We start from the raw sequence: 57,671 nt of genomic DNA, 5'->3' as shown, positions 1-57,671 counted from the left end.
GCCGCCTACGTGGTGCTGCTGCACGCCAGCGACGTCGCCGAGACGCTGACCGGATTCCCGGATGCGCCGCGGCTCACCGCGACCGAGGTGGGACCGCTGCTGGAACAGCTGCACCGCTGGGGTGTGCTGGAACGCAGTTACGACGGCACCCGAGCGGCGACGCTGGCCGAATATCGCAACCGGCACTACGTCTATCAGTTCTCGCAGACCGGATATCAGGCGTATCGGGCGGTCGCCGACGTGCTCGGCGCGCGGGCCGACGAGGCGGCGCTGTCGCGGCTGGTCCTGCCCGAACTGCTGGCCGATCTGCAGGCGCTGGCCGAGGCCAACCGGACCGGTGACGCCGAACGGGTCTACCGGATCCTGAACCGGCTCGACACCGCGCTGTCGGAACTCGCCGACCGGGCCGCGCACTTCTACCTCACCCTCGGCGATCTGGTCCGCACCACCGAGGCGACCCCGGAATCCTTTCTCGCGCACAAGGATGCGCTGCTGGCGCACATGCGCGAATTCAGCATGGACCTGGCCCGGTACGCACCGCGGCTGGCCGCCGCGATCGCCGAGGTGGAGCAGACCGGGGTCGCGGAGATGATCGCCCGCGCCGGCGCCACCGACGAACGCGTGCTGCTGAATGTGGCCGAGCGGGAACAGGATTGGCGCGCCCGCTGGCAGGGCCTGCGGGCCTGGTTCGTCGCGGCCGCCGAACTCGGCGCCGACGCGCACGCCGGTACCGAGGCCGAGCGGCTGCGGGAGGCGACGATGAGCGCGATCGCGGCGGTGCTGTCGCTGCTGCGCCGGGTCACCGAGACCCGCAAGGGCGGCGTGAGCCGGGAGTCCGCGCTGCGGCATCTGGCGGGCTGGTTCACCGCCGCGCCGACCGTGGACAGCGCGCACGCCCTGTTCGACGCGGTGTTCGGCCTGGGCCGGCCGCGGCATCTGGCGATGGAACATCCGGACGCCGACGTGATCCCGCCCATCCGATCCTGGTGGGACGCACCGCCGTTGGAGATCGCGCGCACCCTGGCCGAGACCGGGCGGCCGCCGTCACCGGGGGCGCCGTCGCGAATCCAGCGCAACGACGCGGGAATTCGCCGGCTGCGGCAGGCCCAGCTCGAGGCCCAGCGCGAACGTGCCGCGGCGGCACGATCACTGGCGGCGGCCGATGTCCACGAGCACGCGCTCGACGAACGCGAGACGGAGGTGCTGCTGCGCCTGCTCGACGCGGCGTCGACGGCGTGGGTTCCGGTCAGTGGCCGGGTCGGCACCACCGGTTCCGAGAACGGCGTCACGCTCACCGTGTCCGAACATCCCGGTTCGACGGTGGTGCGGACGGCCCGGGGGCTGTTGTACCTGAACAACCGGCGCTTGGAGGTGCGCGAGAATTCGCGCGCGGCAACGGGTGCGGAGTCCCCCGGATCGCGTTCGGCGGTGAGGGGATCGTGATGCATGCGCGGAGTATCGCGCCGCTGGCGCTGGATTCGTATCAGCGGGCCGCGCGGGTGGTGCTGGCCAACCATCTGGTGACCCGGACCTTCCCGGATCGTATTGCGCTGCCGTTGATCCGGCGCTGGGCCACCGAACTGCGGGAGGATCTCGCCGAACTCTTCGGCTATCGGCTGGAGGTCACGGAGACCACCGCGCGGTTGTTCCCGGTGGCGGATCGGCTCGATCCCGGTCGGCCCGCGCGGACACCCGCCGAGCGGGTCTTCGACCGGCGGCGCTACGCGTATCTGGCGCTGGCGCTGGCCTCGCTGGGGCGCGCGGGGGATCAGATCACGTTGTCGGAGTTGGCCGATCAGGTCGCCGCCTACGCGACGCGGGTGGACGGGCTGGAGTTGTCCACCGAGCGCGCCGCCGATCGGGACGCCTTCGTCGACGCGGTGGCCTGGCTGTCCGCCCGCGGCGCGCTGACCCTCGCCGACGGCGACGCCGGTGGCTGGGCGGCGGATCCGGAGGCCGGGGAGGCGCTGTACGACATCGATCGCTCGGTGGTGTTCGCGATCTTCCGGCCGCCGCGGGCGTTGCAGCATCTGCGGAGCGTGCACGGATTGCTTGCCGACGGCGGGAACGACGGTGGCGCAACGGTTTCCGTCGCCGCGACGCGGGCGGCGGCCGCGCGCCGGGTCCGGCGCGCGCTGGTGGAGCTGCCCGTGGTGTACGCCGAGGAACTGGCCGCCGACGAGCGGACCCTGCTCGGGTCGGAGAAGCTGGTCGCGGAGGTCGAACTGCTGACCGGACTGCGGGCCGAACGGCGGGCCGAGGGCGTCGCCCTCATCGATACCTCGGGGCGGCTGTCCGACGTCCGGTTCCCGGGCACCGGGACGCTCGCGCAGGTGGCGCTGCTGCTGGTCGGCGAGATCGCGGACCGGGTGCTCGACATCGACAATCCCGTGCCCCGGCGGCCCCTGCCCGCCCCGGCCACCGAACTGTCCGACCGGCTCGACGCCGCGATACCGCTCGCCACCGTATTCGAGCCGCTGGCCGTGGCCGCCGAACCCGTTGCGGACGAAGAGGATTCGGCCGACGACCCGCAGCGGCCGGTGGTCCCGGAGCATCCGTACCTCACCCGGGACTGGATCCGCGAGACGGTGCAGGCGCTGACCGACCGCTACGGCTCCACCTTCGCCGCGCAATGGCAGGCCGATGTGCCGGCGCTGACCACCGAGGCCGTCGCATTGCTGGAACGACTGCGGCTGGTCCGGACCGTCGGGCCGGCGGGCGCCCCGGCCGGCGAGTCCGGGCTGCTGATCCTGCCCGCGCTCGCACGCTATCGGGGCGCGATCGTGACGGTGCGCACCCGCGCGCAGTCCGAATTGTTCGCCTCCGCCGCGAAACTCGGCGCGCACGCCGATGCGGGGGGTGGGTCGTGACCGGCCCGACATACCGACCGAGTACGGAAGGGACAGGTGGCCGGTGAGCCTCATCCACGGTGGTGTCCGGTTCGTCCCGACCCGGGCGGGCATCGTCAATCTCTGGGACTATCGCGACCAGGAGTTCTGCTTCGCCGACGGGCGGCTGGTGTTGCGCGGCCCCAACGGATCCGGCAAGACCAAGGGCCTGGAGGTGTTGTTCCCCTTCGTGTTCGACGGTCGCATCGAGCCGCGCCGGCTCAACCCGTTCGCCGGCGAGGAACGCACGATGAAGTCGAATCTGCTGTATCGCAAACAGGATTCGGCGTACTCGTACGTGTGGATGGAGTTCGCGCGCGGCGACTGGGACGATCCCGAGGTGGTGACGGTCGGCATCGGCATGCGGGCCACGAAATCCTCGGACAAGGTGACGCGCTGGTACTTCGTCGCCGACGGCCGGGTGGGCGTGGACTTCTCGCTGATCGGCACCGACGACCGGCCGCTGACCCGGAAGCAATTGGCGGAGCAGGTCGGCACGGACGCCATCGTGGACCGGCCGCTGGACTATCGGGCCGCCATCGACGCGCGCATGTTCGGGCTCGGGTTGCAGCGCTACGACCAGCTCATCAATCTCATTCTGACACTGCGGCGTCCGCAGCTGGCGAAGAATCTCGACCCGCGTGGCCTGTCGCAGGCGCTCACCGACGGACTGCGGCCGCTGGACGATCAGCTGATCCTCGACGCGGCTCGCTCGTTCAGCGATATGGAAGAGGTCGGGCGCACCCTCGAGGGTCTGGTCCAGGCCGACACCGCCACCCGCGCCTTCGTCGGCGTGTACCGGAAATACCTTGCGGTACAGGCGAAGTCCGATGTGGATCAGGTCGGGGCGCGGCTGGAGGCGGTCACCCACGCCGGTACCGCGCTGTTCGCGGCCACCGCGTTGCGCGAACGCCGCGAGTCCGAGCGCACCGCCGCGGAGGCGCGGGCCGAGGAGGCCGACCGCGGGTACGAACAGTCCCTCGCCGATCGCGAGACGCTGCAACGCTCCGGCGCCTATGAGGGCAAACAGCAACTCGACGATCTGGCCGACGCGGTGCGCCGGTTGGAGACCTCGGCCGCCGTGCACCGCGACAAGGCGACCAAGGCCCGGCAGGTGGTGGAACAGCGCGCGGGCGAGGCCGATCACGCCCGCGCCGCCCTCGAGACCGCGGTCGCGGCCCGCAACCGCGGCGAGGACGAGCTGCGGACCGCCGCCGAGGAGGCGGGCACCGACTGGTCCGCGGTCCCGGAAACCGCACGCGCGGAACAACTCACGGTCACCGTGCGCAGCCACGCCGAGGAGCGCGACGCGGATGTGCGGGCCGTGCGGCAGGCGCTGGTCCTGGTCGACACCGCCGAAACCGATCGGTCCCGCGCCGAACGCGCCGCTCAGCGCGCCGCCGACCAGCGCGACACCGCGACCGCCGCCCTCGCCGAGGCCGAGGCCGGCGTCACCCTGGCCCGCGCGAATACCGCTGCGGCACTGCGTGAATGGTGGACCACCCAGCGCGAGGTGTTCGGCCCCGGCGCCGACCTGCTCCCGGCGCTGGACGCGGCGCAGGCCGAAGGGCACGACGGCCCCACCCCCGCCGAGGTGCTGGCCGAACACACCGAGCCACTGATCGATGCCATCCGCGGCCGCCGCGAGCAGGCCCGCACCGCCGCCGCGCGGGCCGCCGACGACCTCGCCGGCCTGCGCGCCGAACAACAGCGCGTCGCGGCCGAGAACGACGACGCCCCACCGCCTTTCGCGGCCCGCACCGACGACCGCGCCGGTCGCCCCGGCGCACCGCTGTGGCGGCTGGTGCGCTTCGCCGACCAGGTCACCGCCGACCAGGCCGCCGGCATCGAAGCGGCCCTGCAGGCGGCCAACCTGCTCGACGCCTGGCTGTGCGACGACACCGCACTGCCCGCCCACGAATCCGACCAGTTCCTGCGCCCACTCCCACCACATCTGCGCCCCGCCGGTCGCACCCTCGCCGACGTCCTGGTCGTGGACGAGGATGTCGCCGACGGGGATAACCGCCCCCGAGACGACGGCGCGACCGCCGCGGACCGTCACGGCACCAATGGCGAGAGCACCGGCAACGTCGCGGCGGACACCACCGGCTACGCGAGCACAACCGGGATGAACTCCGGAACCGTCGCCGCGCACGGTCCCCGGGTCTCCGGCATCCGTTCCGTATCAGCGGATTTCGTCGCCGCCGTACTGTCCTCGATCGCGCTGGACGATTCCGCCGTGACCGGCCCCGGCCGCTCCTCGATCGGCCCGTCCGCCGAATCCGCACCGGCAGGCGGACCGTCGCCGTCGGCCGACGGCACCCGCACCGCCTCGGGTGGCGCGCCGCCGACGGCGACGGACCACGGCCGGGGTGCCGACAGCTCATCCGGTCGCGCACAAGCCACCACCGCCGGCTCGCCGAAGGATCCTTTCGACGCCGACAGCCCCGAGAACACCAGCGGCAGTGTGGATCCGGTGGTGATCGGCACCGACGGCCACTACCGGCAGGGTGTGCAGCTGGGCAGGCACACCAAGGCGCAGGCCGAATTCATCGGCGCCACCGCGCGGGCGCGGCGGCGGACGGCCCGGCTCGGGGAACTCGCCACGGCCGTGGCGACGGCAGCCGCCGCCGAACGGCAGGCCCACGCCGAGGAGCAGGCCGCGACCGCCGAGTTGACCCGAATCTCCGCCGCCGCCAAGGCATTACCGCGCACCACCGCCGTATTCGCGGCGCAGCGGGCGGTCGCCGAGGCGGCCGGGGTGCTGCGGGAGCGGACCGAGACCGCGGCGCATGCCGAGCGCGACCTCGATCAGGCCGTCGCCGCGCACACCGCCGCCGACAAGAAGGCGCGGGCCGTGGCGGCGGGCCGCCGGGCGCCGCGCGATCCGGCCGCGCTCGACGCCCTCGCCGCCGCGATCCGGCATTTCGAGAACACCGGTACCACGCTGTTGCGGCTGCGCGGTGATCAGCAGCGCGAGGCCGAACGCCGCCGTGAGGCCGACGACCGGCTCGCCGAATCCCGGGATCTGGCCGAGGCCTTCGCCGAGGAGGCCGAGGCCGCGCAGAGCGGTTATCAGGAACAGCTGCGCAAGCTGGAGACGCTGCGGGACGCACTCGGCGCCGGGGCGGCCGATATCGACCGCGAACTGGAGCTGGCCCGCGAACGCATCGATGCCGCACGCGCGGAACAGAAGTCGGCCCGCAAGGCGGCCGCCGACGCGATCGAGGGGGTCGGCTCCGCGGAGGGCGCCTACCGGGCCGCGAACGACGCGCTGCGCACCGCACTCACCGAACTGCTCGCCGATGTGAAGGCCCTGGCGCCGTATGCCCGCCCGGATCTGTTGTCGCTGCTCGGCGCCGCGGCCGGGCGCTGGCCCGCCACCGAGGGCGCCTGGTCCACGCCGGAACAACTGCTGTATCGCATCGAGACCGGCGGCCCGCACGCGGAACCGCGGGTACTGCCCGAGGAGGTGCAGCAGCTGTTCGACAGTCTTTCCGCCGCAACGACTTCCGTGCGGGCCGGGGAGGCGGTCCGCAAATCCACCCGCAGTGCCGTCACCGCCGCGCTGCAGGAGTTCGACGCCGCGCTCGCGGCCACCGGGCAGGACTACCGGTTGCAGTGGGACGCCGCGGACGGGCTGACCGTGGTGCAGGTGCACGACGAACAGGGCGCGGCCGCGCTGGCCGACTTCGCCGAGCGCATCGCCGGCGCCCGCTCCGATCAGGAACTGCTGCTCACCGACGCCGAACGCCGCATCCTCGAGGATGCGCTGCTGTCCGGCCTGGCCCAGCAGATCCACGAACGTACCGGCGACGCAAGGCAACTCATCGCTCGTATGGGCACGGAGATGAAGCAGCGCCGCATGTCGTCCGGTAACACCATCGGCGTGCACTGGGTGCTGGCCGACACCCTGTCGGAATCCGCACGCGCGGTGTGCAAGCTGCTCGATCGCGACACCACCGACCTCTCCTCCGACGATCTGGCCACCGTCCGTGCCCATTTCGCGGCCGAGATCCGCGCCGCGCGCGCGGCCCACCCGGAGCGGTCCTATCCCGAAATCCTCGCCACCACACTGGATTACCGCACCTGGCGGGTGTTCGCCTTCACCCTGATCACCGCCGACGGCACCGAGGACCGGCTCACCGTGGCCCGGCACAGCGCGCTGTCCGGCGGCGAACAGTCGGTGTCGCTGCATCTTCCGCTGTTCGCGGCCGCCCACGTGATGCTGGATTCGGCCGACCCGCAGGCGCCGCGGCTGCTGGCGCTGGACGAGGCGTTCGCGGGCGTCGACGACAACGGGCGCAGCGAATTGCTCGGCCTGTCGGTGGATTTCGATCTCGACCTGTTCATGACCGGCTACGACCTGTGGATCACCTACGACCACGTCCCCGCCTGCGCGCACTACGATCTGGCCCACTCCGCGGCCGAGAACACCGTCAGCGCGACTCTGCTGGTGTGGGATTCGCGGGATCTCCTGGCCGAGCACGACGGTTCGGACCTCACGACGGCGCTCGGCTCCCCGAACCGCCGCCGGGTCGCGCACACCGTGGAGGGCGGTATCACCTTCGACGAGGCGCTGGAACTCACACCGTGACAAGCGATCCGGAAACGCCACCGGGGCCGGGCCACTGATCCGGCCCGGCCCCGGCGACGAGCGACCGGACTAGCAGATACCGGCGAACACCGTGTCCAGCGCGTTCGACGGGATACGGCCGGCGGCGTCCCGGATCTGGTCGGCACTCGGCTCGTCGATCAGCATGCCGTCCGGCCCGATGAAGCTCTGCAACATCTGCCGATCGGCCGGCGAGGCCTGGTTCAGCAGCGGGTCGTACTTGGCCTTGACGGTGGGCCAGTTCTGCTGGACGCACTGGACGCGCGCATCCGTGGCCCATTCGACATCGGCCGACGCGACCCCGACCGAGGTCAGCGCCGCGCTCGCCGCGACGAGCGTGAGAAGGCGAATCGCCCTCTTTGCGAACATGTATTGCTCCCTTCCCTGACAGCAGCGGACTGTGTGGAACCGGTGAAGCACGGCGGTAAGTTCTACCCTCTCCGGCCCGGATTTCCGCGACCTCGCCCCGGCAAGTCCGAGAATGGCACTCGACAGCGGCGTGTCCGCCGCGCACGTCGGCTAGCGGGCGGCCATCGCGGCGATGCGCAGATCGCGGGTGCGGATCTGGTGGGCGATCATCGCGGTGCGGGCCCGTTCGGCCTCGCCCGCGACCACCGCGGCCAGGATCTCGCGATGTTCGTCCTCGATCAGCGCCAGATTGTCCGGGGCCCGGACCTGATCGGCCTCGAAGGGAGCCATCTGCGCGTCGAGACGATCCATCAACTCGCCGATGGTGCCGTTGTGAGCGGCCTCGCGCAGCGCGTGGTGCCAGTTCCGGTGCAGGCCGAGCGCGGTGTCCGGGTCCGGGCTCGCCACGGCGGCGTCGAACATGCGCGACAACCGGGCCAGGTCGATCTCGGAGCGGCGGGTCGCGGCGGAGAACGCCACCGCCGATTCCAGCGCGATGCGCGCGTCGTAGATCTCCAGCAACTCCTCGGCGGTCCGCTCCCGGACGCGATAACCGCGTGACGCCTGGACCACCAGGCCCTCGTACTCCAGCCGGTGCAGCGCCTCGCGGACCGGGGTGCGCGAGACGCCGAGCTCGGTACCGACCGTCGCCGGAATCAGCAGTGCGCCCGGCGGATACACCCGGCCGGTGATCCGGTCACGCAACTGCTTGTACGGCGGCGATTCGTGGTGCATCGACCCATCTTCCCCTTCTTCACGTCCGGGCACCGGGCAACGATTACCAGTCCGCGCGGACCCGCGCCAAGGATTCGAATCTCTCTGTATACAAATGTCGACAACTGCGTGCAGCAGTGCCAGCATTCCTCTCGCACACCAGCGAGCGAGGAGAATCATGCGAACCCCACCTGGACGGCCGCGGGTGCGACGCCGTGTCTGAGGCCCGCACCGCCGGCACCCGGCGACCCGCCGGCACGCGGGTCGCGCGCCGCCGTCTCCCGACCGTCGCCGGGTCCGCCACCGCCCTGCTGCCGTGGGTGGTGCCGGTCGTGCTGGTGCTCGCCTGGCAGTGGGGAGCCGCCACCGGCGCCGTCGACGCCACGATCCTGCCGCCGCCGAGCAAGGTGCTCGCCACCGCGCGCTCGCTGTGGCGCGACGGCGAACTCCCCCGCTACCTGCTGGCCAGCGTCCGGCGGGTCGCGATCGGTTTCGGGATCGGCGCCGCGCTCGGGCTGGCGCTGGGCTTCGCGGTCGGCCTGTCCCGGATCGCCGAGGCACTGGTGGACCGGAGCGTGCAGATGTTGCGGGCCGTCCCGCATCTGGCGGTGGTGCCGCTGCTGATCGCCGCGTTCGGGATCGGGGAACTGCCCAAGATCGTGCTGGTCGCCGTCGGCGTGCTGTTCCCGGTGTACCTCAACACCGTCGCCGGAATCCGTTCCGTCGACCCGAAACTGGTGCAGCTCGGCCGTTCCTACGGCCTGCGGACCCCGGGCCTGATCCACGAGGTGGTGGTGCCCGGCGCGATGCCGATGATCCTCACCGGCATCCGCTACGCGCTCGGCGTGGCCTGGCTCACCCTCGTCGTGGGCGAGACCATCGCCACCAGCGACGGTATCGGTTACCTCGCCCAGAACGGCCGCGACCTGCTGCGCAACGACCGCATCGTGCTCGCGATCCTGCTCTACGCGCTGGCCGGGCTGGTCGCCGACCAACTGGTGCGGCTGCTGGAACGCCGGGTGCTGCGCTGGAATGTCAACTACCGGAAGGATATCCGAGGATGACCGGCGCACCGGTGGGTCTGCGGCTGGCCGGGGTCGGCCACCGATACCGCGACACCCGGATCCTGCACGGGATCGACCTCACCATCGCGCCGGGCGAATTCGTCACCGTGCTCGGGCCCAGCGGCGTCGGGAAGTCGACCCTGCTGCGGCTGCTGGCCGGGCTGGAACGTCCCACCACCGGCCGGGTGCACGCCACCGGCGACCGGGAGCCGTTGTGCCGCATGATGTTCCAGGAGGATCGGCTACTGCCGTGGCGGACCGTCCTGCAGAACGTCCGGCTCGGCGTGCGCGGCCGCCACGATCGCGCGGTGGAACTGCTGCACGCGGTGGGATTGGCCGGGCGGGAACGGGATTGGCCGCTGGAACTGTCCGGCGGCCAGCGGCAGCGGGTCGCGCTGGCCCGGGCCCTGCTGCACCGGCCGGACGTACTGCTGCTCGACGAACCGTTCGGCGCACTGGACGCCGTCACCCGGGTCACCATGCAGCAGTTGCTCGAACGGCTGCTCGCCGAACAGCCGCGCACCGTCGTACTGGTCACCCACGACGTCGAGGAGGCCCTGATCCTCTCCGACCGGGTGCTGCTGCTGACCGGCGACGGCATCACCCGCGACCTGCGCATCGACCGGCCGCGACCGCGCTCGCACGGCGATCCCGAACTCGCGGCCCACAAGGCCGAACTCCTCGACGGCCTGCTCGCCGCGGACCGTGCCCTGCGCGGCTGACGCCCCGGCTCGAATCAGGCCCCGCGACAACCCATTTCCCGATCGAAAGGTATTCCACGATGTCACCGACCTCGCGCACCATCGGCAGGCGCGGATTCGTCGCCGCCGGCGCCGGACTGCTGGGGCTGTCGGCCCTGGCGCTCGCCGGCTGCGGCAACGGATCCGGCTCCGGCGCGAAGGACAGCGGACCGCTGACCCGGGTGCGCTACGCGCTGATCGGCGACGGCCGCGCCGAGCCCGGCACGGTGTTGCGCAACAAGCTCAGCGGCGCCGACCTCGGCGCGGAACTCGGTGGCGTGCAACTGGAATGGCCGACCGGCTTCCCCGCCTCGCTGCCGGTGATGGAGGCGATCAAGGCGCACAGCGTCGACTTCTCGTTCGCCACCGCCACCGCCGTCATCTACGCCATCGGCGGTGGCGTGCCGATCGTGCCGCTGGTGGCGTATCCGTTGCCCGCCGACGAGGTCGAGATCCTGGTGCCGCAGGGTTCGCCGATCAGGTCGGCCGCCGATCTGAAGGGGCGACGCGTCGCCGATCAGCGCGGCACCACCGGAACCTACAGTCTGATCAAATATCTGGACTCCGCCGGCCTGACCATCGGCGACATCCAGTACGCGAACCTCACCGCCGCCGACGCCGAATCCGCCTTCGCGCAGGGCAAGGTCGACGCCTGGATCACCTGGCAGCCCACCGCCGAACTGGCCCGCCGCCGGCACAACGCGGCGACCCTGCCGAATGTGCGCACCTACGACTACGCGTTCTTCGTCGCCAGTGAGTCGTTCGCGAACAACCATCCGCAGCAGGCCGCCACCCTGGTCCGCAACGTCCGGGACGCGCAGCGCTGGATCGAATCCGATCCGGACGCCTCGGTCGCGGCGTTCACGAAGCTCGGCGGCTTCGGCGACAACCAACTGGAGGCCGACGTGTACCGGGATCTGGTGAAGTCGAAGCGGTTGTCGTATTCCGGTGCGGGACAGTTCACCTCGGTCGGCCACGCCGCGATCGCCGGTACCCAGGATCTGGCCGACAACTTCCATCGGCTCGGTGTCTATCCGGAGCAGGTGGACGTGACCACCTGGTTGCAGGACTCCCGATTCGATTCGATCAAGCGCGTCGTCGACGCGGAACTAGCGAAATAGGTTGCGCCCCCTCATGTCCCATTCGCAGATGCATCTCGCCGCGTTCGTCACCGCGGGCCCCGGCCGGCCGGGCGGCTGGCGTTATCCGGGTTCGGTGCCCGGCTGGCTGAACCAGAGCTACTACCAGAACATCGCCCGCACCCTGGAGGCCGGGCGTTTCGATCTGGCCTTCTTCGCCGACATCCTGTCCGTGCCCGACCGTTTCGGCGGTAGCACCGACACCCAGCTGCGCAACGGCGCGCTCGGTTCGCTGCGGCTGGACCCTCTGCACGTGCTGGCCTCGATGGGCGCGGTCACCGACCGGCTGGGCCTGGCCGCGACGGTGTCCACCACCTACGCGCAGCCGTACACCGTGGCCCGCTCCTTCGCCACCCTCGACCATCTCACCGGCGGTCGCGCGGCGTGGAACATCGTCACCTCCTTCCAGGAGTCCGAGGCGCGGAACTTCAACCGGGACAGCCAGTTCCCGCGCGAGCAGCGCTACGAGCGGGCCGACGAATTCCTCGAGGTGGCCGGAAAACTGTGGGACAGCTGGGACGACGACGCCCTGGTCCTGGACACCGCGACGCCGCTGTTCGCCGATCCCGAACGGGTCCGGGCCGTCGACCACGCCGGTGAATTCTTCACCGTCCGTGGCCCGTTGAACGTGCCGCGACCGCCGCAGGGCTACCCGGTGCTGATCCAGGCCGGCGCCTCGGCGAAGGGGAAGGATTTCGCCGCGCGCTGGTCCGACGTGATCTTCTGCAGCCACGCGTCGCTGGAATCGGCGCAGGCGTTCTACGCCGAGATCAAGGAGCGCGCGGCGGCGCACGGCCGCGATCCGCGGCAGCTGAAGATCCTGCCCTCGATCACCCCGATCATCGGCCCCACCACCGAGATCGCGCGCCGGCTGCACGACGAACTGTTCGATCTGGTGCCGCCGCTGGGCGGCCTGTCCACGCTGGCGTACCACCTGGATGTGGACCTGTCGACGTTCCCTCTGGACGAGCGCCTGCCGGACGTCGAGGTGCCCGGCGTCGAGGGCCACTACCGCGAGGTCCGCGAGATCACCGAACGCGACGGCCTGACCCTGCGCCAGCTCGGCAAACAGTACGGCGGCCGGGTCGAGGGCGGATTCGTCGGCACCGCCGCCGAGGTCGCCGACGGCCTCGAACAGTGGTTCACCGGCGGCGCCTGCGACGGCTTCACCATCCAAGCCCCTTATCAGCCCGGCGGCTTCGAGGACTTCACCCGCCAGGTGGTCCCGGAACTACAGCGCCGCAACCTGTTTCGCACCGAGTACACCGGAAGCACCCTCCGCGACCACCTCGGCCTGTCCCGCGCGGAATCCGGCGAGTGGACCCACCGCGTCCCCACCGCGCGAAAGGTGTTGTCATGAGCGACTTCCCGGCCGCCGACAAACCCGGCCGCGCGCACAACCACCCGACGACCGGCGAATCCGCCACTACCGCACCGGAGAACACGGCCCGGGTATCCGGCCACACGATCGCCGGTGTCGTGGGCCGATTCGTGCTCGACGCCCGCACCGACCATCTGATCACCGACTCCCGCTTCGGCCCCGGCGAATCCATCCGGGCCGGCGAACTACTCCTCGGCGCACTGGTGTCCTGCGCACTGGCGAACATCGAGAACAACGCCGCCACAACGGGTCTGCCGGTGACCGCCGTGCGCGCCGACGCCACGCACGCCCGCGACCCCGAAGATCCGACCCGCTACGAATACACCCGCATGACCGTGCACATCACCGGCGTGGACCAGCCCACCGCCGAGCAACTCGCCGCCCGATACGTGGCGACCTGCCCGATCTACAACACCGTATTACGCGGCAGCGGAATCGAACTCACGGTGTTCGCGGACCGATCCGACGCACCGACACGCGGCGCACCGATCGCCCGAGCCATCCAGCCCGACCTTCTCGGGTAGCGTCGGGACCGCATTCGATCCAGCGACCCACAGGAGCGGGATATGCAGGTGCGGACGTCTCATCCGATCGTGGATGCGGTACTCGATCGGTATCGCCGTGAAATCGGTGAGTCGTTGCCCACGTATCGAAATCACGTGCTGCGCAGCCTGAACTACCAGCAACTGCTGCTGGGTGAGCCCGTACCCGACGCGGCGGCGCTGGCGTGGGCCGTGCACGACCTGGGCATCTGGACTGCGGGAACCTGGGATTACCTGGAACCCTCGGCGGATCTGGTCGAGCAGCATGCCGCGGACTTCGGTGTCGACGATATCGAGGGCGCACGGCGCATGGTGCTCGACCACCATCGTCTGCGCGCGAACAACGACCGATTGTCCGAAACGTTCCGCGTCGCGGACCGCATCGACGCCAGCCGCGGACTGCTCCGTCGCCCGGCGACCCGCGCCGACGTCGAAGCCGTTGTCGCGCAACTGCCTTACCGAGGATTCCACGCATTCCTGGTCCGCCGAGCCACCCTCTACGCGCTGACCCACCCCACCCACCCCCTACCCATGGTCCGCTGGTAGACACCTTCCGCCGGGCAGGCCGGCCGACGCCCCGAAGACGATGAGCGGGTAGGGAAATCGAGTGGGGTGCTGTCACACGGACGGCTCAGCCGGCGACGTGATCGGTGATCCGCGCTCCGGAGTCCGGCACCCCCTCGTAGTCGGACAACTCGATACCGTTGAGCGCGCGCTCGATCAGCGCGGGAAGCCACTCGGCGTCCGCGGCCGGCGCGGCGGCCGGATCGGTGGCCGCGAGGCTCTGCGCGTGCAACCGGCCCATCTCCTGATTGGCCTCGACGAACGAGCGCATCCGCGCCTCGTATCCGGCGAATCCCGCCGCTGGATCCCAGCCGGCCGCGGCCAGCTCACCGGCCAGCACGTAGGCGCCGACCAGGGCCAGCCCGGTACCCTGCCCCGACAGCGGTGACGAGCTGAACGCCGCGTCCCCGATCAGCCCGACCCGTCCACTCGACCAGCGATCCATCACCACCTGAGCGACCTGGTCGAGATAGAAGTCCGGAGTGTCGTCCAGATGCGCGAGGATGCGCGGGGCCAACCAGCCCATCCCGGTCATCTGCTTGCGCAGCAAGCTCTTCTGGGCCTCGATATCGCGGTAGTCGACATCGAAATCGCCTGCGGCGAAGAAGAACACGGCCATCGCCCGGGTGGCGTCCGGGACGGGCCGCAACCCCGCGGACCGCCCCGACTCCTGATAGTCGAGCATCCAGCGATCGAGCCCGAACTCGTTGGGCACACTGTAGAAGGCCAGCACATGCCCGAGATGGCGGAGGAACCGCTCCCGCGGCCCGAAAACCATGGCGCGCAACGCCGAATGCAGCCCGTCCGCCCCGATCACCAACTCGAAACGCCGCCGCTCGCCACCGGCGAAGACCACATCCACCCCGTCCGCGTCCTGGGTGAGCTCGGCGATCCGGTCACCGAAGATATATTCGACACCGTCACACGTATCGTCGTGCAGCACCCGGGACAGATCACCGCGCAGGATCTCGATCTCCGAGATGTACCCGTCCCCACCGTCGTCGGCGGCACTGAAGGTCTCCAGCACCTTCCCGTCCTCGTCCACGGTGTACGCCCCCGCGGTCTCGGTCCGCGCCGCCCGCACCGCCGCGTCCAGCCCCATCCGCCGGATGACCTCCTTGGTGACCCCGCGCGCGTCCACCGCCTGCCCACCGGGCCGCAACCCGGCAGCCCGTTCCACCACGGTCACCTCGGCCCCCCGCCGCCACAACCAGTGCGCCAGCGCAGGCCCCGCAATACTCGCCCCCGCCACCAGAACCCTGATACCACTCACTTGCCGCCTCCTGCTCGCGCCCGGATCCCGGTCCGGTTCGTTCCTGCCCTGTTCACCGCTTCCGGTGCGTTCACGGGATACCGACGACGAACCCGCCCCGAATTCATCGGTGCGCCCCCCGATCCTGCGGTGAAGATACCGCGACCGATCGCTTCCAGCTCGTCCGTTTCCTGTTGGTCGGCGGACCCGGTTCGGTCTCGGAGCTCATATCAGCTCAGAGCGCACCTGATTCAGAACGTATCGAGCCGAGTGCCGACCTTGTAATGCGCCAAACGGGACGGAATCCGCCGTTCGGGCCAGGTCTGCAGCGTCCGCCTGTGACAGTGCCGAATGCGGCCTCGATACGCATTTCTTGATATCACTGCGGATCGATCGTGGATTCGCGCCGGCCCGAAGCATTCATAGGCTGATTTGCTTACTCAGCGCTCCGGCGGTGCGAGCTGGACAATTCGGACCCTTCTTCGCGGGCCGCAGCCGTGAATCAATACCTCGTCGCCCCCATTGCATCTCGTAGAAGCCTTCGGGCACTCGCCCGGCAAGTGCTCCATCGACAGGAGATACAGCGCATCTTGCCGAACGTACAACTTGCAGGTCCCGGTCGGCATACAGGATTGCGGCCCAGTAGGATTGGCGAGTGCCTCGGGTGGGGCAGATCTTGAAATCAGGGGGTTGGCATTGCTTGACCAGGTGACTCTCGTGTTGGTGCACGGCATATTGTCCGACAGCAGCAAGTGGAATCCCCTTGCGAATCTGGTGCTACGCGACGATGATCTGGCCGGCCGGGTGAAAGTCATGGAGGTGGAGTATCCGAGCAAGCCTGTCGAGTTCTCCTCGAGGAAGCAGATTCCTCCCCTCGATACAGTGGCCGGCTATCTCGCCACCTGGCTTGCCGGTAAAGTCGAACCCGACCAACCGGTTGTATTCATCGGCCACAGTCAGGGCGGCTTGATCGTGCAGCGGTACCTCGTCCAGGAGTTACGTGCCGGACGAGGGTGCGATCTGAAGCGAGTGCGGAGGGTCCTGATGTTCGCCACCCCCAACTCGGGGTCGGAATATTTTCTTTTGCTACGGAAGCTGTTCAGCCGTAATCCACAGGAAATCGAACTGCGGCCGGACAACGAGAAGATCGTCGAGACGCAGAACATCATCCTTCAGCAAGTCGTGTACGCGAAGAAGTTCACGGCGACCACCGCGCCGATCCCGGTCGAGGTGTACGCGGGAATGTCGGACCGGATCGTGCCTTCGCAGTCCGCGAAAGCAGCATTCCCCTACCATGGCGATCTCCCCGGCGACCACTCCACGATCATCGAACCCCGCTCGGCCGACGATTTGGTGTACGTGATCATCAAGGCTCGATTGCTCCGGGCGCTTGGTGAAAGCGACGCCGGGACAGCAGATGTACCGGCAGCAGACCGTGTCACACAGTTGGAGGATAAGGTGGACCGTCGCCTGCAATCGCAACAGGCACCGCCGATGTCGAGGTTTTTGCTCGGCGACGACGCCGTGGCGATGATCGCGGCAGCGGTGGCGGAGATAGGAGATCTCGACGATCCCGCCACTCGCGAGCAGTTCGTGAAGTCGATGCCCCGCAATATCCAGCAGCGGCAGGGCTTCGGTGGCACCAATCCGAAGTTGCAGCTGACCGCGCTGGTCCGGCACTGTGCCACATTCGAACTGGCCGGTCGCCAGGCGCTGACCAGCAGTATCGAACGCTACTTCGGTGACATTCCCGCCGGTGTTCGCGCAGTCGCCGTCATCGACGAATACTGGCCTGTCACTGCGGAGGGCGAAGCCTCACACACCGCCTGAGCGTGGTGGCGAAGACGCCCGCGCCGCCACGCCACGAATATCCGAGTCGGGTAACGATGTGCCCACGGGCGTGCGGACTCCTCCGATACCACAACCGGATGCGGTGAAGCACCGAGTACGCGGGCTTGCAATGCTGGGCAGTGCGATTGCTGCGATCGGCTTGCTGATCGGAGTTGTATTCCTGGTCGCGCCGGGCTCAGAAGAATTCGACACCTCCCTGATCGGAGCCGACTTCACCGATCGTCACTGCATGGACGGTGAAGTGCTGCGCGCCACGATGGACAACCCGAAGTTTCTACTGCGGATCATCGGCTCGACGCGTTGTGGTACCGCGTGGGCCACAATCGAGTGGTCCGGCTCATTGGAGCAGGTACCAGACCGGATCGAAGCCAGTATCTATCCGTGCGGATCCGACCCGGCCGGACCGAAAGCCCAGGTGGTGCAGAAGTCGGATATCCGGTCTGCATCGACCCGCATGATCGAACGCGGCAGCCGCGGTTCGGTGTGCGCGCTGGGAGTCGTGGTGGTCGGCGGCCAGCGATCGGCGCCGGTCGAACTGTATGCCTGAGTATCTCGTCGCGACCGGCTCTACACGCAGAAACGTGCTCCTACGGTGTGGAAGTTGAGCGTGTCGAAGTCGGATGACGCCGACGCCGCCACGCAGGCGGTGCTCCCGGAATTCGCCAACCGGACGTAGGGTGTCCATGCGGATGTCCCATCCTTTCCGGTCTTGATCTGATAGTCACCCGACTTCGCCGTTCGGCCTTCGACAGTGATCTCCTGCTCCAAGGTGACAGGAGACGAGTACATTCCGCCGAACAGGATGACTCGGGCCCAGTTGGCATGACACTGCCCGGACCAGCGAAGCTCGAGGTATCCGATGGTCTTGTCTCGCGTAGGGCCACGTTCACCGGTGAGCGGATTGGACGCCACCACATATGCGTCCGAACAACTCCGGGGATCTCCGTCACCGCCCTGATCGGCTCGGGCGATGGCTGGGCCGAGCAATGCCACGGTGGTCAAAGCCGATGCGACGCCGGCAGCAGTGATTGTTCGTCGAATCATGACGCGTATTCCCCATCTCTCGAATTCGGTGTGGCTCATGCCAACCGGATACAACTGCGCCGGCGACTCGGCGTCACATGCAGATCGGCGTATCGACCTTGATCTCGGCCGAACCGTTGGTCACCGAACCAGTTGCGCACAAACGGTCGGTCGGGTCGTGTCGGACGATAACCATCGTGTAGGCCGAATCGACGTTGAACTCATCAGCGAACTGCCGGGTCTTCCCCTGCGGATCCGAGAACTGGAAGACCGTAACCGTGATCCGGTTTCCGAACCCTGCGTTGTCCGCGCGAGCCACCTTCGCCCATACGGCATCGCATAACGTCGAGTAGAGGAGCTTCAGTTCGAAAGCACCGCCGGGAGGGCGGACGCTGTTCGCGGTGACGACATCCTTCAAGCACTCGGTACCGAGCGGATTGCTTCCTGTGGCGATTATCGGCCGCGCATGCTGCGAATCACCATGGACGATCCCCTTCGTGACGAAGACCGTGACAGTGTTCGTCGCGATGAGTACGGCCAGCACGATCGCTGCCCATTTCCAGTGTCGAAACACAGATTCTACCTGCCGTTCTTCGCGTGATGCCGGTTCGGAGTTCGAACAGTGCACGACAGTCGAGTCCGCCGGCGACGTTTCGCTGGTCCGCCCGGCGCACGAATCGCCTTCTGCCAAAATTAGTTGTGCGAATTAATTTCGTTTCCCGCCAGCGCCCCCGAGCAAACGCTCTCTCGCACCCACCGTACACACATCCGCCCACCCACGCAGTAACTTCCCAGATAACAGGACTTCTCATCATGCGAGGATCGCGCCGTGCACAATTCGGCACGACAACTATTACATCGCAACATGTTTCATCACAATTCAACCGACCGGTCCGAATTGCGTCGGTCACACCGGCAGGCAAACCCGTGAAACCTCCGGGTTGCCGAAGGCCCCGCTCGGTCGTAGCGCTCCTCGTCGTCGCCCCGGTCCCACTATTGGAATGTGACCGTTCGGGACTGCGGATTTGAGGGTGTTCCAGCCCGACGACGCCTCGTAATCCGCACACCGACAGGCGATTTGCGCCGGACGATCGGCTTCCGTGACAGCCCTACGTCGGATCGCCGAGTTGTCCACGCTCGCTGGGCAGGTTGACGAGGAGGTCGTCGAGCCGGCGGACAGCTTTGTGGGTGGACAGTCTGCTGCCGATCGTGGCGCGGAATTTCTGTGCCTGGGCATCGACTGCCTTGGTTCCGTCGTCCGGGTGGAGGGAGACCAGCGCTCGGCCGACGCCCTGGCATGCCTCGTCGAGTTCGCCGTGGCGCAGCAGGCTCATGGCCTGATCGAGTTGGATGTGTCCCCGGTCCACGCGGTCGTGGAGCGGGTACAGGGCCATCGCGCGGTCGTGTACGCGTGACGCGGTGTCGATGTCCGCCGCGTGGGCCAGGACATTGCCTTGGTAGAAGCGGAGTTTCGACTCGGTGAATCCGAATACTTTTGCGGCGGTGACGGATCCGGGCAGCTTGTCGAAGACGTTCTCGGCGTGCCGGATTGCCGCGAGCGCCTCGGTGTTGCGTCCCATCTGGGCGAGCGCTCGGGCCTCGACCGCGGGCGCCATCGCCGCGGCCACCGACAATCCGCGGTCCGCGGCGAGTCGCCGTGCCGTCCTGGCCAGATTGGCGGCTTCCTCGGCGGTGCCGTAGTAGAGCAGGGCCAGCGCTTCCCGGGTGCACAGCCAGGCTCGCAGGGCTCGGTCCTCGGTTTCCTCGGCGGCCAGTTGCCCGGTGTGGAACCAGCGGCTGGCATCTCGGCTGGCGCCGACGTCGACGCACAGGATGCCGACCAGGCCCGCCAGTTGGGCGGTCACGGTCGTGAGCCTGCGCTGGGCGTCCAGGGACTGACGTTGGGCCAGCAGTTGCTGAAGATCGTCGAAATCCAAAGCCACTTCGGCCAGCAGGCGGGGAGCGGGCAGTTGCCGGTACGACGCGGCGTGATGCTGGACCTGCTCCTCCCACCAGCCGACGGTGCTGGGTTCGACCGAGCGGCGTTGCAGCGCTTCGACCATGGCACGGCGGGTGTTCTCCACAGCCTCGAGTTGATGGCTGCTCACGGCCGCGTGAGCGGTCGCTGCCAGTAGTCCCCGAAGGACGTCTCTGCGGAACATGCGGTCTCTTTCGTCGTCGCGACTGGATGGGTTGGTTGCCAAGACAATCGGTCGGGCGGGGACGTCGTCGTGTGGGTCGTCGGTGTAATCGGCGCCGAACCCCAGGGTGTCGGGCCGGGCATGGTAGATCCGGCACAGCGCGTCGAGGTTGCGGGCCGACGGCTTCTCCTCCCCGGTCTCCCAGCGGGAGATGTTCGGGTGGTTCACCCGGGGAGCCGGGCCGCCGGCGGCCGAGACCTGCGCCCGCACTCGGGCGGCCACATCGGCGAGGGTCCAATTGTTGGCGAGGCGATGCGCGCGCAGCAGGCTCACACGGCACTGCCGGTGGATCTCCGCGACGGTCTCGGGCGCCGACCAACTGCCGGCGTGGGCGGCATCTCGGATCGCGCGTACGGTGTCGAGCTGGCTGCGAGCACCCATGGTCGTTCCGGCTTTCGTCAGTTCCTGGTGCCTTCAACGGTAAGAAGTCCGTGCCGAGAACGCTACGACTGCTCGATGATGTGTGCGCCGCGCACATTCTGCGAGCGGTGAGAACGTCTCCGGCACATGTCCCGTCACCGCACATGCGTTACCGCATCCCACGACCGCACAATGCATTGCCCGAATAAGTGCAACCGAGGGGGTTCACCGTGAACGCGGTGTTCTGGCCGTCATCGATGGCCACGATGCTGATCATCATTGCGACTGTGCGTTATACGACCATACTGGTCGGATTGCTCGCCGCACTTGTTTCCGTGGGAAAAACGGCTCGATTGGCGGCATTTCTGGCGTATTGCCAGACCATGGGGGTCCGGCCCGCGCGTGGGCTCACGAAGCCTTCGGAAACCTCAGATCGAACGCGCCGAACACCGGCACGATGACGTAGAGCACGACGGCTGCCGTTCTTCCCATGCGCTCGTTCTACTCCGGGTGGGGAACGGCGGCCAGTGCTGCTCGTGCCGCGCGTTCGAAGGGTTCGGGGTCGGCGGCGGCCCGGCACAGGACCTGTGCGCCCTCGAGGAGGGCGATCAGCAACTGGGCCAGGTCGCCGGCCGCCTCCGGGGACATCCCGGCGGTGACGAGGGCGGCGGTGAGGTGGTGTGCCCAGGTCGCGAAAGTTGTTGCGGCGATGGCTCGTAGCTCGTCGCCCTCCGTGCCGGGGGATACCGTGACGGCGGCGATCGCGCAGCCGCAGCCGGTGACGCTGTCCTCGACGACCGGACGGGCCATCGCCAGGAAGGCCTCGACGACCGCGCGGGGGCCGGCGCCGGACAGGTCCGCGAGGCGATCGGCCACCTCGTGGCCGTGCAGCCTGGCCGCCTCGGCGACGAGTTCGGCTTTGCCGCCGGGGAAATGGTGATAGATCGCCCCTCGTGCGGCACCGCTGGCGGCCAGCACCTCGGTGAACGACATACCCGCCAATCCCTGCTTGCGGAGGGCGTCCACGGCGGCGTCGATCATGCGGTCGCGGGTCGGTTTGGTCATCGGGCGCGGCTCCTCCACTTGACTAGTACGGCCATCCTAGTGCACGATGCATTCGCTAGTACGTACGTACTAGTCATCGGATCCGTCGCAGAGACCAGGAACCTTTCCCATGCCGTTCACTGTCATCGCACCCCGCGGAGTTCTCACCGAATCCGGCGAGACGCAGCTCGTCCCCCAGCTCGTCGACGCCCTGATCGAATTCAGCGGCCTCGCCGGCAATTCCTTCTTCGCCCCGATCGTCGGCGGGCATCTCCACCTGCTCGAACCGGAGCACATGAGTACCGGTGGCGTGAATCGTCCGGTCCTGTTGATCGAACTCATGTTGCCCGGTATCGGGCTGCCCAGCGTGGCCGACCGCGCGGGTTTCATCGCCACGGCGACGGCGATCGCCGCGAAACACACCGTCCCCGGCCACCCGGTCGACGACATCTGGATGAACATCGGTTACGCCGCCGAGGGCGGCTGGGGTATCGGGGGCGTGGCCTACACCGGCGACGCACTCGTGGAGGCCGTCACCGCCGCGTCCTCCTGAGCACCGGACGCCGCCCGTACCGACCGGGTGCGGGCGGCGAAAGGTGTTCCGCCGCAACGCAAGATGCCATTCCGGGACATCGGCCGGCGAACGTCCTCAGCCGAGGTCGTTGGATTCGCGGGACAGGTGGATGTAGTGCCCGGTGCCGGAGTCGGTGCAGGTCATGCCCGTGGGTTCGCTGTCGCAGGTGAGGGTGCCCGCGGATCGGGTGTTGCCGTAGTCGAGGGTCGGTACGTCCGGGTTCTTCCCCGGGCCCGAATACGACGGAACGATCGTGTCGCCGTGGCAGTGCGAGACCGGCGCGCCGCCCTGGTCCAGGCTGAACCGGTCGCCCCAGGCCAGATGGCACTCCGCCGGTTTCGGCACGGCGTAGTGGCCGTCGCCCTGGCAGACCACGGTGCCGGTGCCGTCGGCGCGAACACCCATGGCGCAGAAAATGTTTCCCGACGGGGACTGGAACTGGTCGCCGTCGGCCGCGGCGATGCCCGGGAACGCGACGAGCGCCCAGACCGCCGCGGCGGCGAGCGGCACGAGCCGCGTGAGCCTGATGGTTGCCACTGACGTGCTCCGTTCGTTCGTCCGCGGCGGTCTGCCGTGGTCGGGTGGGGCGTACGACGAATCCCCGCCCCGGACGAACACCGGGGGCGGGTATCGCCGCACCGAAATCCTAAATCGCCCGTCCCGCTGCCGGAGTCGGCTTCGGCGGTTACCCGCGAACGAATGCGACGCCGGTCGCGCACGGCGGTTCCGTGATCGCCCGATAGGGTTTGCGGTAGCCGACAGCCGCTCCGGAGAGGACGAGGAATGACATTCGGGAATGTGCTGGATCTGTCCGTCGACGATGTGCTGACCACCACGCGTTCGGTGCGCAAGCGGCTGGACCTCGAGCGTCCGGTGCCGCGGGAAGTGCTGCTGGAATGCCTCGAACTGGCCCTGCAAGCGCCGAGCGGATCCAATTCCCAGGGCTGGCAGTGGGTGTTCGTCGAGGACGCCGAGCGCAAGCAGGCGCTGGCCGACATCTACCGGACCTACGCGACCCCGTACCTCGACGCACCGAAGCCCGCGTTCGGCGACGAGCGCGATGCGCGCCAGCCGCGCGTGACCGACTCGGCCCGATACCTCAACGACCACCTCCACGAGGTCCCGGTCATGTTGATCCCGTGCCTGAAGGGCCGCGCCGAGAACACCCCGGGTGTGTCGAGCGCGGGTTTCTGGGGTTCGCTGTTGCCCGCGGTATGGAGCTTCATGCTGGCGTTGCGGTCCCGCGGACTCGGATCGGCTTGGACGACACTGCATCTCGTCGGCGACGGCGAGAAGCAGGCCGCCGAGCTGCTCGGCATCCCGTTCGACCGGTACAGCCAGGGCGGGCTGTTCCCGATCGCCTATACCCAGGGCACCGACTTCCGGCCGGCGAAACGCCTTCCGGCCGAACAGATCACCCACTGGAACGGCTGGTAGACCGCGGCGTCGTTCAGCGAAGTTCCTCGACCAGCCCGATCAGGACGCCGGCCGGGCCGCGGAGGTAGCAGTACCGGCAGATGTCCTCGTACCGGGCCACCGTGCCCACGAGTTCGGCGCCGTGCGCGCGCAGGCGATCGAGGACGTCGTCCACATCGTCGACGACGAAGGTCAGGCGCGGGATACCCAGCGCGTTCACCGGTGCGACCGGCGCGGGGGCGAGGGGCGGCGGGGAGTGGAAGGTCGACAGTTCGACCCGGCCGTGGCCGTCCGGGGTCCGGACCATGACGATATCCGCCCGGACACCGTCGAGTCCGAGCAGTTCGTCGGCCCACGGACCCCCGACGGTCGCCTCGCCCTCCACTTCCAGGCCGAGTTCGACGAAGAACGCGACCGCCGCCGCGAGATCCTCGACCACGAGTCCGGCGTGATCCATCCGGTGGACCGTCATGATGTTCTCCTTCGCTGGCGTTGCTCCCGATGCGGACCGGCCGCGGGGGGCTGTTCGTATCCCTGGGACGGAGCCGTCCGGGCGTTCTCGACATTCCGGCGCACGAATGTATCCCGACCGTCGCACCGGCCGATAAATCGGTCGTGCTCGGCCCAGCCCGTTGCTACCGTGCAGCCATGAAGGTCGAATCCCGAAACGCCGCCGCGGCCGCACGAGCTCTCTGCTCGCCGGTCGCTGCCGACTGACCTTCTCTCCGATGCCGGCGACCGGAAACGGTCCGCCGGTGCGTGTCGGTCTTGTTGCCGGACCTGCCGTGTGCGGTCGCTTCCGGTCGATTTCACTCGATGGAGCAACCACCATGATCACCACCGACCGGACCGTCCGAACCTTCCTCGACTACTTCCGCGAACGCGGGCACCGGCTCACGCCGGGCGGATCGCTCGTTCCGCCACCGGGAGATCCGGTGTTGTACACCACTTCCGGGATGCACCCGCTGACGCCGTACCTGCTGGGGCAGCCACATCCGCTGGGGCGGCGGCTCACCGGCGTGCAGCGATGTCTGCGCACCACCGATCTCGACGAGGTCGGTGACGACACCCACCTCACCGTCTTCGAGATGCTCGGGTCCTGGTCGCTCGGCGACTACGACGGCCCGCAGAGCCTGCGGTGGGGATTCGACCTGCTGCACAACGGTTTCGGCATCGAACCGGACCGGATGTACGTGACGGTGTTCGGCGGTGACGGACAGGTCGAGCCCGACCACGAGTCCCGGCGCACCTGGGAGGAACTGGGCCTGCCGGTCGAACCGACCACCGGCGAGAACTGGTGGTCGAACGGCCCGACCGGACTCTGCGGACCCGATTCCGAGATCTTCGTCTGGACGGGAGACGAAGTGCCACAGGGCACTCCGACCTCCGACGACCGCTGGGTGGAGGTGTGGAACCACGTCATGATGCGCTACGTCCGCCATCCCGGCGGCCGCCTGGAACCGATGCGCCGGCCCTGCGTCGACACCGGGCTGGGAGTGGAACGACTGGTGCGAATTCTGCGGAATACGCAGTCCGTCTTCGAGATCGACCTCTTCGAGCCCTGGCTGACCACCCTCCCCCGCATCTGGGGTCCGCTGGACCGGCGGTCGCTGCGACTGGTGTCGGACCATCTGCGCTCGAGTATCGTCGTCCTCGGCGACGGGGTCACCCCGTCCCCGTACCGTCACGGTCACATCCTCCGCCGCCTGATCCGCCGCACCCTCACCACGCTGTGGCGCGACGAACCGACCCGCACCCTGTCCGACCTGCCGATCGAACTCGTGGAACACACCCTCGGGCACTTCCGGCAACCGGCCGACCCCCACGAGGTGCGCACCGGCCTGCTCGACGAGGAGACCGGATTCCGCCGGCTGCTCCAGCGCGGCCGGAAGGTGTTGTCCCACCGCCGTTTCACCGGTCCCCTGACCGACGACGACTATCGCCGCCTGCACGACACCTACGGCCTGCCGCGCGACCTCGTGGTGTACCTGCGCGTCGAGACCGAGAACGGGTGAGCGCCTATCCGTGCCGCGCCACGTCCTCGCACAGGATTTTCGGCCAGCGGGCGAGATCGGCCGGGGTGCGCGCCACCTCCAGGGTGGCGTCCGGCAGCAGGCCGAGCAGCGTCTCGGCGGTCGACACCGGATGAGCGGGGTCGTCGATCCAGGCCAGGATCGTGGTCGGCACGTCGATCGTGGCGATCGCCTCGGGGTCCGGCAGATCGCTCATCGCCGCCCCGCGGAACAGTGCGGGCAGCAGGCGTTCGGCGACGTCGGGCCCGGTTTCCGGCGTTCCGGCGGTGGCCGGCGGCCGCGGCGCGGTGAGATCGGCGCTCAGGAAGGCGGCGAGGCCGTGTTCCTCGATCAGGCGGGCGTTCTCCCGGTAGATACCGGCCTTCGCGGCGCGGGTGTGCCAGGCGGTCGAGGGCACCAGCAGGGTGAGGCCGGCGAATCGGCCGGGGTCGCGGACCGCGGCGTGCAGCAGGGTCCCGGTGCCCATCGAGGGACCGACACCGTGCACCTGTTCACCGGGGAACCAGTGGTCGAGCAGTTGCAGCAGATCGTCGGCCAGTACCGGCCACCGATAGTCCTCGGGGACGGTACGGCCGGTCGAAAACCCGTGTCCGCGTGCGTCGTACCGCAGCAGCCGGGTTCCGCTGAGCCCGCGGCCCAGATCCAGATCCATCAGGCGATCGCGATGGCGGCTCGAGGTGAGACCGTGGAGTTGGACGACGGGATGGCCACCCTCGTCGCTCAGCTCCACGTCGAGGTCGGCGCCGGGGACGCGGAAGGTCGGCACGGTGGCTCCAGGGTGCTAACAGGACGGCGAGCGCTGGGGAAGCCTAGGATACCGGCATGCGGCTGACCAACGTCGCGCACCTGCGCCTCCCGTTCGGCCGCCTGCTCGGCTTCGATGTCGTCGCGGGGCCGGTGGGCCGGGCATTACCCGTGTCCTTCGACCAGGGCCGGCACGTCGGGGCCGGTGACCGGGCGGGATCGTGGATGGCGTTGTCCCTCAAGCTCTCCGCGCCGGTACCGCTCGACGAACTCGCGACCGCGTGGCTGGCGGTGATCGAACGGCACGGCACGCTGCGGACGGTCTTCGTACCGGGCGAGGACGGTGCGCCCCGGCTGCACGAGGTCGACATCCTCCCCGGCGGCTGGGTCGAGCACGGGATCGCCGCGGGACAGGCGGTCAACGACGCGCTGCGCGGCGTACTGGACCGCGCGTGCTCACCGTACAGCCGCCCGTCGCACCGGCTGTGCGTCCTCGAGACCGCGGTGGGACCGACCGTGGTGATCGCCGCCGACCACTCGCACGTCGACATGTGGTCGATGCTGGTGATCGCGCGCGATCTGCTCGCCGCGCTGGCCGCGGTGCAGAACGGCCGCAAACCGTCGCTACCGCCGGCGCCCGCCTTCGCCGAGCACACCCGCGCGCTGCGGGACCGCCCGCCGGCGCCCGCCGAGGTGCGCAGCCGCTGGGCCGAGGTGCTGGCCAACAGCGGCGACGTGATGCCGCGGTTCCCGCTGTCGCTGGGCGAGGCGACCTTGCAGGAGGAGCGCGTGGAGGTGCGCGACGTCCTCGACGTCGACGACAGCGCCGCGTTCTCGGCGCAGGCCCGCGGCGACGGCGTCTCGACCCTGGCGCTGGTGGTCGGGGCGATGACCGAGGTGACCCGCGATCTGGCCGGCACCGCGCTGCGGGCCGTATTTCCGGTGCACAGCCGGTACGACCCCACCTGGCACGACTCGGTGGGGTGGTTCATCACCAATTCGGTGCTCGAGTCGGCCGACTCCGATCCCCGGGCCAGCGCGGAGGCGGTGAAGGAGGCGGTCCGGATGGGGTCCTGGCCGCTCGAGGACATCCTGCGCCCGTGGGGCGGAATGCCCGAGGCGCCGGGCATGTTCGCGATCTCGTGGCTGGATCTGCGCCGACTACCGGTCCGGGTCGACGCGACCGGTCTGGAGGCCCAGTACGTCGGCGCGACGATCCGGACCGACGGTGTGATGCTCTGGTTCATCCTCGACGAGGCGGGCCTGCACCTGCGCTGCCGCTACCCCGACACCCCCGAGGCGCGGCGGCATGTCGGCGCCTGGCTGGACACGCTGATCGCCCGGCTCCGGTCGCGGGCGCGGGCCTCGATCGGCGGCCGGCTCCGGCTCGGCGACCGGATCTACCGCGTGCAGCGCGCGGAGCGTACCGACGTCCCGGCGCTGGTCGAACTGCTTTCCGACGACGAGATCGGCCGTACCCGTGAGGGTTTCGACATCGCCCGGTACGAGGAGGCCTACGACGCGGTCACCCGCGATCCCTCGCACTATCTGGCGGTGGTCCGCGACGAGGCCGACCGCATCGTCGGCACCATGCAGCTCACCATCATTCCGGGACTGTCCCGCGGCGGCGCCACCCGCCTCCAGATCGAGGGAGTCCGGGTCGCGGCCGCGGAACGCTCCCGCGGCATCGGAACCGCGATGCTCGAGTGGGCCCACGACCACGGCAGGCACCGCGGCGCGACCCTCGCCCAGGTCACCACGGACCGGGCCCGCGAACGAGCCCACGCCTTCTACGCCCGCCTCGGCTACGACAACAGTCACGTCGGGCTGAAACGCGCCCTCTGACCGCCCGGCTCACACGTCGAAGATCTTGCCCGGGTTGAGGATTGCGAGCGGGTCGAGGGCGTTTTTCACCGTGGCCATGATGTCGGTGGCCGCGCCGTGTTCCGCGCGCAGGTACTGCTTCTTGGCGAGGCCGATGCCGTGTTCGCCGGTGGCGGTGCCGCCGGCCGCGAGGGCGTGGCGGATCACCCGGTCGGAGAAGATCTTTGCGGTGGAATGGGTTTCGTCGGTGTAGGGGACCACGGCGTGGACGTTGCCGTCGCCGATGTGGCCGGCGACGCTGACCGGTAGGTTCAGCTCCGCGGCCAGGCGGGTGGCGGTGGCCACCGCGCCGGCGATCTTCGAGAACGGGACGGCGGTGTCGGTCACCAGGAAGCGGTGGCCGGGGTGCTGGGCCTTGATGCCGAAGAACAGGGTGTGGCGGTCCTCCCAGAGGGCGTGCCGGTCGGTGTGGGTGTGCGCCACCACGATCTGCAGGGCCTCGTTCGTCTCGCAGACGCGGCGGATCTCCGCCTCGTCGGCGGCCGCGGCGGGGGCCGAGGCCGCCTCCAGATCGATGAACAGGGCCGGGGTTTCGGGGTGGGTGGTGCCGCGGTAGGCGTTGATCGCGATGATGCTGGGCCCGTCCACCAGTTCCAGGCGGCTCACCGGCAGGGCCAGGCCCAGCATGTCCACCGCGGCGGCCACCGCGGTCTCGATCGTCGGGAACGAGATGCGCAGTGAGCGTAAATATTCCGGGATCGGGTGCAGGCGGACGGTGAGTTCGGTGATGATGCCGAGGGTGCCCGCCGAGCCGATCAGCAGATCCTTCAGGCCGTAGCCGCTGGCGGATTTGCGGACCGCGCGGCCCAGGCGGGCATGGCTTCCGTCGGCGAAGACCACTTGCAGGGCAAGCACATTGGCGCGCATCCCGCCGTAACGGACGCTGGTGGTGCCGCTGGCGTTGGTGGCGGCCATACCGCCGAGCGACGCGTCCGCGCCGGGATCGACGGTGAACTGCAGGCCGTATTCGGCGGTCGCGGCGTTGAGGCGGGTGCGGGTGACGCCCGGCTGCACCGTCGCGGTGAAATCCGCCGGATCGATCTTCAGGATCGAATCCGCCTGCGAGAGATCGAGGATCAGTTCCCGGCCGGCGGCCAGCAGGTGGCCCTCCAGGCTGGTTCCGGCGCCGTGCGCGATGATCGGGGTCCGGGTGTCGCGGGCCCAGGCGACGACGCCGAGCACATCCTCGAGCGATTTCGCGTACACCACCCCGAGCGGGCGCCGCCCCGCGCGCCCGGTCTCGTCGGCGATGAACTGGTCGAGTACCGCGGCGCGGGTGTCGACCTCGAACGGCGGGAGCGCGGGGGCGGTCGTCATTCGCGTTCCAGGATCGTGGTCACCAACATGGTGTGGTCCTCCATCCGGCGTGCGACGGACCAGCCGAGTTCCGTGAACGCCGACTCGTACTGCTGGCGGGTCCACAGCCGGACCCCGGTCAGTGAATGGTAGATCTCGTAGGTGGGTGAGAACCACGGTTGCTGCGCCCAGGCCGAGGCCTCGACCAGATAACCGTCGCCGATCACCAGGCGGCGCAGGTTCGGGAACCAGTCCATCCAGCCGCGCAGCACCGGCAGGATGCCGCCGCCGTCGCTGGCGAGCTGGTGCAGCAGGAAGAAGGACATGGCGGTGGTGACGGATTCGCGGTCCACCGCGTCCAGCCAGGCGGGCGGCTCGGCCTCGGGCTGCACCGATCCGGCCAGCAGGGTGATGCGGTCCGACAGACCCTTCGTGACGAGTTCGGCGGTGGCGTCGGCGATCACTCCCGCCTCGATGTCGACGCCGAGGAAGCGCTCGTGCGGCGCCAGGCCGGCCAGGGCCGTGACGCGGCCCGCGTCGGCGCAGCCGAGATCGACGGTGCAGCCCGGGGTTCCGGCGGCGATGGCATGTCCGATACCGGCGAAGAATTCCGGGCGCCGCCGGGCGATATCCGAACAGCCGAGCGCCACCGCGCCGGGATCGGTTGCGGCCGAGATGTGTTCGCGATGCGCGCTGCCGGACACCTGCCGGAAGGTGGGCTCCCAGCCGCGTACCGCCACCCGGACGAAGCCGCGGTTCTTGCCGACGTCGTGCCCGGTGTGGGTGAGCTGGTAGCGGTGCCCGCGACGGGCCAGGAAACCGGCGCGGATCAGGCCGTCGGCGACGGTCTGCTGGATGCCGGTGGTCGGCACGATCGATTCGCCGCTGAGCAGGGCGGTCCACCAGCCCCAATCGTCGGCGGCGACGATCAGGTAGCCGGCGGTCTGGCCCTCGATGACGTCGCGGATGGTGAATTCGGCTGTGGTGGAGGCGGACTGATGGATCAGGGGGGTCACTGCGGTCATGATCGAACTTTCTGGGATGAGGCGACGGCGATCGCCTGGATCTCGATGAGCAGCCCGTCGATGGGCAGGGTGGTGACGGTGGTGATCCGCGCCGGTGCGGTCGTCGGGAAGTACGCGGCGAAGGCGGTGTTCCACGCGGGGAACCACTGCCGATCCGCCAGATAGCAGTCGAGTTTCAGGATCTGTTCGCGGGTGCTGCCGGCCTCGGCGAGTGCGGCGTCCAGTTGCCGGAACACCTCGGCCGCCTGCTCGTCGAAGCTCGGATACGAGGGCCGCAGGGTGGCCGGGTCGACCGCGGCCAGCCCGGCGGTGAACAGCAGTCCACCGCCGCACCGTGCCGCCGGGAAGCGCGGTGCGCTCACGAGACCGTCTCCGCGGCAACGGATCCCCTCACGATCCGCCTCCTCACCGGATCGGATCCACGAGAATCCACAGTCGGTGGTCCCGCCACCGCGGCCGGCCTCACGAGTCCGCCTTCAGAACCCGGGCCCGGCCGATATCGGAAACCGTGGCGGCCCCGGCGAGGATCATCAGGGTGCGCAGCTCCTCGGTGAGCAACTCCAGGACCCGGTCGACCCCGGCGGCGCCGGCCGCGGCCAGCCCGTACAGGGCGGACCGGCCGATGATCACCGCGTCCGCGCCGAGGGCGAGCGCGACGAAGATGTCCGCGCCGGTGCGGACCCCGCTGTCCAGCAGGATCGGGACGCCGGGTCCGGCGGCGGCGCGGATGCGCGGCAACATGTCCAGGCTGGCCGGCGCCGGATCGACCTGCCGGCCACCGTGATTCGACACCACCAGACCGGCGGCGCCGATCTCCAGGGCCTTCTCGGCGGCGGCCGGGGTGAGTACCCCCTTGGCGATCCACGGCATCCCGAACCGGCCCGCGACCTCGGCCAGCTGCTCCCAGTTCCACACCGTGGCACCGCGTTTCAGCAACTGGCCGAAGACCTCGGCGACGCCGGGAGCGCCGTCGGCCCCGGTCAGGTTACCGGCGAAGAAACGCTGGTCCGGATCGAAGCGGTTGCCCATGTTGCGGGTGCGGAAACCGCCGACCGGGCAGTCGACGGTCACACACAACGCCTGGTACCCCAGCCGCCGCACCTGTGCCGCAACGGCTCCCGCGTGTGCGAAGGGATGCACCTGGGCGATGCGGGCCGCCGCCGGTGCGACCTCCCGCACCTGCCGGTAGGAGAAGCTGCCCGCCTCCGGCACGATCGCCAGCGCGCCGCGCCCGGCCGCCGCGCGGGCGACCGCGAGATGCCCGTCGGGATGGAACAATCCGTCCCCGCCGAACGGTGCGGTGAGGATCGGGGTGGCCAGCGGCATGCCGAGCAGTTCGGTCGCGGTGGACGGTGCGCCGACCCCGCTCATCGGCTCGGGCAGGATCCGCCAGCGCTCGAACGCCGTCCGGTTGGCGCGCAGCGTGATCTCTTGTCCCGCACCGCCTTCCACGAAGTCGAGGACATCGGCGGGCAGGGCGGCGGCCGCGGCCCGGTGGATCTCGTCGAGGGTTCCGAAGGTGACGCCGGTGGGATAGAAGCTGTCCAGCTGGGCGGTCACGCGGTGACCTCCGCTCCGGTGGTGCGGCCGACCACGGAATGCCGGCGGCCGTAACCGAGATACAGCGCGATGCCCACCACGCTCCAGATCACGAAGCGCAGCCAGGTGAGCGCCTCGAATGTGGTGGCCAGCCAGATACATCCGGCGATCGCGACCAGCGGCACCAGCGGCATGAGCGGGGTCCGGAACGGCCGCGGCCGGTCGGGGTCGGTGCGGCGCAGGATCAGCACGCCGAGGGCGACGATGACGAAGGCGAACAGCGCGCCGATGTTGACCAGTTCGGCGACCGTGCCGATGGGCAGCAGGCCCGCGACCACCGCGATCACGACGCCGAGCACCAGGGCCAACCGGACCGGGACGCCACGGGCGCTGGTGCGGCACAACGCCTTCGGCACCAGTCCGTCGCGGCTCATCGCGAACACCAGCCGGGTCTGGCCGTAGAACACCATCAGCAGGCCCTTGGTCAGCGCGATCACCGAGGCGACCAGGATCACCTTGCCGATCCAGCCGGCGCCGATCGCCGCCAGCGCGGTCGCGACCGGGGCCGAATTGTTCAGGCTCTGATAGGGCGCGACGCCGGTCAGCACCGCGCACACCGCGACGTACAGCACGGTGGCGATCACGACCGAGCCGATGATGCCCCACGGCAGGTTGCGGCGCGGATCGCGAGTCTCCTCGGCGGAGGTGGCGACGACGTCGAACCCGAGATAGGCGAAGAACGCGAGCGCCGCACCGGCGGCGATCCCGTGGATGCCGAAGGGCATGAACGGTGTCCAGTTGCCGCCGTGCAGATGCGGTACGCCGATGGCGACCACCAGCACCAGCACCGCGATGGTGAGCGCCACCAGCGTCTTCACCACGGCCGCGGCCACTTTCACCTCGAATACCAGCACCGCGACCAGTAACGCCACGATGAGCACGGCGGGCAGGTTGATCACGCCGCCGTCACTGGGCCCGCCGGCGATCGCCTTCGGCAATGTCACGCCGAACAGCGAATTCAATGCCGCGCCGAACAATCCGGACCAGCCGATGGCGATGGCCGCGGCCGCCACCGCGTATTCCAGGAGCAGATTCCAGCCGACCAGAAAGGCCGGCACCTCTCCCATCGTGGAATAGGTATAGGTGTAGGCGCTGCCGGAAACCGGTGTCATCGCGGCCAATTCGCTGTAGCACAGGGCGACCAGGACACAGATCACCCCGGACAGTACGAACGACAGCATGATCGCCGGTCCGGCTTTCGTCGCGGCCGCGATTCCGGTGGTCACGAAGATGCCGGCGCCGACGATCGTGCCGACCCCCATCGCGATCAGATCCACGCGCCCGAGGCTGCGTTTGAGCCCGCTGTCGGGGACGGCCGCGGCATTCGAGGCGTCGGTGCTGCGCACGCGGAAGGAGGTCGTCCGGCGCAGCGCTGCGGTACCGACCCGGGTGGATGTCGTCATGAGGGAAATCCGTTCACGAAATGTATTTCGAATACGCATTCCAGTGAACCAACCAGTTTTTGTCGGCCGGTGAACCAGTGTAACGAACCGGTTTCCACTTCTACGCGGGATCCATTGTGCGACAACAGTTTTCGGACAGGCGGAATGCGCACGGCGGTCGATTCCGTGCGCAATTCCGGACACGTCGGAACTCTGTTCCGGACCCGATTCGGGCCGAATTTCCGAAAACGTGAATTATGCGGTTGTGGGAGTGACGAGCGGGACATTCGCGGCGCGCGACGCCGCGCGCCGCCGGACGGCGGCCGTGGCCGCGGCGATCATGATCAGGACGAGCGCCCCGGCCGGCACCGCGTCGCGCAGGGACGCGAGCGAGGCCACGACACCGAGGGCGATCGTGCCGACCGCCGCGCACAGGTAGGCGACGGCGGCGAAGCGCGACGACAGGCGGGCGTGATGCTCCGGCGGCGCCGACGCGCTCACGATCCGCAGCCCGGCGCGGTAGGCCAGGCCCTGCCCGGCGCCGGCGACGATGCCACCGCACAGCAACAGCGGCAGGCTCGGCAGCCAGGCGACCGCCGCCGCGATCAGCACCCCGGCGACGATGATCACCTGCGCCGTGATCGGTTCGGCGGGAAGACGATTCGGTAGTACGGCACGCTGCGCCAGCCAGGCCGTCACCAGGTACACCACCACGGGCAGCGCCGGCAGGACGAGGTTGCCGGTGCCCAGCAGTTCCGCGCCGTAACTCGGCAGCAGCGCCACCACGAGACCGGCGGAGACCCAGGCGGAGATACCGGCCAGATATCCGGTCACGACCGGTTCCGCCGTGACCGACCGTGCGCCGGAACGACTTTCGCCGGACGCGGGCCGGACCGCCCGATCGGACACCACGATCACTGCGGCGCCGGCCAGCAGTACGGCGTGCCCGGCGTAGACGGTCACCCCGGGGGCGGGCAGATACTGCGCGACCGCCGCAGCGGCGAAAGTACCCAGGGCCGAACCGATCACGGTGGCGCTGGCCATCGCGGTGCGGCCGCCCTCACCGCGGCGCTCCAGGATCAGCCCGGCCAGCGAGCCGGTGACCAGGCCGACCGACAGGCCCGCCAGGATCCGCGCCGCGCAGGCCACCCAGGCCGAATGTGCCAGTGCCATAGCGCAATCCGCGCCGACTCCGCAGGCGCTGCCGGCGGCGATGCGCCACCACCACGCCGTGCGCGACGACGGGGTGCCCAGCAGCGAGAGGGTGGGGGTCAGCGCGAGGAGGTACGCGGCGAAAATGACGGTGATGAGCAGCGGCGCGAGCGCCCAGGCATGCCGGTAGTACGGCATCATCCCGGTCGCCAGGTTGGGTTGTGCCATGATCAGCACCAGCAGTGCCCCCGGAGCCGCTACCCTCATCGAACCTCCGAATCGAGGAGATCTTCTCGTTTAGAGAATAGAGAAGTGAGAAGAACTTCTCTACAGGAGGCGAACATCCGGATCGTGGCGCCGGTCACACCGGGGCGACGCGCGCGAATCCGCCCACCCTCGTGGCGCGGTCGCACCGGACTCACGCAGGATGGTGAGGTGCCCGTGAACACCCGCAGCGACGCGCAACGCAGCCGAGTACTGCTGGTCGGCGCGGTCGGCAGTCTGTTGACCGCCGGCCGGGTCGGTTTCTCCGTTCCCGAACTCGCCGCCGAGGCGGGGGTGGGGGTGGCGACGGCCTATCGCCACTTCCCCACGCCGCAGGACGCGATGCAGGCCTTCCACCGGCGGGCGATCGAACAACTGCTCGAGGCGTTCGGCGCGATCGGCGACGGCCTCGCGCCCGCCGAGCGGTTCCGGCGGGTGTGCCGCACCTGGGTGGAACAGGCCACCCAGTGGGGCGCCGCGATCCGATACATCCGCAGCAGTCAGGGATTCGTGGAACGGCTCGCCGCCGGCGACGAATCCATCGTCGCCCTGCACGACACCCTCGCCGGGGTCCTCGACGCGCTGGCCCGCGACGGCCGCTCGGCCGAACCCGATATCGGTTACGCCGTCCTGCTGTGGATCACGATCTTCGACGAGCGCGTGGTGTACGACCTCACCGAGCACCGGCACTGGTCGATCGACGAGGCCACCGACCGCCTGACCCGCGCGGTCGCGGGTGCGCTGGGCCTGACCGTCTGAACCCGGCCCACCCGCGCGGTCGTCGCGAATTCGCTACGGCGGACCGATGATCCGCGACCACGCGTCCGGTCCCTCGGCGGGACTGACCACGGCGGGCGAGGGATCGGACGGGTGATCCTGGCGCGCGTAGCCGAGCCAGCCGGTGCCGACGAAGACCGCCAGCAGCAGCGCACTCGGCAGCTCCACCAGCAGCCAGCCGCGGGGGCACTGCACGCCGCCCGCCCGGCCGCGCTCGGATCCCACAGCCTCGGCCACTCGAACCCTCCATCCCGTCACCGCCCGGCCCGACGCCGGCACCTCCACCGACACTCCAGGATGCCGAATCCCCACGTGCACCGCAGCCGTTCGACCCAGACCGATTCCACCGCGCCGGGCGAATCAGCCGGAACCGGACAGCTTCTCAGCGATCTCCGGCATCGGGGAGCATCGGCGGGCACGACGCACCCGGCGCGGTGGCCACCTCGAAATGCCACCACTCGTTCTGATAAGTGCGGCACAGGCCCCAGCGATTACCGTTGGCGTCCAGCCAGTTCGCGCCCTCCTGCGGCGCGACGTCCACGGCCCGGCCCTGCACGTGCGTGGACTCCTCCGGCGGCAGCACCCAGTGCCGCGCCGCCTCCGGGCTGCCGTAGGTGGCGATCCCGTCCTCCCACAGCTGTTGCTGCTCCGCGGGGGTGCGGTAGCCGGAGTTGATCCACAGCGGCACCCCCTCGGCGTGCGCCTGCTGTTCGGCGAGCGTGTAGGCGCCGGCCAGCACCGGATCCAGTCCCCCGAGGCCGTCGGCGGCGGACCCGGCCGCCGGTTGCAGCAGAACCACCGTCACCCCCGTGACGGCCACGGCCGCCGCACCCACACTCCGTCGCAACATGCCGGAGATGGTATCGGCAAAGCGACAATCCGGACCGGATCACGCATTACCCGGCGATCTCGCCGGGCCCGGCCGTTACCGTGAAGCCGGACGCGGCGTGCGTTTGCCCGACGGCGAGGAGGGTGTCATGGCGGTCCCGATGACAGCGAACGTCGTCCTGTCGCTGGCGGGCGTGCTGGGCCCCGCGGCCCTGATCCTGCTGACCTGCGTGGCCCCCACCCGCTCCCCGGACGGCCCGTCCCCTGACCGGCCGCGCTAACTGCGCGTGCGTACCGTCAGCGCGATCGGCTTCTGGGTCTCCGCGAAGAAATCGTTGCCCTTGTCGTCGACGACGATGAACGCCGGGAAGTCCTCGACCTCGATCTTCCAGACCGCTTCCATGCCGAGTTCCTGATATTCGAGCACCTCGACGCTCTTGATGCAGTCCAGCGCCAGTCGCGCCGCCGGCCCGCCGATCGAACCCAGATAGAACCCGCCGTGCTCCTTGCACGCCCGGGTCACCTGCGCGGACCGGTTGCCCTTCGCCAGCATGACGAACGAGCCGCCCGCGGCCTGGAACCGGTCGACGTAGGAGTCCATCCGCCCGGCCGTGGTGGGGCCGAAGGATCCGGAGGCGTAACCCTCCGGGGTCTTGGCCGGGCCGGCGTAGTAGACGGCCATGTCGCGCAGGTACTCCGGCATCGGCTCCCCCGCGTCGAGCCGCTCCTTGATCTTGGCGTGCGCGATGTCGCGGGCCACCACCAGCGGGCCGGTCAGCGAGAGCCGGGTCTTCACCGGGTATTTCGACAGTTCCGCGCGGATCTCCGCCATCGGCCGGTTCAGGTCGACGCGGACCACATCGCCGCCGAGGATCTCGTCGGTCTGCTCCGGAAGGTATTGCGCCGGTTCACGTTCCAGCTGCTCCAGGAAGACGCCCTCGGCGGTGATCTTCGCCAGCGCCTGCCGGTCGGCCGAGCAGGAGACCGCGAGGGCGACCGGGCAGCTGGCGCCGTGTCGCGGCAGCCGGATAACCCGCACGTCGTGGCAGAAGTACTTGCCGCCGAATTGCGCTCCGATACCGAAGGATTGGGTCAGTTTGAAGACCTCCTCCTCCAGTTCGAGATCCCGGAAGCCGTGCGCGGCCATGGAACCCTCGGTGGGCAGGGTGTCGAGGTAGTGCGCCGACGCGTATTTCGCGGTCTTCAGCGCGAATTCCGCACTGGTGCCGCCGATCACGACCGCGAGGTGGTACGGCGGGCAGGCCGCGGTGCCCAGCGAGCGGATCTTCTCGTCGAGGAATCTCAGCATCCCGGCCGGGTTCAGCACGGCCTTGGTCTCCTGGTACAGGAAGGACTTGTTGGCCGAGCCGCCGCCCTTGGCCATGAACAGGAACTTGTAGGCCGGATGCGCGGGATCGCCGGGGGCCGAATACAATTCGACCTGCGCGGGCAGGTTGTTACCGGTGTTCTTCTCGTCCCACATGGTGATCGGGGCGAGCTGCGAGTAGCGCAGGTTCAGCTTCGTGTAGGCGTCGAACACGCCGCGGGAGATCCATTCCGCGTCGTCGGCGCCGGTGAGCACGCCCTCGGACTTCTTGCCCATGACGATCGCGGTGCCGGTGTCCTGGCACATCGGCAGGATGCCGCCGGCGGAGATGTTGACGTTCTTCAGCAGGTCCAGCGCCACGAAGCGATCGTTGCCCGAGGACTCGGGATCGTCGATGATCCGGCGCAGCTGGGTCAGGTGCGCCGGGCGCAGGTAGTGGCTGATGTCGTGCATCGCCTCGGCGGTGAGCAGCCGCAACGCCTCCGGCTCGACCTGCAGGAAGGTACGTCCGCCGCTGGTGAAGGTGCTGACGCCCTCGGTCGTGACGAGCCGGTACGGGGTGTCGTCCGCCCCGATCGGCAGCAGGTCCGAATACAGGAAGTCGGGCGCTGACACTTTTCGCACTCCTTGCACTGTGGGCTGTGGAGGGGCTCGCGGCAACAGCGATCGGGCTCACATCAGCCGGGTGAATCCAAGCAGTGCGACTCTAGCCAGCACGCGGTGCCGCGACGAGATCAGGCCAGCCTAATCTTCGTGCGCGCCAAGCTAAAAGGTTGCACCTTCAACGCGAAATGTGTAACTGTCGACTGACCCGGAGCGCAGCCCGACAACCGCCCCGACGCAGCGACCTGGAGAGGATCCGTGACCGAACCCCGATGGCTCGACGAGGTCGAGGAGCGCGCCTGGCTCGGGTTCGTGTTCACCCGCGACCTGATCGCCGCCGCCGTCGGCCGCGACACCTCGCGCCGCTCGAATCTGACCTACGTCGAGTACACCGTGCTGGCCCGCCTCGCCGACGCGCCCGACCACCGGCGCAGTTTCGCCGATCTGGCGGCGGTGCTGGAGTGGTCGCAGAGCCGGCTGTCGCATCAGATCACCCGGATGGAGAAGCGCGGACTCGTTGCGCGCGAAGCGATTCCCGACGATGCCCGGCGCACGGCCGCGGTACTGACCGCCAAGGGCGCGGAGGTGCTCGCCGCGGCCGCCCCCGCACACGTGGCGAGCGTGCGCCGGAACATGATCGACGTCCTCGACCGGGAGCAGCTCATCGAACTCGCCGCGATCTACGATTCGCTGCTGGCGCATCATCGGCGCACCGCCGATCGGCACACACCGCGTATCGATCTGCGCGGCCAGCACAACGGCAGCATCGGCTGAGTCCGGAGTGATCTCCGGCGCGGCCGGCGTGATCTCCGTCGGTTACACGTTTGGTTTGTGCCCCATCGGGTACCGAGTAAGACTAGGCTCGCTGCTGTCGGTGACAGCAGACGCCCGTTCGAGCAAACTTGACGAGTACCACCAGACCTACCCTTACGAAAGGGGCAGGAGTTTCCATGTCCGACGTGTCCATCGGCCTCTCGGCGGATTCGTTGTCGACCGTGCCGGTCGAGAATCTGCTTCCGCAGCTGGTCGAGCACCTGCGTCAGAATCGTACCGAGCTGCGCGAGGAATGGGCCCGCCGCATCACCGACGTCCAACTGCTGACCGCCATGACGCCGGAGGAGATCTTCTCCGAGGCGACCTCGATCTACGACAACTACGTCGAGGTGCTCGAGACCGGTAGCGTCGAGGCCCTGCAGGCCTACGCGCGGGATCTGTCGGAGCGCATCATTCCCCGGGGCGTGGAGACCGACGAGGTCATCGGCATCGTGCTCCTGCTGCGAGATGTGCTGGCGCGCAGCTTGTTCGAGAAATACCAGTCCAGCTTCGATCTGCTCAAGCGCGTGCTCGACGCCTACGAGCCGGCCGCCAACCGGATCGCCAACACCGTGGCCGTCTCCTTCGTACAGGAGCGCGAGCGCGTCATCCGCCAGCAGCAGGAAGCCATCCGCGAACTGTCCACGCCGGTGCTGCAGGTGCGCGAGCAGCTGCTGATCCTCCCCATCATCGGCGTGCTCGACAGCCAGCGCGCCCGCCAGCTCACCGAGCAGCTGCTGCGCGCCATCCGGGCCAACCGCGCCAAGGTCGTCGTCATCGATATCACCGGTGTGCCGGCGATCGATTCCACGGTCGCGAACCATCTGGTCCAGACCGTCGACGCGTCGGGCCTGATGGGCGCCAGCGTGATCATCACCGGGCTCTCCTCGGAGATCGCGCTGACCCTGGTCACCATCGGCCTGGACCTGTCCAAGATGAACGCGGTCGGCGACCTGCAGGGAGGCATCGAAGAAGCGGAGCGGCTCCTCGGATACGACGTCACCCGCGTCACCGAGCGCGACGGACGGTAACGGCGGGCGAGCCGATGCCGGTACCCATACTCAAACAGGGCACATTCCTCATCGCATCCGTCCAGTCGGCGCTGACGGATGCCGATACCGAGCGTCTGCAGGACGACCTGATGAAGTACGTCAGCAAGTACCGCGCGCAGGGGATCATCGTCGACGTGACCGCGATCGACGTCATGGACTCGTTCGCCGCGCGCTCGATCCGCACCATCGCGCACATGACGAAGCTGCGCGGCGCCGAGACCGTCATCGTGGGCCTGCAGCCCGAGGTGGCCTTCGCCATGGTTCAGCTCGGCCTCACCTTCGAGGACATGCACACCGCCCTGGACCTGGAGGAGGGTCTGGCCTGGCTGAACAGACAGCTGCGCCGCCGCGATCGAGATGGTCGTGACCGTGGCCGCTGACAACGTGGTGATCGCGGTGAAGGTGTCCAACGACATCGTGACCGCACGTCAGGCCGGGCGAGAACTGGCTGCAAAACTCGGTTTCTCGCTCACCGACATCACCATGATCTCGACGGCCATCTCCGAGGTCGCCCGCAACATCACCAGTTATGCGGGCACCGGCGAGATCCGGATCGTCGTGGCGGATCGGGACGGGCGACGTGCGTTGATCATCCAGGCCGAGGACCGCGGTCCCGGCATCCCCGACATCACCCGGGCGCTGGAGGACGGATATTCGACCGGGCGCGGCCTGGGACTCGGATTACCCGGCGCCAAGCGGCTGATGGACCGGCTGAACATCGACTCCGCCCCCGGGCAGGGGACGCTGGTGGAGATGTGGAAGTGGGTGCCCGCCGGTGCATGAGGGAGGATTCGTCGGCACCGTGGAGTGGTCGGTCACCGGCCGGGCGCTGCCGGGACAACGTGATTCCGGCGATCGGGCCGTCGTACTCGACGCCGGCGGTGGCTCGGTGCTGTTCGCGGTGCTCGACGGGCTCGGCCACGGCAACGCCGCCGCCGACGCCGCCGCGCGCGCCGTGCAGGTACTGGCCGAGAATCGGGGTGAACCGCTGGACGTGCTGATGTTGCTGTGTCACCGCGCGATGTCCGATACCCGGGGTGCGGCGGTCTCGCTGGCCATGTTCACCGCCGGCGACCGGCTGCAGTGGCTCGGCGTCGGCAACGTCGAATCCCGGGTGGTGGCAGCCGGTCCCGGTAAACCGGTGGTACGGGCCACGGCACTGCTGACCGGCGGCATCGTGGGCTATCTGCTCCCGCCGAATCTGCAGACGCAGACCGTCGCCGTCCGGCCGGGCGATCTGCTGCTGATGTGCACCGACGGCATCGTCGACGAATACGTCGAGGCGATCGATATGGCCTCCTCGACCGCCGACATCACCGATGCGATCGTCTCCGTGCACGCCAAGGACACCGACGACGCGCTGGCGCTGGCCGCCCGGCACCGCGGGCACACGGTGGCGGCGTCGTGAGCACGATGCTGGCGGCCTTCCGCGGCGACTACGCGAACGCCCTTCGGCTGCACCTGGATTCGCCGAGTCAGACCACCCTCGCGGAGGGGTACGAACTGGGCCGCCGGGCACTGGTGGAGGGTGTCAGCATCCTCGACCTGACCGAGCACCACTTCCGGCTGCTCGACCGCGAGGGCCTGAAATCCGAAGCGGCACTGGAATTCCTGTTGCAGACGCTGGCCGCGCTGGATGTCGCCACGCGCGGATTCCTGGACAGCACACGCAGTTACGAGCAGCAGCGGCTGCGCGTGGAGGATCTGGAGGGCCGCGACGCGTTCCGCACCGCGCTGGTGGAATCGTTGCAGGACGGATTCTTCGTCGCCGACTCGCACGGCGCCATCACCGAGGTGAACTCCGCCTTCGGCGCGCTCACCGGATACGGCCCGGACGGGGTCCCCTATCCGCAACCGCATCCGTGGTCGGTGCACGATTCCGGCTATCCGGATCTGGGCGCGACGTTGACGACCAGCGATACCGCCCGGTTCATGCTGCCGGTGCGGCACCGCGACGGACGGCGGCTGTGGCTCGCGGTCAGCACCTCGACGCTGGTCCGGCCGGAGGACCACGAGCAGATCTACGTCGGCACGATCCGCGACGTCACCGCCGAACAGGACGCCCAGGCCCGGGACCAGGCGGTCTCGCAGCTGGCCACCGCCGTCGGCGCGGCCACCAGCGTGATCGAGGTGCTGGCCGTCGGGCTGGAGGAACTGCGGCGCATCACCGGGGCCGAGGCGGCGGTGGTGTCGGTGTGGCCGAACCGGCACACCGGGCCGGAGCTGTACATGTCCAGCGGCGAGGGCGCGCCGTCGCGGCAGGTGCTCGACGCGCAGGCCCGCGTGCTGCTGGACCGGGCCCGGGTGCGGCCCGGCCGCACCATGTTCGCCATCCCGGAGGGCGCCGCCAGTTCGGAGGGTATCGTCGCGCCGCTGGCCGAGACCGCCGACGCCGCGCTGTGGCTGCGGTTCGCCGCGCCGCGCGCCATCACCCCGGGCGACTGGGCGCTGTTCTCGCTGCTGGTTGGCCAGGTCAGCCTGGCGGTGCAGCGGGCCCGCAACTTCGACCAGGCCCGGTCCACCTCACTGACCCTGCAACGGGCGATGCTGGGCCCGATCGAGCTGCCGCCGCGGTTCTCGGTGCACTACGAGCCCGCCCTGCCGCCGCTGGAGATCGGCGGCGACTGGTACGACCTGGTGCCGCTGCGCGACGGCACCATCGGCATCGTGGTCGGCGACTGTGTCGGCCGAGGTCTGTCGGCCGCCGTGGTGATGGGCCAATTGCGCACGGCCGCAAGGGCTCTGCTGCTGCGCGGGGCCGGTCCGGCCCAGTTGCTCGCGGAACTGGACACGGTCGCCGCGCGGATCCCGGGCGCGATGTGCACCACCGCGTGCGCCGCCATCCTGGACCCCGTGCGCGGGGTGGTCCGGTACTCCAGCGCGGGGCACATGCCGCTGGTGCTGGCCGCGCCGGGCAGTAAGGGCCGGCTGCTGGAGGGCGGCCGGTCGGTGCCGCTGGCCACCTTCGATCCGCCGCGGCGGCCGGAGGCCACCACCGAACTCGGGCCGGGCTCGACCCTGGTGCTGTTCACCGACGGCCTGGTGGAGGAGCGCGGCACCGGCATCGACGACCGCTTCGATCTGCTGGCCGACGAATTATCCGGCGCCGCAACGCTGTTGCCGCGCGAGGTGGCCGACGCGGTGCTGTCGCGGCTGCGTCCCGCGGTCGGCTACGACGACGACGTGGCCATGGTGGTCTACCGGCAGCCGCCGCGCGCGCTGCATCTGGACCTGCCGGCCGAGGCGAACCGGCTGTCGGCGATCCGGCGGTCGCTGGCGGCCTGGCTCACCGGCGCCGCGGTACCGCACGAACTGGCCCTGGACCTGGTCGCGGCCGCCAACGAGGCGTGCAGCAACAGTATCGAGCACGCCTATCTCGACGGCGCGCTCGGGCGGGTGCTGATCGTCGCCGACTGCACGATGGCACAGGTTACCGTCGAGGTCACCGATGCCGGGATCTGGCGGCCGCAACCGGAGGATCCGGGCCATCGCGGCCGCGGTATCGCGATGATGCGCGCATTGACCGACGAATTGATCATCGACAATGCGGGCATCGGCACCCGGGTTCGGCTGATAGCGAAACTGCCCGCGGTGGCGGTCACCGCCGCGGGCCGGGTGTAGCCCCGGCAAACCGCCCCGACCTCGGCACTGACCCACATGTGACAGCCGACACCCATTTGCCAGCTATCCGGTGGTAACAATCGGAAAAAACTCCGTACCAGGGCTTTTCACATCTCGGATGGCGGAAAATGGACGAAGAATGTGCCTGACGATGCAGCGGGAAGCGCTGGTTCATGGCAGATTGTTCTGTTGTGACCAATACTTCCGGAGACGCGTATCCCCTCGCCGATGCGATGACCACCTCGGTCTCCGTGCAGGACGAGGCGACCGTGCTGACGGTCGCCGGCGAGGTCGACCTGGCAACCGCTCCCGCACTGGAGACGGCGATCGAGACCACGCTCGGCGGCGCTCCCGCGGCGCTGATCATCGACCTGTCGCAGGTGAGCTTCCTGGCCTCGGCCGGTATGGCCGCCCTCGTCGCCGCGCACCAGCGGGCCGGCTCGACCCGCATCGTGGTGGTCGCCGACGGACCGGCGACCGGCCGCCAGCTGAAGATGACCAATCTGGATCAGGTTTTCGCCGTGCACCGCACGCTGGACGAGGCGCTCGGCGCGTTGCGCGGCAACTGAATTCGCCGCCGCGCCCGCCGAACCGCCCGTGGCTCAGACCAGTTCGCGCAACTGCTCGATGAGTTTCACCCGGTCGGCGGGAGTGGCGGCCATCGGCACCACGTTCAGCACGGTGACACCGGCCGCCGCGAACGCCGCCACCCGTTCCTTCACGAATCCGGCCGGGCCGATCAGCGAGACGTCGCGGACCAGGTCGTCCGGCACCACCTTCGCGGCCTCCTCCTTCTTGCCGTCCAGGTACAGCTCCTGGATCCGGTCCGCCTCGGCGCCGTAGCCGTACTTGGTGGCCAGGGAGTGGTAGAAGTTCTTGCCCTTGGCGCCCATACCGCCGATGTACAGCGCCAGATGGGGTTTCACGAACTCGAGCAGCGGTGCCACGTCCTCGCCGATGGCGAGGGCGGGGCCGGCGAACACCTCCAGCTCACCGAGCGCCGGATCGCGGCGGGCCCGGCCGGCCGCCAGCGCGTCGCCCCAGACATCCTGTGCGCGTTCGGGAAGGAAGAAGATCGGCTGCCAGCCCTCGGCGATCTCCGCGGCCAGCTCCACGTTCTTCGGGCCGAGGGCGGCCAGCAGCACCGGAATGCGTTCGCGCACCGGATGATTGATCAGCTTCAACGGTTTGCCCAGCCCGGTGCCGCGCTCGGCGGGCAGCGGCACCCGGTAGTACTTGCCCTCGAACTCCAGCCGCTCGCGGCGCCACACCCGGCGGCAGATCTCGACGACCTCGCGGGTGCGGCCGATCGGCGCGTCGTAGGGCACGCCGTGGAAACCCTCGATCACCTGCGGGCCGGACGCGCCGAGGCCGAGGATGAAGCGCCCGTCGGAGACGTAGTCCAGCCCGGCGGCCGACATGGCCGTGAGCGTGGGGGTGCGGGTGTAGAGCTGCAGGATGCCCGACGCCAGCTGCACCCGATCGGTCCGGGCGGCGAGGTAGCCGAGCGCGCTCACTGCGTCGAAAGAGTACGCCTCGGGCACGAAGACGATGTCCAGACCGGCCCGTTCCAGGTCTGCGACCTCGGCGGCCACTTCCTTGAAACCGCCCGCATAGTTGATGCCCAATCCGATACGCATGACCCGACCATACCCACGCTGCGTCGCAGGTCTCGGACAACCCCCGCGCACTCGAGGTGAACCTCGAGTCGCGCCCGCGCGCCCGGTTCGGGTGGTCGCGGGCAGCCGCCCGGCACCCGGTACCGTAGTGCTCGGACGCGCATCATCCGGTGCGCACCGACCGTTCGTCCAGGAGGGCCGTCCATGTCTACCGAAACCACGTCGCCGCAGTCGATTTCGACATTCGCGGGAGCGTCGGTGGGTGGCTATCTGGACGATCTCGCGGCCAAGATCCCCGCACCCGGCGGCGGCGCGGTCGCCGCCCTGCACGCCGCGCAGGGCGCCGCGCTGGTCGCGATGGTCGCCCGGTACACCACCCGGGCCAAGGATGTCGCGCATCGCGAGGTCGTCGACCGCATCATCGCCGCCGCCGACGCCGCCCGGACCAGGTCGCTGGCGCTGGCCGACGCCGATGCCGCCGCCTTCACCGCGGTCGGCGCGGCCTACAAACTGCCGAAGGACACCGACGAGCAGGCCGCCGCCCGCACCGCCGCCGTGACCGCCGCGCTGCTCGAGGCCGCGCGGGTACCCGCCGCGGTCGTCGCCGAGGCCGACGAGGTACTCAGCCTCGCCGCCGATCTGCTCCCCATCGGCAACCCGAACGTGATCACCGATATCGGCGCCGCGGCCGACGCGGCCCGCGCCGCAGCGACCAGCTCGCAACTCAACATCGCGATCAATGTGGCCTCGCTGGCCGACGGTGAGGGCGCCGAGTTCGCCGGAGCGTTGCGGACGATCGAGGAAATCGTCGCGCGCGCCGATGCGCTGCACACCGATGTCGTCACCGCGGTTACGACGCGGTAACCGGAGGGCATCCCCGCATCGCCGATTGCGACGAAAGTGCTTGCGAAAGCGGCATTTCGGTCACGAACAGCACCTGACGAGGGACGCGGCACGATCATCGGACTTTAAATTGAGCGTCTGATAATCAAGCCCCTCGGAGGAGTGGAAGCCATGCCGGACACGATGCGGAATCTGTTCCTGGCGACCGCGATCACAGCGTTCGCAATCATCTTGCCCGGCAACGCGACTGCGGCCGCCGCACCGTCGGCGACCGCCGTGGCGAACCTGCCGGTGGTCTATGCGAGGCCGGCGGTGGTCCCGGCGGCGGCGACCCGGGTGCCGGTCGCGTCGCTCGTGACGCCGGCGTCGGCGGCGTCGCCGCTGAATCCGGCGTCCGCCGCATCGTCGGCGGTGGATCGCGTGGCCTCGGTGTCACCCGCCGCCGGCAGTACCGTCGGCGTCGCCGCGCCGGTGACGATCCGGTTCGCCGAGCCGGTCGGTGATCGGGGCCGGGCGCAGCGATCCGTCGCCGTGACCGCCACCGGCGCCACCGCGGTCGACACCCTGACCGCGGTCGACACCCTGAACGGCACGTTCAGCTGGAACAGCGATCGCGAGGTGGTCTGGAATCCGCGTGGCGGGCTACCGATCGCCAGCCGGATCACCGTCGACGCGGGCACCACGCACACCCAGTTCGCGACCGACGGCGGGATCAGCGCCGACGCGAACATGTCCGCACACACCTTCACGGTGAATCTGCCGGGCGAACCGCCGCGGGTGATGCCCGCCTCGATGGGGCGGCCGGGCCGGGAGACGCCGGACGGGATCTTCCCGGTGCTGGAGAAGTTCCGCACCATACAATTCGACTCCCGGACCATCGGCATCCCGCTCGACGACCCGGACGGCTACCTGATCACCGGTGAATACGCCGTGCGGTTGACCTGGGACGGCGTCTTCGTCCACTCGGCGCCGTGGTCGGTGGACGAGCAGGGCAACCAGAACGTCAGCCACGGCTGCATCAACCTCGCCCCCGACGATGCCGCGTGGTACTACGACAACGTCAACGTCGGCGATGTAGTGAGCTCGCACTGGTGAGTGCGGCGCACCACGCAAGGCCCGGATGCCCTACGGCCGCCGGGCTTTTCGCGTGGTCGGCCTCGAACCGTTCGCATGATCGACCCCGGGCCGCCGGTTCGATCAGCCCCGGCCGTTCGCCTTGTCGTGCCGGGCGTGCTCGGCGGCCTCGGCCACGTGCCGCATCAGCAGCGCGGTGGTGACCGGGCCGACCCCGCCGGGCACCGGGCTCAGCGCCGCGGCCCGGCCGCGCACCGAATCCGCGTCGACATCGCCGACGATGCTGCCGTCGGGGCCCTCGTTGGTGCCGACGTCGATGACGACCGCACCCTCGCGCACGTGCGCGCCCGTGATCAGGCCGGCCCGGCCGACCGCGGCCACCACGACATCGGCGGCGGAGGTCACCGCCGGCAGGTCGGTGGTGCGGGAGTGACAGACGGTCACGGTCGCGTTCTCGGCCAGCAACAACTGCGCCAGCGGCTTGCCCACCACGTTGGAGCGGCCCACGACCGCGACATGCCTTCCGGCGAGCGGAATGTCGTGGAACTTCGCCAGTTCCACCACCGCCTCCGCGGTCGCCGGCGGGAAACCGGGCAGGCCGGTGGCCAGCAGGCCCAGCGACAGTGGGCTCACCCCGTCGACGTCCTTGACCGCGGGGATCTCGGAGCTCACCGCGGCCAGGGTCACCCCGGGCGGCAGCGGGGTCTGCAACATGACCGCGTCGACCGCGGGGTCGGCGCCGAGCGCGCGCAGCGCCGCCTTGATCTCCTCGGCGCTCGCGGTGACGCTGAGATTCGTTGTGGTGCTTTCGATTCCGAGCCGCGCGGCGGCGCGCTCCAGCGATTTCACATACCAGCCGCTGGCCGGGTCGTCGTTGGCCACCACCAGCGCCAGCCGCGGCGCGGCGCCCCGCGCGGCGAGGGCGGCGGCGCGCTCCTTGGTATCGGCGTTGACGGCGGCGGCGAGTTCCTTACCGGATAGCGAAGTCGTGTCCACGTCCGAAACCCTATCGGGCGCGGCCCCGCGGTCCGCGCGCAGCGCACCGGATGTGCGCATCGAGTGCAAGTTTGCAGTGAATCTCCGTGGCGGAATGCCGGACGGCCCGGTATCTGGGCCGTATCGTGGTTCGGTCGGTCCGGCAGACAACCGACAGCAACACATGGCGTGACCCATTCGTCAGAAAGAGGTCGACCTGTGACTCTCGCAACGCGCGTCAAGAATCTGGCCGCGATGACCTTCGCCACCCTCGCCCTCGCGGCGACCGGCCCGGCCGTATTCGGCACCGCGGTCGCCGCCGCGGACCCGGCGGATCTCTACAACTCCGCGCAATCCCACTTCATGAACGGCCAGGACGGCGCCGGCCTCGACGATCTACGCCGGCTGCTCGACGAATCGCCCGACGACGCGCAGGCGCTGGCCCTGCAGGCGATCTGGTCCGACTACACCGGCGACATGATCACCCGCGAGGTCGCCCTGCACCGGCTCGACGCCGTCGATCCCGGCACCGCCGCGGGGACGCGCAATATGCTCGGCGCCGTCGTCGCCGCGGTCGCGACCGTGCCGATGCCGCTGCCGGCGCTGGTCGGCGACCGCACCGGAATCGTGGTGCTCGGCTACGGGCTGCTCCCCGACGGCAGTCTGCGCGACGAACTCGTGGACCGGCTGGAGGCGGCCTGGTTGCAGGCGATCGCCGCACCCTGGGCGCCGGTCGTGGTGACGGGCGGTAATCCGCAGAACGGCGTCCCGGAGGCCGCGGCCATGGCCGGCTGGTTGATCGGCCACGGCCTGCCCGCCGAGCGGGTGCTGGTCGAGGACCGCGCCGGATCGACGGTGCAGAACGCGCTGTTCAGCACCCAGTTGCTGCACGGCGCCGGGGCCGACAACGCGGTGCTGGTGACCTCCCCCAACCACATCCGCCGCGCGGTGGCCGATTTCATCACCGCCGGTATGCACGTGGTCGGGGCGATGACCTCGACCGATCAGTGGGTGAACCAGCTGATGCCCCCGCCCCGGCCGGCCCAGCGCGGCATCTACATCGATGCCAGCCGGGTCATGATGTTGCCCCCCGGCCGGTAGGCCACCGGTCACGCCCGTCGACAATGGGCGGGTGACAGCAACGGATCCACAGCTGCTCGTCGCGCGGCTGCGCGCGGCGGGCTGTGTCTTCGCCGAGGAGGAGGCGGCCCTGCTGACCGCGGCGGCCGCCTCCGCCGATGAGTTGGAATCGATTGTGGCGCAACGGGTTTCCGGGCAGCCACTGGAACATCTGCTGGGCTGGACGGAGTTCCGCGGGTTGCGGGTCGCGGTGACGCCGGGGGTGTTCGTGCCGCGCCAGCGCACCGGATATCTGGTCGAGCAGGCCGTCGCGCTGGCCCTCGCGCACCGGCGCACCGGGTCGCCGCGCGACTGTGTGGTGCTCGACATGTGTTGCGGCTGTGGCGCTCTCGGGCTCGCGGTGGGTACCGAACTGCGGGCCGCGGGCATCGGCGTGGCGCTCACCGCCACCGATCTCGAACCGGCCGCGGCGGCCTGCGCGCGCACCAATCTCGCCCCGTTCGGTGCGGAGGTGTGCTGCGGCGACCTGTTCGCACCGCTACCGGCCGGGCTCGCCGGGCGGGTCGAGCTGTTGCTGGCCAACACGCCCTATGTGCCGACGGAGGCGATCGCGCACATGCCGCCGGAGGCCCGCGACCACGAGCCCCGCACCGCGCTCGACGGCGGCGCCGACGGGCTGGACGTGATCCGCCGGGTGGCCGCCGCGGCGGGCGACTGGCTGGCGCCCGGCGGAGGTGTCTTCGTCGAGACCGGCGAGGAGCAGGCCGCGGTCGCGGTGGAAATCTTTGCGGGTCACGGACTTACGCCGAATGTGCTGGAGTCCGAGGAACTCGGGGCGACCGTCGTGTGCGGCGTGCGGCCCTGAGCCGGAGCGGACGGCGTTCCGGAATCGGCGGGACGGTAATCGGCGGGACGGTGAATTGCCCTCGTACTCACCGACTTCCCGGATCCCGGCCGGATTGCGGTGCCGTGGGAACCGTTCTCGGCAGTTCCGCCCCGGCGGGCAGGACCAGCCGGCCGTCGGTATCGATATGGCCGGAGCGTTTCGTGGGCATCGGCAGAATCGGATCGGGACAGGGTTGATCGGTTCCGTCGCCGCAGATGCCGCCGGTGAAATAGGACCGCTGCCGGACATCGGCCGGCCACGGATCGGCATGCATCGCGAACCATTGCGCGGGAAGGTTGTAGCAGCAGAAGAAGCAGGCGCTCACCGCGGCGAAGATCGCCAGGAAGCGCGTCGCCTGCACCTTGGCGAATCCGCCCCGGACGTGGTCGAGGCCGCGTTCGGCGATGGTGCGGCCCCGGTCGTCGGTGAAATAGCGCAGACAGCACAGCGCCGTGAGCACCCCGCCCCACATCACGCCCTCGTAGACCGGCCACTGGTAATAGGTGCCGGCGTTCACCGACAGCGCGCGGATGGCCCCGGGATAGATGTAGAACCCGGTCGGCAGATAGATCAGGCCCTCCAGCACGAAGTCGATCAGGAAATTGAAAACGAAGATCACACCGATCAATCGGGCATTGCTCAGACCGGGCCGGCGTGATTTGACCGCGCGCATCACCGCGCAGCCGACCATGACGAACAGCAGATTGCCGAACGAGTAGCCAGGCACATTGGTCAGCAGCGGTTCCACGACCTGATGGCCCGGCACTTCCGGCGACACCCACCCGGGGATGTTCGACGACCACGAACCCCGGTTCGGCATCCACGTGTTGTAGGTGCACCAGGTGTTCAGATAGTTGAGCAGCGGGTCCTGGAAGAACATCAGGCCCAGCGACACCATGATCATGCCGTCGAGCGTGATCCGCCGCTCACGCCGCCACGGCCGGATGATGAACCACCACACGGCGAACGGCAGTCCGATCCAGGCGAGGACCGCGTTCGCCACCAGCGGCACCTTCATGTACAGCGGCGGATCGTCCGGCCCCGAGGGCGCCGAGTGGAAATACGGGCCGGTCAGCCAGCGGATCCAGACGTACAGCTGGAACGCCAGCAGCACACCGCCGATGACCGCCCACACCCTGACCGGCCGGACCGCCGAATCATCCGGTCCGGCCGGCGCGGCAACCGTGCCGGTCGCGGACCGGCCGGCTTCCTGCTGTTCCGACAGGTCGCTCATGACGCCGCCCTCCTACTCCGCCGGTCCGCACCCGCATCGGCGACCGAATCCCCCTCAAGATACTTGTTGGTATCTGGATGGCATACAGGTTTCCGAGAATCTCACGATGCCTTACGCAGGGGACGCAGCCGAATACCCGGCACTGCCTGGCAGTCCGGGATTCGGTGAGCGGTGTTCGATTCGAAACCCGCAGGCGCACCGGGGATACCGGTGCGCCCGCGGTTCAGTTCGCGTCGAGGGTGCGGCGGATCTGGGTGACCGCGTCCAGGCGGGACTGGACGGCGCTCAGGTCCGCCTCGAGGGCGCTGAGATCGGGTTTGGTTGTGGCCGTGGTGTAGTCGGCGACACCGGCCTCGATCGTCTCCACCGCGCGGGTGACCTCCGGGAGCTGACACTCGCGGTGCGGCCGCGGCAGGGCGGCCACCGCGACCAGGTGATGGTCCACCGCCAGTGCCGACTGTTCCAGGCCCGAGCGCATCGACAGGCTCGCCGCCGTGTCGTAGGCGGCGACGGCGTGCAGGGCCGACATGGCGTCGCGCAGGCGGCGATGCAGTTTGGCCTCCGTATCGTGCGACCGGGCCCACGAGGCCGGCGCCCGGGTGGGAGTGCCCGGGATCACCTCGTTCTCGTCGGCCATCGCGCGCCGCTGGCCGGCGGTGACCACCGCCAGGATCGCGATCACACCGCCGACGATCACCACCAGTGCGAGCAGGATCAGCAGGAAGATCATGGATTACCGCCTGGTGGTCGGACGAACCGGATGGCTGACGTGGTGGCCGCCGTGTGCGTGCAGTTTCGCATACACCACGAGCACCAGCACCACGACGAGCACCGCGACGACGATCGCGACCGCGATCTTCACCTTGCTCCACGGCCGCTGTCCCTGCACCTCACCGGTCAGGCCGTTGATGTACACGCGGAACGGCTGATTCGAGTACACCACCGTCAGCAGCCAGATCGGCAGCAGAATGTGCTTGTACGCCAGCGCGTTCCAGTTGGACTGGAGCGAATGGATGCGCTGGCGGTCGCCGCCGATCTGCGAGCGGACGGAACTCTCGATCATTCCCTCCATCTCGGCCTTCACCTCCGGGAACGTCTCCTCGGCGTCCCGGTCGTAGGTGCGGGCCAGATGGCCCGCGAGATATTCCGGCGAATAACCGGTCGCCTCGTGGATCGGCCACGGCTCCAGCGCCTTCACCTTGCCGTGGTCGAGATCCTCGTTGGCCAGGGCCGGCATGTCGGCGAACTGGTTGCCCAGCTCACCGGACACCGGATACCACTCGGTGCGGGTCTCGGTCTGCAGATCGCCGTCACTGTCGCGATATTCGACGACATAGTCGACACCGCGTTCACCGGTGTACCAGCTGTAGGTGTCCGCGTCGTAGGTGAAATACGCGTGGTAGACGCTGGCCAGCGACCCCAGCCGCCGGTACTTCTTGAACGCCGACGGCGCGAACCACCGCTTCGCCACCCACTTCTCGACCAGCTCCCGCGCATACTTCTCGTTCACCCGGAACGGGACGACACCGTCCACGGGCAGCCGCGCGGGCGCATCGTGCACATCGTCGCGCTGAATCGGCGTGGCGCAGTAGGGGCATCGGGTCGCGGTGAGGCTGCCGACGAATGTGGTTGTGCCACCGCAACTCTGACACTTCACCTCGCGCTCGCCGGTGACCTGCGGCCCCTCGGTGGTGGCCTGCGACTCCCGCAGCTCCACCATCGCCTCGTGTAGATCCCGGGCCACCACGGGTTCCCGCGGCGCGGTGATCTCGTTGTAGTTACCGCAACTCGGGCACCGCAACTTCTGACTGTCGATGTCGAAGATCAACTGCCCACCGCACGCCGAACACGGATAGGTCCGCGTGGCCTCGGTGCTGTGCAACATGGCCCGATCCGGCCGCGCCGGCGCCGACTCCACCGGCGCCTCGGGCTCCGGCTCGTTCACCGGCACGGGCACGCCGATCGCCACACCGACACCCCCGAACACCGGCGGCATCATCGCGCCCCCGGACCCCGGCAGCGGCGGCGGAACCATCCCACCCGGAACCTGCTGCGCCACACCGACTCCACCACCCGGCAACGGAGGCGGCAGCTGCCCGCCACCACCGGGCAGCGGCGGCGGCATCTGCCCACCACCGGGCAGCGGAGGCGGGACCGCACCGGCACCACCGGGAAGCGGCGGCGGCCCCTGCCCACCACCGGGCAGCGGGGGCGGGAGCGATCCCGACCCGGCATTACCCGGCAGCGGCGGCGGCTCGGAGTTCGAACTACCTTGTGGCAGTGGCGATCCCGACACAGCACGACCGGGCAGCGGCGGCGGCACGGCACCGGCACCACCGGGCAGCGGCGGCGGCGCCTGGCCACCACCGGGCAGCGGAGGCGGGACCGATCCCGACCCGGCATTACCCGGCAGCGGCGGCGGCTCGGAGTTCGAACTACCTTGCGGCAGTGGCGATCCCCGCTCAGCACGACCAGGCAGCGGCAGTGCCGAACCCGACTCGACATTGCCGAGCGAGAGCGAGGAACTCGGTGCAGCGCTACCGGGTGCGGATGGCGGCACGGATCCCGAGCGGGTGCTCTCGGATGCAGGCGCAGAACCCAGCCCTGCACTACCGGGCAGCGGCGGGGGCACCGAACCCTGTCCAGCACCAGTGGGCAGCGGCGGAGGCGTCGAGTCCGACCCAGCGCCACCCGGCGAGGTCGACGACGCCGAATCCGGCCCAACGCCACCAGGCAGCGGCGGCGGCACAGAACCCGACCCAGCACCACCGAGGAGTGGCGGCGGCACGGATCCCGACCCAGCGCTACCAGGCAGTGACGCCGAATCCGAGCCAGTACCACCCAGCGGGGACGGCGGCACCGCACCCGGTCCAGCGCCACCCGGTAGGGGCGGCACCGAACCCGGTCCAGCGCCGGCAGGCCCCGGCGGCTGCATCGCATTCGGTCCGGCTCCACCGGATGGGGGTGGCGGCATCATGCCCGGCCCGGCGCTGCCGGGCGGGGGTGGCGGGTAGCCAGGGTTCCCACCCGGGAAGGGCTGGGGCGGAACAGGTCCCGCGCCGGGGCGATACTGCGGCGGCGCGGCGTAGCCCGGATGCGGGGGTGCGCCGGGAGGTCCTGGCGGCGGCTGGTTGGGGTAGCCGCCCGGAAAGGGCTGGGGCGGAACGGGACCCGCGCCGGGCCGGTACTGGGACGGGGCGGGACCGCCGGGGTGTGGTGGCGGCACCATGCCGGGGCCGCCCGGCGGAGGCGGGTAACCGGGGCCACCGGAAAACGGGCGGGGCGGAACAGGGCCGCCCTGGGGCGGGTACGGCATCCCCGGTGCACCGTGCGGCGGTGGCGGGTAACCCGGGTTGCCGCCCGGGAAGGACTGGGGCGGAACAGGTCCCGCGCCGAACGGACGAGGCGGAACGGCACTGGGCGGCGGGTACTGACCAGGGTGGTTCGGCCCGGGGGCAGCCGGGTTCGAAGGCGGCGGGGCACCCGGAGGCAACGGAGCGCGGTAACCACCGGGACCCGGCGGGTACTGACCGGGGTGATTCGGCGCGGGGGCACCCGGATTCGAAGGCGGCGGGGCGCCCGGAGAGAGCGGAGGGCGGTTACCGCCGGGACCCGGCGGGTACTGACCGGGGTGGTTCGGCGCAGGTGCGGCCGGGTTCGAATACGGCGGGGGGCCCGGGGGCTGTGGGGGGCGGTTGCCGCCGGGGCCGGGTGGGAAAGGGGGTGGGGTGGGTGGGCCCTGGGACAGGTCGCCGGGGGTCGGGAAGGTGGGGCGGTCCGGTGCGGGTGGGGCGGTGTCCTGGTGGGCGGCACCGTATTTCACCGTTTCGGGTGCGGGTGGGCGGGCGGTGTGGGCGCCCGGGTCGGCGTTGTCGCCGGGTGGCGGCGCGGCGGGGTTGGGGTGGTCTTGCTGATTCACGGATGGCCCCGAAAGTCTCGGTGTATGTGTGCCGGGTCGCCGCGCCGGCACACGGCCGCCGGCGCGCAGGTGGTGTCGCCGCGGCGCGCGGCGACCGAATTGCTACTGCGGGGGCAGCGGCGGCGGGGTGCCGGGCAGCGGGGGCGGCGCGGCGAACAGCGGCTGCAGGGCCGGGACCGTCTGGGCGGCGGCCCATGCGGCCATGCCGGTGGTCCACACGTTGGTCTGCGGGGTGAGCTGACCCGAGGCCACGAACTGGCGCAGTTGATCCTGCGGGTACGGGCCCGCGGCCTGACCGTTCAGCTCGATGTGGAACGCCTGCTGGCCGGGTAGCGGCGGCGGGGCGTAGCCGGGCTGCGGCTGCTGTTGCTGCGGTTGCGGCTGGGCGAAACCGCCCTGCATGGCGCCGGCCATCTGGCCGCCCAGCACGACACCCATACCGGCCTGCATGGCGGCGCCCATCGCGCCACCGCCGCTGGGGTTCTCGGCGGCCGCGAGCATCGCGTCGGCGGCCTGGGCCTGCTGGTAGCGGTTCAGATCGACGTTGCTCAGGAAGCCGCTGGCCTCGACACCGCGGGCGACGCCGCGGGTCATGGCCTGCTGGATCTCCTCCGGCAGCGAGATGATCATGGTGACCTGGTCGACGCCCAGGCCGAACGGCTGCATCCGCTGCGCCACGAATTCCCGCAGCTTGTCGGACAATTCGACCTGGCGGCCCTGCAGATCGATGGCGCCCAGGCCGGTCTGCAACACCATGTCGGAGAAGGCCAGGGAGATGTTGCGGCGCAACAGGTCCACGATCTGCTCGGTGTCGACGACGCTCTCGGTGCCGATCACCTGGCGCAGGAACACCTCGGCATCGGTCACCTTCACCGTGCTGGTGCCGTTGGCACGGACCTGCACCATCCGGAAGTCGGGGTCGCGGACGGTCACCGGCTGCGGTGTCCCCCAGCGGAAGTCGGTCATCGGGCGGGTGTTGATGTAGTACACCTCCGACCGGAACGGGCTGTTGAAGCCGTACTTCCAGCCCTGCAGCGTCGACATGATGGGCATGTTCTCGCTGGTGAGGGTGTAGTGGCCGGGTACGTACCGGTCGGCGAGCTGCCCCCGGTAGACGAACAGGGCCTGCTGGCCCTCGCGCACGATCAGCTGCGCGCCGTTCTTGATCTCGTTGTCGTAGCGCGGAAATCGCCACGCCAGCGTCGAGTTACCGTCATCGAGCCATTCGATGAGATCGATGAACTCGCCGCGAATCATGTCCCTGAGGCCCATGGTCCCTCGTCTCCCTCCGATCGGGCCGCGCCCGTCCGCTCAGCGTATCGGCTGTTCGGCGCGGCGCGTTAATACCCGGAAGGATTACACCGCACGGCCGGTGAATTCGTCCATCGAGTGGTAGACACGGACCGCGTTCAGATACCGGTCGCGCACCTTCACCGGCAACAGCCCGGAGATTGCCCGATTGAGCCGGGAGGTCCACGGCAGCACCACCAACGGGGCGCCCCTCTTCATCTCCCGCCACGCGGTATCGGTCACCTCCTCCTGCCGTAGGACCGGGGTGAACAGGAAACCCTTGGCGCCCGCGAACATTCCGGTGTCGACATAGGTGGGGCAGACCGTCGTGACGCGGACGTGGCCGTTGCCGGACTGCTCCAGTTCCAACCGGACCGAATCGGACCAGCCCAGCGCCGCCCATTTCGACGCGGCGTACACGCTCATCCGCGGATTGGACACCAGGGCCGCCGACGAGGCGACGGTGAGCAGCCGGGCCGGGCGGCCGCCGGCGACCATCGCGGGCAGGAATTCCAGTGCCACATGCATCGGCGCGAGGGCATTGATCGCCATGGTCCGTTCGATCTCGGTGCGGT

At 69.5% G+C, this 57,671-nt stretch carries 54 protein-coding genes (2 of these 54 running past the window's edge); 28 read left to right on the top strand and 26 right to left on the bottom strand.

Going from position 1 to position 57,671, the window contains the following annotated elements; translation table 11 throughout:
- The 3 genes in view from G361_RS42295 to G361_RS0104370 are tightly spaced (at most 43 nt apart) and all read left to right on the top strand, a layout consistent with a single transcriptional unit that may run on beyond the window.
- Positions 1-1,443 carry the 3' portion of a TIGR02677 family protein gene (locus tag G361_RS42295; RefSeq protein ID WP_052172727.1) on the top strand. It extends 78 nt beyond the left edge of the window, so only the last 1,443 of its 1,521 coding nucleotides appear in the window; its start codon lies beyond the left edge, outside the window; it ends in the stop codon at positions 1,441-1,443.
- Positions 1,443-2,870 (top strand): TIGR02678 family protein, encoded by a 1,428-nt coding sequence (locus tag G361_RS0104375; protein ID WP_019925835.1) that lies wholly within the window; start codon positions 1,443-1,445, stop codon positions 2,868-2,870. Before G361_RS42295 ends, G361_RS0104375 begins: the two co-directional genes overlap by 1 nt.
- Positions 2,871-2,913: 43 nt before the next feature.
- On the top strand, positions 2,914-7,485 hold the full coding sequence (locus G361_RS0104370; RefSeq protein ID WP_019925834.1) for an SbcC/MukB-like Walker B domain-containing protein: 4,572 nt from the start codon (positions 2,914-2,916) through the stop codon (positions 7,483-7,485).
- Positions 7,486-7,554: 69 nt separating this feature from the next.
- On the opposite strand, the gene G361_RS0104365 is transcribed toward G361_RS0104370, so the two are convergent.
- Both G361_RS0104365 and G361_RS0104360 read right to left on the bottom strand, forming a co-directional pair.
- A complete protein-coding gene (locus G361_RS0104365; protein ID WP_019925833.1) occupies positions 7,555-7,872 on the bottom strand; it encodes a hypothetical protein in 318 nt (105 codons plus the stop codon).
- Positions 7,873-8,022: 150 nt separating this feature from the next.
- Complete coding sequence (locus G361_RS0104360; protein ID WP_019925832.1) at positions 8,023-8,646, bottom strand: GntR family transcriptional regulator; 624 nt, start codon at positions 8,644-8,646, stop codon at positions 8,023-8,025.
- Between the two features lie 194 nt (positions 8,647-8,840).
- Here G361_RS0104360 and G361_RS0104355 point away from each other — a divergent pair, with 194 nt between their 5' ends.
- From G361_RS0104355 to G361_RS0104330, 6 genes are read left to right on the top strand one after another with little or no spacing between them, the layout of a single operon-like run.
- The gene (locus tag G361_RS0104355) at positions 8,841-9,689 is read left to right on the top strand and encodes an ABC transporter permease (RefSeq protein ID WP_019925831.1); all 849 of its coding nucleotides are present in this window, start codon (positions 8,841-8,843) and stop codon (positions 9,687-9,689) included.
- On the top strand, positions 9,686-10,411 hold the full coding sequence (locus tag G361_RS0104350; protein ID WP_019925830.1) for an ABC transporter ATP-binding protein: 726 nt from the start codon (positions 9,686-9,688) through the stop codon (positions 10,409-10,411). The genes G361_RS0104355 and G361_RS0104350 overlap by 4 nt, the downstream gene beginning before the upstream one ends.
- Positions 10,412-10,470: 59 nt before the next feature.
- Positions 10,471-11,550, top strand: a complete 1,080-nt coding sequence (locus G361_RS0104345) for an ABC transporter substrate-binding protein (RefSeq protein WP_019925829.1) — start codon at positions 10,471-10,473, stop codon at positions 11,548-11,550.
- Between the two features lie 13 nt (positions 11,551-11,563).
- Positions 11,564-12,928, top strand: a complete 1,365-nt coding sequence (locus G361_RS0104340; RefSeq protein ID WP_019925828.1) for an LLM class flavin-dependent oxidoreductase — start codon at positions 11,564-11,566, stop codon at positions 12,926-12,928.
- On the top strand, positions 12,925-13,473 hold the full coding sequence (locus tag G361_RS42290; RefSeq protein ID WP_019925827.1) for an OsmC family protein: 549 nt from the start codon (positions 12,925-12,927) through the stop codon (positions 13,471-13,473). The genes G361_RS0104340 and G361_RS42290 overlap by 4 nt, the downstream gene beginning before the upstream one ends.
- Before the next feature lie 42 nt (positions 13,474-13,515).
- Entirely contained in the window at positions 13,516-14,037 is a 522-nt protein-coding gene (locus G361_RS0104330; protein ID WP_019925826.1) for a hypothetical protein, read from the top strand.
- 85 nt (positions 14,038-14,122) lie between these two features.
- Here the strand turns inward: G361_RS0104330 and G361_RS0104325 are convergent, their stop codons facing one another.
- Positions 14,123-15,328, bottom strand: a complete 1,206-nt coding sequence (locus G361_RS0104325; protein ID WP_196814414.1) for an FAD-dependent monooxygenase — start codon at positions 15,326-15,328, stop codon at positions 14,123-14,125.
- Between the two features lie 696 nt (positions 15,329-16,024).
- On the opposite strand from G361_RS0104325, the gene G361_RS0104320 reads away from it, so the two are divergent.
- Positions 16,025-17,137 carry an alpha/beta fold hydrolase gene (locus G361_RS0104320; RefSeq protein WP_231386778.1) on the top strand — a complete coding sequence of 371 codons (1,113 nt, stop codon included), beginning with the start codon at positions 16,025-16,027 and terminating at the stop codon, positions 17,135-17,137.
- Between the two features lie 130 nt (positions 17,138-17,267).
- A complete protein-coding gene (locus G361_RS0104315) occupies positions 17,268-17,705 on the top strand; it encodes a hypothetical protein (RefSeq protein ID WP_019925823.1) in 438 nt (145 codons plus the stop codon).
- A 20-nt stretch (positions 17,706-17,725) separates the two neighbouring features.
- Here G361_RS0104315 and G361_RS48040 read toward each other — a convergent pair whose 3' ends face one another.
- From G361_RS48040 to G361_RS0104290, 4 genes are all read right to left on the bottom strand, one after another.
- On the bottom strand, positions 17,726-18,241 hold the full coding sequence (locus tag G361_RS48040; RefSeq protein ID WP_081635290.1) for a DUF2690 domain-containing protein: 516 nt from the start codon (positions 18,239-18,241) through the stop codon (positions 17,726-17,728).
- A gap of 34 nt (positions 18,242-18,275) precedes the next feature.
- Positions 18,276-18,755, bottom strand: a complete 480-nt coding sequence (locus G361_RS0104305; RefSeq protein ID WP_196814413.1) for a DUF2690 domain-containing protein — start codon at positions 18,753-18,755, stop codon at positions 18,276-18,278.
- Positions 18,756-19,290: 535 nt separating this feature from the next.
- Entirely contained in the window at positions 19,291-20,763 is a 1,473-nt protein-coding gene (locus G361_RS0104300) for a helix-turn-helix domain-containing protein (RefSeq protein ID WP_019925821.1), read from the bottom strand.
- Between the two features lie 480 nt (positions 20,764-21,243).
- On the bottom strand, positions 21,244-21,807 hold the full coding sequence (locus G361_RS0104290) for a TetR/AcrR family transcriptional regulator (protein ID WP_026342676.1): 564 nt from the start codon (positions 21,805-21,807) through the stop codon (positions 21,244-21,246).
- Between the two features lie 109 nt (positions 21,808-21,916).
- Here G361_RS0104290 and G361_RS0104285 point away from each other — a divergent pair, with 109 nt between their 5' ends.
- Positions 21,917-22,339 carry a hypothetical protein gene (locus tag G361_RS0104285; RefSeq protein WP_019925818.1) on the top strand — a complete coding sequence of 141 codons (423 nt, stop codon included), beginning with the start codon at positions 21,917-21,919 and terminating at the stop codon, positions 22,337-22,339.
- A 96-nt stretch (positions 22,340-22,435) separates the two neighbouring features.
- Here G361_RS0104285 and G361_RS0104280 read toward each other — a convergent pair whose 3' ends face one another.
- Complete coding sequence (locus G361_RS0104280; RefSeq protein WP_019925817.1) at positions 22,436-22,897, bottom strand: DUF6636 domain-containing protein; 462 nt, start codon at positions 22,895-22,897, stop codon at positions 22,436-22,438.
- A gap of 246 nt (positions 22,898-23,143) precedes the next feature.
- Between G361_RS0104280 and G361_RS0104275 the strand changes: the two genes are divergently transcribed.
- Entirely contained in the window at positions 23,144-23,797 is a 654-nt protein-coding gene (locus tag G361_RS0104275) for a nitroreductase family protein (protein WP_019925816.1), read from the top strand.
- A 13-nt stretch (positions 23,798-23,810) separates the two neighbouring features.
- Here the strand turns inward: G361_RS0104275 and G361_RS0104270 are convergent, their stop codons facing one another.
- Positions 23,811-24,248: a VOC family protein gene (locus tag G361_RS0104270; RefSeq protein WP_019925815.1), complete on the bottom strand. Its 438-nt coding sequence runs from the start codon at positions 24,246-24,248 to the stop codon at positions 23,811-23,813.
- A gap of 358 nt (positions 24,249-24,606) precedes the next feature.
- On the opposite strand from G361_RS0104270, the gene G361_RS0104265 reads away from it, so the two are divergent.
- Positions 24,607-25,791: an alanine--tRNA ligase-related protein gene (locus tag G361_RS0104265; RefSeq protein WP_019925814.1), complete on the top strand. Its 1,185-nt coding sequence runs from the start codon at positions 24,607-24,609 to the stop codon at positions 25,789-25,791.
- Between the two features lie 4 nt (positions 25,792-25,795).
- Here G361_RS0104265 and G361_RS0104260 read toward each other — a convergent pair whose 3' ends face one another.
- Complete coding sequence (locus tag G361_RS0104260) at positions 25,796-26,575, bottom strand: alpha/beta fold hydrolase (protein WP_019925813.1); 780 nt, start codon at positions 26,573-26,575, stop codon at positions 25,796-25,798.
- Between the two features lie 56 nt (positions 26,576-26,631).
- On the opposite strand from G361_RS0104260, the gene G361_RS0104255 reads away from it, so the two are divergent.
- Positions 26,632-28,398, top strand: coding sequence for a GNAT family N-acetyltransferase (locus G361_RS0104255; RefSeq protein WP_019925812.1), 1,767 nt, complete (start codon positions 26,632-26,634; stop codon positions 28,396-28,398).
- Positions 28,399-28,407: 9 nt separating this feature from the next.
- Here G361_RS0104255 and G361_RS0104250 read toward each other — a convergent pair whose 3' ends face one another.
- From G361_RS0104250 to G361_RS0104225, 6 genes are all read right to left on the bottom strand, one after another.
- The gene (locus tag G361_RS0104250; RefSeq protein WP_019925811.1) at positions 28,408-29,754 is read right to left on the bottom strand and encodes an FAD-binding oxidoreductase; all 1,347 of its coding nucleotides are present in this window, start codon (positions 29,752-29,754) and stop codon (positions 28,408-28,410) included.
- Positions 29,751-30,758, bottom strand: coding sequence for a hypothetical protein (locus G361_RS0104245; protein WP_019925810.1), 1,008 nt, complete (start codon positions 30,756-30,758; stop codon positions 29,751-29,753). The genes G361_RS0104250 and G361_RS0104245 overlap by 4 nt, the downstream gene beginning before the upstream one ends.
- A complete protein-coding gene (locus G361_RS0104240) occupies positions 30,755-31,120 on the bottom strand; it encodes a RidA family protein (protein ID WP_019925809.1) in 366 nt (121 codons plus the stop codon). The genes G361_RS0104245 and G361_RS0104240 overlap by 4 nt, the downstream gene beginning before the upstream one ends.
- A gap of 100 nt (positions 31,121-31,220) precedes the next feature.
- Complete coding sequence (locus G361_RS0104235) at positions 31,221-32,318, bottom strand: alpha-hydroxy acid oxidase (RefSeq protein WP_019925808.1); 1,098 nt, start codon at positions 32,316-32,318, stop codon at positions 31,221-31,223.
- Positions 32,315-33,760, bottom strand: coding sequence for an amino acid permease (locus G361_RS0104230; protein WP_019925807.1), 1,446 nt, complete (start codon positions 33,758-33,760; stop codon positions 32,315-32,317). The genes G361_RS0104235 and G361_RS0104230 overlap by 4 nt, the downstream gene beginning before the upstream one ends.
- Positions 33,761-33,994: 234 nt before the next feature.
- Positions 33,995-35,158: a hypothetical protein gene (locus tag G361_RS0104225; protein WP_196814412.1), complete on the bottom strand. Its 1,164-nt coding sequence runs from the start codon at positions 35,156-35,158 to the stop codon at positions 33,995-33,997.
- A gap of 168 nt (positions 35,159-35,326) precedes the next feature.
- Between G361_RS0104225 and G361_RS50165 the strand changes: the two genes are divergently transcribed.
- On the top strand, positions 35,327-35,914 hold the full coding sequence (locus G361_RS50165; protein ID WP_196814411.1) for a TetR/AcrR family transcriptional regulator: 588 nt from the start codon (positions 35,327-35,329) through the stop codon (positions 35,912-35,914).
- 33 nt (positions 35,915-35,947) lie between these two features.
- Here G361_RS50165 and G361_RS46645 read toward each other — a convergent pair whose 3' ends face one another.
- A complete protein-coding gene (locus G361_RS46645) occupies positions 35,948-36,169 on the bottom strand; it encodes a hypothetical protein (protein WP_155981295.1) in 222 nt (73 codons plus the stop codon).
- A 145-nt stretch (positions 36,170-36,314) separates the two neighbouring features.
- Positions 36,315-36,782: a M15 family metallopeptidase gene (locus G361_RS0104210; protein ID WP_036494073.1), complete on the bottom strand. Its 468-nt coding sequence runs from the start codon at positions 36,780-36,782 to the stop codon at positions 36,315-36,317.
- A gap of 127 nt (positions 36,783-36,909) precedes the next feature.
- Between G361_RS0104210 and G361_RS51405 the strand changes: the two genes are divergently transcribed.
- Complete coding sequence (locus tag G361_RS51405; protein WP_255359786.1) at positions 36,910-37,041, top strand: hypothetical protein; 132 nt, start codon at positions 36,910-36,912, stop codon at positions 37,039-37,041.
- Here G361_RS51405 and G361_RS0104200 read toward each other — a convergent pair.
- The gene (locus G361_RS0104200; RefSeq protein ID WP_019925801.1) at positions 37,038-38,702 is read right to left on the bottom strand and encodes a fumarate hydratase; all 1,665 of its coding nucleotides are present in this window, start codon (positions 38,700-38,702) and stop codon (positions 37,038-37,040) included. The two genes, G361_RS51405 and G361_RS0104200, sit on opposite strands and share 4 nt — an antisense overlap.
- A 246-nt stretch (positions 38,703-38,948) precedes the next feature.
- Between G361_RS0104200 and G361_RS0104195 the strand changes: the two genes are divergently transcribed.
- The 7 genes from G361_RS0104195 to G361_RS0104165 all read left to right on the top strand — a co-directional run bounded on the left by G361_RS0104195 (position 38,949) and on the right by G361_RS0104165 (position 44,745).
- Positions 38,949-39,464: a MarR family winged helix-turn-helix transcriptional regulator gene (locus G361_RS0104195; protein ID WP_019925800.1), complete on the top strand. Its 516-nt coding sequence runs from the start codon at positions 38,949-38,951 to the stop codon at positions 39,462-39,464.
- Positions 39,465-39,640: 176 nt separating this feature from the next.
- A complete protein-coding gene (locus tag G361_RS0104190; RefSeq protein ID WP_019925799.1) occupies positions 39,641-40,534 on the top strand; it encodes an STAS domain-containing protein in 894 nt (297 codons plus the stop codon).
- A gap of 14 nt (positions 40,535-40,548) precedes the next feature.
- Positions 40,549-40,935, top strand: coding sequence for an STAS domain-containing protein (locus G361_RS0104185; protein ID WP_019925798.1), 387 nt, complete (start codon positions 40,549-40,551; stop codon positions 40,933-40,935).
- Positions 40,913-41,338, top strand: a complete 426-nt coding sequence (locus G361_RS0104180; protein ID WP_019925797.1) for an ATP-binding protein — start codon at positions 40,913-40,915, stop codon at positions 41,336-41,338. Before G361_RS0104185 ends, G361_RS0104180 begins: the two co-directional genes overlap by 23 nt.
- Positions 41,331-41,963, top strand: coding sequence for a SpoIIE family protein phosphatase (locus G361_RS0104175; protein WP_036494071.1), 633 nt, complete (start codon positions 41,331-41,333; stop codon positions 41,961-41,963). Before G361_RS0104180 ends, G361_RS0104175 begins: the two co-directional genes overlap by 8 nt.
- Positions 41,960-44,176: a SpoIIE family protein phosphatase gene (locus tag G361_RS0104170; RefSeq protein WP_019925795.1), complete on the top strand. Its 2,217-nt coding sequence runs from the start codon at positions 41,960-41,962 to the stop codon at positions 44,174-44,176. Before G361_RS0104175 ends, G361_RS0104170 begins: the two co-directional genes overlap by 4 nt.
- 191 nt (positions 44,177-44,367) lie before the next feature.
- A complete protein-coding gene (locus tag G361_RS0104165; RefSeq protein ID WP_369797871.1) occupies positions 44,368-44,745 on the top strand; it encodes an STAS domain-containing protein in 378 nt (125 codons plus the stop codon).
- A 33-nt stretch (positions 44,746-44,778) separates the two neighbouring features.
- On the opposite strand, the gene G361_RS0104160 is transcribed toward G361_RS0104165, so the two are convergent.
- Positions 44,779-45,816: an LLM class F420-dependent oxidoreductase gene (locus tag G361_RS0104160; RefSeq protein ID WP_019925793.1), complete on the bottom strand. Its 1,038-nt coding sequence runs from the start codon at positions 45,814-45,816 to the stop codon at positions 44,779-44,781.
- Between the two features lie 183 nt (positions 45,817-45,999).
- On the opposite strand from G361_RS0104160, the gene G361_RS0104155 reads away from it, so the two are divergent.
- Both G361_RS0104155 and G361_RS0104150 read left to right on the top strand, forming a co-directional pair.
- Positions 46,000-46,659 carry a cyclodeaminase/cyclohydrolase family protein gene (locus G361_RS0104155; RefSeq protein WP_081635287.1) on the top strand — a complete coding sequence of 220 codons (660 nt, stop codon included), beginning with the start codon at positions 46,000-46,002 and terminating at the stop codon, positions 46,657-46,659.
- 150 nt (positions 46,660-46,809) lie between these two features.
- Positions 46,810-47,733, top strand: coding sequence for a L,D-transpeptidase family protein (locus G361_RS0104150; protein WP_019925791.1), 924 nt, complete (start codon positions 46,810-46,812; stop codon positions 47,731-47,733).
- A gap of 102 nt (positions 47,734-47,835) precedes the next feature.
- Here the strand turns inward: G361_RS0104150 and G361_RS0104145 are convergent, their stop codons facing one another.
- The gene (locus tag G361_RS0104145; protein WP_019925790.1) at positions 47,836-48,708 is read right to left on the bottom strand and encodes a bifunctional 5,10-methylenetetrahydrofolate dehydrogenase/5,10-methenyltetrahydrofolate cyclohydrolase; all 873 of its coding nucleotides are present in this window, start codon (positions 48,706-48,708) and stop codon (positions 47,836-47,838) included.
- 198 nt (positions 48,709-48,906) lie between these two features.
- Between G361_RS0104145 and G361_RS0104140 the strand changes: the two genes are divergently transcribed.
- Both G361_RS0104140 and G361_RS0104135 read left to right on the top strand, forming a co-directional pair.
- Complete coding sequence (locus G361_RS0104140) at positions 48,907-49,788, top strand: YdcF family protein (protein ID WP_019925789.1); 882 nt, start codon at positions 48,907-48,909, stop codon at positions 49,786-49,788.
- Between the two features lie 31 nt (positions 49,789-49,819).
- Positions 49,820-50,632, top strand: coding sequence for a putative protein N(5)-glutamine methyltransferase (locus G361_RS0104135; protein WP_019925788.1), 813 nt, complete (start codon positions 49,820-49,822; stop codon positions 50,630-50,632).
- 67 nt (positions 50,633-50,699) lie between these two features.
- Here the strand turns inward: G361_RS0104135 and G361_RS42275 are convergent, their stop codons facing one another.
- The 5 genes from G361_RS42275 to G361_RS0104110 all read right to left on the bottom strand — a co-directional run.
- Entirely contained in the window at positions 50,700-51,887 is a 1,188-nt protein-coding gene (locus G361_RS42275) for a spirocyclase AveC family protein (protein WP_019925787.1), read from the bottom strand.
- 223 nt (positions 51,888-52,110) lie between these two features.
- Complete coding sequence (locus tag G361_RS46640) at positions 52,111-52,617, bottom strand: hypothetical protein (RefSeq protein ID WP_019925786.1); 507 nt, start codon at positions 52,615-52,617, stop codon at positions 52,111-52,113.
- 3 nt (positions 52,618-52,620) lie between these two features.
- Positions 52,621-54,012 carry a hypothetical protein gene (locus G361_RS0104120; protein ID WP_196814410.1) on the bottom strand — a complete coding sequence of 464 codons (1,392 nt, stop codon included), beginning with the start codon at positions 54,010-54,012 and terminating at the stop codon, positions 52,621-52,623.
- A gap of 1,896 nt (positions 54,013-55,908) precedes the next feature.
- Positions 55,909-57,078 (bottom strand): SPFH domain-containing protein, encoded by a 1,170-nt coding sequence (locus tag G361_RS0104115; RefSeq protein WP_026342673.1) that lies wholly within the window; start codon positions 57,076-57,078, stop codon positions 55,909-55,911.
- An 84-nt stretch (positions 57,079-57,162) separates the two neighbouring features.
- Positions 57,163-57,671, bottom strand: the 3' portion of a protein-coding gene (locus G361_RS0104110) for an SDR family NAD(P)-dependent oxidoreductase (RefSeq protein WP_026342672.1). The gene runs 319 nt beyond the window's last position; the window shows 509 of its 828 coding nt (coding positions 320-828); its start codon lies beyond the right edge, outside the window — the gene reads right to left on this strand; its stop codon occupies positions 57,163-57,165.

The organism is Nocardia sp. BMG111209 (assembly GCF_000381925.1).
Taxonomy (GTDB): domain Bacteria; phylum Actinomycetota; class Actinomycetes; order Mycobacteriales; family Mycobacteriaceae; genus Nocardia.
Note: the sequence above shows the minus strand (reverse complement) of the source record. Positions and strands in the feature narration are given on the sequence as shown.

What these genes read in the sequence shown, in the direction of transcription:
- G361_RS0104375 (WP_019925835.1), top strand. Translation starts at nt 1,443, where the DNA reads ATGCATGCGCGGAGTATCGCGCCGCTGGCGCTGGATTCGTATCAGCGG.
- G361_RS0104365 (WP_019925833.1), bottom strand. Translation starts at nt 7,872, where the DNA reads ATGTTCGCAAAGAGGGCGATTCGCCTTCTCACGCTCGTCGCGGCGAGC.
- G361_RS0104360 (WP_019925832.1), bottom strand. Translation starts at nt 8,646, where the DNA reads ATGCACCACGAATCGCCGCCGTACAAGCAGTTGCGTGACCGGATCACC.
- G361_RS0104350 (WP_019925830.1), top strand. Translation starts at nt 9,686, where the DNA reads ATGACCGGCGCACCGGTGGGTCTGCGGCTGGCCGGGGTCGGCCACCGA.
- G361_RS0104345 (WP_019925829.1), top strand. Translation starts at nt 10,471, where the DNA reads ATGTCACCGACCTCGCGCACCATCGGCAGGCGCGGATTCGTCGCCGCC.
- G361_RS0104340 (WP_019925828.1), top strand. Translation starts at nt 11,564, where the DNA reads ATGTCCCATTCGCAGATGCATCTCGCCGCGTTCGTCACCGCGGGCCCC.
- G361_RS42290 (WP_019925827.1), top strand. Translation starts at nt 12,925, where the DNA reads ATGAGCGACTTCCCGGCCGCCGACAAACCCGGCCGCGCGCACAACCAC.
- G361_RS0104330 (WP_019925826.1), top strand. Translation starts at nt 13,516, where the DNA reads ATGCAGGTGCGGACGTCTCATCCGATCGTGGATGCGGTACTCGATCGG.
- G361_RS0104315 (WP_019925823.1), top strand. Translation starts at nt 17,268, where the DNA reads ATGCTGGGCAGTGCGATTGCTGCGATCGGCTTGCTGATCGGAGTTGTA.
- G361_RS48040 (WP_081635290.1), bottom strand. Translation starts at nt 18,241, where the DNA reads ATGAGCCACACCGAATTCGAGAGATGGGGAATACGCGTCATGATTCGA.
- G361_RS0104300 (WP_019925821.1), bottom strand. Translation starts at nt 20,763, where the DNA reads ATGGGTGCTCGCAGCCAGCTCGACACCGTACGCGCGATCCGAGATGCC.
- G361_RS0104290 (WP_026342676.1), bottom strand. Translation starts at nt 21,807, where the DNA reads ATGACCAAACCGACCCGCGACCGCATGATCGACGCCGCCGTGGACGCC.
- G361_RS0104285 (WP_019925818.1), top strand. Translation starts at nt 21,917, where the DNA reads ATGCCGTTCACTGTCATCGCACCCCGCGGAGTTCTCACCGAATCCGGC.
- G361_RS0104275 (WP_019925816.1), top strand. Translation starts at nt 23,144, where the DNA reads ATGACATTCGGGAATGTGCTGGATCTGTCCGTCGACGATGTGCTGACC.
- G361_RS0104270 (WP_019925815.1), bottom strand. Translation starts at nt 24,248, where the DNA reads ATGACGGTCCACCGGATGGATCACGCCGGACTCGTGGTCGAGGATCTC.
- G361_RS0104265 (WP_019925814.1), top strand. Translation starts at nt 24,607, where the DNA reads ATGATCACCACCGACCGGACCGTCCGAACCTTCCTCGACTACTTCCGC.
- G361_RS0104255 (WP_019925812.1), top strand. Translation starts at nt 26,632, where the DNA reads ATGCGGCTGACCAACGTCGCGCACCTGCGCCTCCCGTTCGGCCGCCTG.
- G361_RS0104250 (WP_019925811.1), bottom strand. Translation starts at nt 29,754, where the DNA reads ATGACGACCGCCCCCGCGCTCCCGCCGTTCGAGGTCGACACCCGCGCC.
- G361_RS0104245 (WP_019925810.1), bottom strand. Translation starts at nt 30,758, where the DNA reads ATGACCGCAGTGACCCCCCTGATCCATCAGTCCGCCTCCACCACAGCC.
- G361_RS0104230 (WP_019925807.1), bottom strand. Translation starts at nt 33,760, where the DNA reads ATGACGACATCCACCCGGGTCGGTACCGCAGCGCTGCGCCGGACGACC.
- G361_RS0104225 (WP_196814412.1), bottom strand. Translation starts at nt 35,158, where the DNA reads ATGAGGGTAGCGGCTCCGGGGGCACTGCTGGTGCTGATCATGGCACAA.
- G361_RS0104210 (WP_036494073.1), bottom strand. Translation starts at nt 36,782, where the DNA reads ATGTTGCGACGGAGTGTGGGTGCGGCGGCCGTGGCCGTCACGGGGGTG.
- G361_RS51405 (WP_255359786.1), top strand. Translation starts at nt 36,910, where the DNA reads ATGGCGGTCCCGATGACAGCGAACGTCGTCCTGTCGCTGGCGGGCGTG.
- G361_RS0104190 (WP_019925799.1), top strand. Translation starts at nt 39,641, where the DNA reads ATGTCCGACGTGTCCATCGGCCTCTCGGCGGATTCGTTGTCGACCGTG.
- G361_RS0104185 (WP_019925798.1), top strand. Translation starts at nt 40,549, where the DNA reads ATGCCGGTACCCATACTCAAACAGGGCACATTCCTCATCGCATCCGTC.
- G361_RS0104180 (WP_019925797.1), top strand. Translation starts at nt 40,913, where the DNA reads ATGGTCGTGACCGTGGCCGCTGACAACGTGGTGATCGCGGTGAAGGTG.
- G361_RS0104160 (WP_019925793.1), bottom strand. Translation starts at nt 45,816, where the DNA reads ATGCGTATCGGATTGGGCATCAACTATGCGGGCGGTTTCAAGGAAGTG.
- G361_RS0104155 (WP_081635287.1), top strand. Translation starts at nt 46,000, where the DNA reads ATGTCTACCGAAACCACGTCGCCGCAGTCGATTTCGACATTCGCGGGA.
- G361_RS0104150 (WP_019925791.1), top strand. Translation starts at nt 46,810, where the DNA reads ATGCCGGACACGATGCGGAATCTGTTCCTGGCGACCGCGATCACAGCG.
- G361_RS42275 (WP_019925787.1), bottom strand. Translation starts at nt 51,887, where the DNA reads ATGAGCGACCTGTCGGAACAGCAGGAAGCCGGCCGGTCCGCGACCGGC.
- G361_RS46640 (WP_019925786.1), bottom strand. Translation starts at nt 52,617, where the DNA reads ATGATCTTCCTGCTGATCCTGCTCGCACTGGTGGTGATCGTCGGCGGT.
- G361_RS0104120 (WP_196814410.1), bottom strand. Translation starts at nt 54,012, where the DNA reads ATGCCGCCGCCGCTGCCCGGTGGTGGCGGGCAGCTGCCGCCTCCGTTG.
- G361_RS0104115 (WP_026342673.1), bottom strand. Translation starts at nt 57,078, where the DNA reads ATGGGCCTCAGGGACATGATTCGCGGCGAGTTCATCGATCTCATCGAA.